Origin of the sequence: Bradyrhizobium guangdongense (assembly GCF_006483445.1) — a bacterium.
Classification (GTDB): domain Bacteria; phylum Pseudomonadota; class Alphaproteobacteria; order Rhizobiales; family Xanthobacteraceae; genus Bradyrhizobium; species Bradyrhizobium guangdongense_A.
In genome coordinates this window covers 1-48,546 of sequence record NZ_PPPT01000089.1, presented here as the reverse complement: position 1 = coordinate 48,546, position 48,546 = coordinate 1, and the positions used below count along the sequence as shown (strand labels likewise).

Annotated in this window: 45 protein-coding genes and 2 pseudogenes; 25 read left to right on the top strand and 22 right to left on the bottom strand. The window is 64.5% G+C overall.

Annotated elements, in window-relative coordinates:
- On the top strand, positions 1-225 hold a 225-nt coding region (locus tag C2U70_RS12785), incomplete at its 5' end, for a YbaK/EbsC family protein (RefSeq protein ID WP_283810371.1).
- Between the two features lie 9 nt (positions 226-234).
- Here C2U70_RS12785 and C2U70_RS12780 read toward each other — a convergent pair.
- Complete coding sequence (locus tag C2U70_RS12780) at positions 235-1,332, bottom strand: HupE/UreJ family protein (RefSeq protein WP_186294216.1); 1,098 nt, start codon at positions 1,330-1,332, stop codon at positions 235-237.
- Between the two features lie 146 nt (positions 1,333-1,478).
- Here C2U70_RS12780 and C2U70_RS12775 point away from each other — a divergent pair, with 146 nt between their 5' ends.
- A complete protein-coding gene (locus tag C2U70_RS12775; RefSeq protein WP_140978371.1) occupies positions 1,479-2,360 on the top strand; it encodes an NAD(P)-dependent oxidoreductase in 882 nt (293 codons plus the stop codon).
- 3 nt (positions 2,361-2,363) lie between these two features.
- On the opposite strand, the gene C2U70_RS12770 is transcribed toward C2U70_RS12775, so the two are convergent.
- Positions 2,364-3,068 (bottom strand): GntR family transcriptional regulator, encoded by a 705-nt coding sequence (locus tag C2U70_RS12770; RefSeq protein WP_140978370.1) that lies wholly within the window; start codon positions 3,066-3,068, stop codon positions 2,364-2,366.
- A 148-nt stretch (positions 3,069-3,216) separates the two neighbouring features.
- On the opposite strand from C2U70_RS12770, the gene tcuA reads away from it, so the two are divergent.
- Entirely contained in the window at positions 3,217-4,608 is a 1,392-nt protein-coding gene (tcuA, locus tag C2U70_RS12765; RefSeq protein ID WP_140978369.1) for an FAD-dependent tricarballylate dehydrogenase TcuA, read from the top strand.
- Complete coding sequence (tcuB, locus tag C2U70_RS12760; protein WP_140978368.1) at positions 4,595-5,695, top strand: tricarballylate utilization 4Fe-4S protein TcuB; 1,101 nt, start codon at positions 4,595-4,597, stop codon at positions 5,693-5,695. Before tcuA ends, tcuB begins: the two co-directional genes overlap by 14 nt.
- Here the strand turns inward: tcuB and C2U70_RS12755 are convergent.
- The 4 genes from C2U70_RS12755 to C2U70_RS12740 form a co-directional block, all read right to left on the bottom strand.
- Complete coding sequence (locus C2U70_RS12755; protein WP_140978367.1) at positions 5,692-6,396, bottom strand: alpha/beta hydrolase; 705 nt, start codon at positions 6,394-6,396, stop codon at positions 5,692-5,694. The genes tcuB and C2U70_RS12755 overlap by 4 nt on opposite strands.
- A gap of 127 nt (positions 6,397-6,523) precedes the next feature.
- Positions 6,524-7,828: a nicotinate phosphoribosyltransferase gene (gene pncB, locus C2U70_RS12750; protein WP_140978366.1), complete on the bottom strand. Its 1,305-nt coding sequence runs from the start codon at positions 7,826-7,828 to the stop codon at positions 6,524-6,526.
- A 68-nt stretch (positions 7,829-7,896) separates the two neighbouring features.
- Positions 7,897-8,412, bottom strand: coding sequence for a general secretion pathway protein GspN (locus tag C2U70_RS12745; RefSeq protein WP_140978365.1), 516 nt, complete (start codon positions 8,410-8,412; stop codon positions 7,897-7,899).
- 49 nt (positions 8,413-8,461) lie between these two features.
- Positions 8,462-10,021 carry a di-heme oxidoredictase family protein gene (locus C2U70_RS12740; protein ID WP_140978364.1) on the bottom strand — a complete coding sequence of 520 codons (1,560 nt, stop codon included), beginning with the start codon at positions 10,019-10,021 and terminating at the stop codon, positions 8,462-8,464.
- Positions 10,022-10,394: 373 nt separating this feature from the next.
- Here C2U70_RS12740 and C2U70_RS12735 point away from each other — a divergent pair, with 373 nt between their 5' ends.
- The gene (locus C2U70_RS12735; protein WP_140978363.1) at positions 10,395-11,126 is read left to right on the top strand and encodes a helix-turn-helix transcriptional regulator; all 732 of its coding nucleotides are present in this window, start codon (positions 10,395-10,397) and stop codon (positions 11,124-11,126) included.
- Positions 11,127-11,205: 79 nt separating this feature from the next.
- Here C2U70_RS12735 and C2U70_RS12730 read toward each other — a convergent pair whose 3' ends face one another.
- From C2U70_RS12730 to C2U70_RS12720, 3 genes are read right to left on the bottom strand one after another with little or no spacing between them, the layout of a single operon-like run.
- Entirely contained in the window at positions 11,206-11,400 is a 195-nt protein-coding gene (locus C2U70_RS12730) for a DUF2783 domain-containing protein (protein ID WP_140978362.1), read from the bottom strand.
- Positions 11,397-13,034 carry an FAD-dependent oxidoreductase gene (locus C2U70_RS12725; protein ID WP_140978361.1) on the bottom strand — a complete coding sequence of 546 codons (1,638 nt, stop codon included), beginning with the start codon at positions 13,032-13,034 and terminating at the stop codon, positions 11,397-11,399. Before C2U70_RS12725 ends, C2U70_RS12730 begins: the two co-directional genes overlap by 4 nt.
- A gap of 29 nt (positions 13,035-13,063) precedes the next feature.
- Positions 13,064-13,606 (bottom strand): VOC family protein, encoded by a 543-nt coding sequence (locus C2U70_RS12720; RefSeq protein ID WP_140978360.1) that lies wholly within the window; start codon positions 13,604-13,606, stop codon positions 13,064-13,066.
- Between the two features lie 136 nt (positions 13,607-13,742).
- On the opposite strand from C2U70_RS12720, the gene C2U70_RS12715 reads away from it, so the two are divergent.
- The 4 genes from C2U70_RS12715 to C2U70_RS12700 all read left to right on the top strand — a co-directional run bounded on the left by C2U70_RS12715 (position 13,743) and on the right by C2U70_RS12700 (position 17,358).
- Complete coding sequence (locus C2U70_RS12715; protein ID WP_140978359.1) at positions 13,743-14,234, top strand: MarR family winged helix-turn-helix transcriptional regulator; 492 nt, start codon at positions 13,743-13,745, stop codon at positions 14,232-14,234.
- Positions 14,235-14,527: 293 nt separating this feature from the next.
- Positions 14,528-16,150, top strand: a complete 1,623-nt coding sequence (gene groL / locus C2U70_RS12710) for a chaperonin GroEL (RefSeq protein WP_140978358.1) — start codon at positions 14,528-14,530, stop codon at positions 16,148-16,150.
- Positions 16,151-16,215: 65 nt separating this feature from the next.
- Entirely contained in the window at positions 16,216-16,434 is a 219-nt protein-coding gene (locus C2U70_RS12705) for a ChaB family protein (protein WP_140978357.1), read from the top strand.
- A 237-nt stretch (positions 16,435-16,671) separates the two neighbouring features.
- Complete coding sequence (locus C2U70_RS12700) at positions 16,672-17,358, top strand: CBS domain-containing protein (protein ID WP_140978356.1); 687 nt, start codon at positions 16,672-16,674, stop codon at positions 17,356-17,358.
- 27 nt (positions 17,359-17,385) lie between these two features.
- Here C2U70_RS12700 and C2U70_RS33865 read toward each other — a convergent pair.
- Positions 17,386-17,592, bottom strand: a pseudogene (locus C2U70_RS33865) (hypothetical protein); the annotation flags it as partial.
- Between the two features lie 95 nt (positions 17,593-17,687).
- Between C2U70_RS33865 and C2U70_RS32985 the strand changes: the two are divergent.
- Positions 17,688-17,855: a hypothetical protein gene (locus tag C2U70_RS32985; RefSeq protein WP_186294215.1), complete on the top strand. Its 168-nt coding sequence runs from the start codon at positions 17,688-17,690 to the stop codon at positions 17,853-17,855.
- A 362-nt stretch (positions 17,856-18,217) separates the two neighbouring features.
- Here C2U70_RS32985 and C2U70_RS12695 read toward each other — a convergent pair whose 3' ends face one another.
- The 5 genes from C2U70_RS12695 to C2U70_RS12675 form a co-directional block, all read right to left on the bottom strand.
- Positions 18,218-18,913 carry a Crp/Fnr family transcriptional regulator gene (locus C2U70_RS12695; protein ID WP_140978355.1) on the bottom strand — a complete coding sequence of 232 codons (696 nt, stop codon included), beginning with the start codon at positions 18,911-18,913 and terminating at the stop codon, positions 18,218-18,220.
- 343 nt (positions 18,914-19,256) lie between these two features.
- Positions 19,257-20,060 carry a L,D-transpeptidase gene (locus C2U70_RS12690; RefSeq protein WP_140978354.1) on the bottom strand — a complete coding sequence of 268 codons (804 nt, stop codon included), beginning with the start codon at positions 20,058-20,060 and terminating at the stop codon, positions 19,257-19,259.
- Positions 20,061-20,167: 107 nt separating this feature from the next.
- A complete protein-coding gene (locus tag C2U70_RS12685; protein WP_246666739.1) occupies positions 20,168-21,316 on the bottom strand; it encodes a transglycosylase in 1,149 nt (382 codons plus the stop codon).
- Positions 21,313-22,074 (bottom strand): hypothetical protein, encoded by a 762-nt coding sequence (locus C2U70_RS12680; protein ID WP_140978353.1) that lies wholly within the window; start codon positions 22,072-22,074, stop codon positions 21,313-21,315. The genes C2U70_RS12685 and C2U70_RS12680 overlap by 4 nt, the downstream gene beginning before the upstream one ends.
- Before the next feature lie 46 nt (positions 22,075-22,120).
- Positions 22,121-23,023 carry a helix-turn-helix domain-containing protein gene (locus C2U70_RS12675; protein WP_140978352.1) on the bottom strand — a complete coding sequence of 301 codons (903 nt, stop codon included), beginning with the start codon at positions 23,021-23,023 and terminating at the stop codon, positions 22,121-22,123.
- 54 nt (positions 23,024-23,077) lie between these two features.
- Between C2U70_RS12675 and pobA the strand changes: the two genes are divergently transcribed.
- A complete protein-coding gene (pobA, locus tag C2U70_RS12670; RefSeq protein WP_140978351.1) occupies positions 23,078-24,250 on the top strand; it encodes a 4-hydroxybenzoate 3-monooxygenase in 1,173 nt (390 codons plus the stop codon).
- A gap of 11 nt (positions 24,251-24,261) precedes the next feature.
- Here the strand turns inward: pobA and C2U70_RS12665 are convergent, their stop codons facing one another.
- On the bottom strand, positions 24,262-26,181 hold the full coding sequence (locus C2U70_RS12665) for a caspase family protein (protein ID WP_140978350.1): 1,920 nt from the start codon (positions 26,179-26,181) through the stop codon (positions 24,262-24,264).
- Positions 26,182-26,291: 110 nt separating this feature from the next.
- Positions 26,292-27,284 carry a cyclic nucleotide-gated ion channel gene (locus C2U70_RS33680; protein ID WP_186294213.1) on the bottom strand — a complete coding sequence of 331 codons (993 nt, stop codon included), beginning with the start codon at positions 27,282-27,284 and terminating at the stop codon, positions 26,292-26,294.
- Between C2U70_RS33680 and C2U70_RS32980 the strand changes: the two genes are divergently transcribed.
- Positions 27,274-27,426 carry a hypothetical protein gene (locus C2U70_RS32980; protein WP_186294212.1) on the top strand — a complete coding sequence of 51 codons (153 nt, stop codon included), beginning with the start codon at positions 27,274-27,276 and terminating at the stop codon, positions 27,424-27,426. The genes C2U70_RS33680 and C2U70_RS32980 overlap by 11 nt on opposite strands.
- A 207-nt stretch (positions 27,427-27,633) precedes the next feature.
- Here C2U70_RS32980 and C2U70_RS12655 read toward each other — a convergent pair whose 3' ends face one another.
- The 3 genes from C2U70_RS12655 to C2U70_RS12645 all read right to left on the bottom strand — a co-directional run bounded on the left by C2U70_RS12655 (position 27,634) and on the right by C2U70_RS12645 (position 31,683).
- The gene (locus C2U70_RS12655; RefSeq protein ID WP_140978348.1) at positions 27,634-29,781 is read right to left on the bottom strand and encodes an adenylate/guanylate cyclase domain-containing protein; all 2,148 of its coding nucleotides are present in this window, start codon (positions 29,779-29,781) and stop codon (positions 27,634-27,636) included.
- A 19-nt stretch (positions 29,782-29,800) separates the two neighbouring features.
- Entirely contained in the window at positions 29,801-30,472 is a 672-nt protein-coding gene (locus tag C2U70_RS12650; protein ID WP_140978347.1) for a hypothetical protein, read from the bottom strand.
- Between the two features lie 212 nt (positions 30,473-30,684).
- A complete protein-coding gene (locus tag C2U70_RS12645; RefSeq protein WP_140978346.1) occupies positions 30,685-31,683 on the bottom strand; it encodes a helix-turn-helix domain-containing protein in 999 nt (332 codons plus the stop codon).
- A 293-nt stretch (positions 31,684-31,976) separates the two neighbouring features.
- Here C2U70_RS12645 and C2U70_RS12640 point away from each other — a divergent pair, with 293 nt between their 5' ends.
- A complete protein-coding gene (locus tag C2U70_RS12640; protein WP_140978345.1) occupies positions 31,977-32,978 on the top strand; it encodes a formylglycine-generating enzyme family protein in 1,002 nt (333 codons plus the stop codon).
- Positions 32,979-33,115: 137 nt separating this feature from the next.
- Here C2U70_RS12640 and C2U70_RS12635 read toward each other — a convergent pair whose 3' ends face one another.
- Complete coding sequence (locus tag C2U70_RS12635) at positions 33,116-33,772, bottom strand: TetR/AcrR family transcriptional regulator (protein WP_140978344.1); 657 nt, start codon at positions 33,770-33,772, stop codon at positions 33,116-33,118.
- Positions 33,773-33,985: 213 nt separating this feature from the next.
- Here C2U70_RS12635 and C2U70_RS12630 point away from each other — a divergent pair, with 213 nt between their 5' ends.
- A complete protein-coding gene (locus tag C2U70_RS12630; RefSeq protein ID WP_140978343.1) occupies positions 33,986-35,326 on the top strand; it encodes an MFS transporter in 1,341 nt (446 codons plus the stop codon).
- Positions 35,327-35,344: 18 nt separating this feature from the next.
- Entirely contained in the window at positions 35,345-36,859 is a 1,515-nt protein-coding gene (locus tag C2U70_RS12625; RefSeq protein ID WP_140978342.1) for a carboxylesterase family protein, read from the top strand.
- A 19-nt stretch (positions 36,860-36,878) separates the two neighbouring features.
- On the opposite strand, the gene C2U70_RS12620 is transcribed toward C2U70_RS12625, so the two are convergent.
- Entirely contained in the window at positions 36,879-37,988 is a 1,110-nt protein-coding gene (locus tag C2U70_RS12620) for an HD domain-containing phosphohydrolase (protein ID WP_140978341.1), read from the bottom strand.
- 279 nt (positions 37,989-38,267) lie between these two features.
- Between C2U70_RS12620 and C2U70_RS12615 the strand changes: the two genes are divergently transcribed.
- The 10 genes and pseudogenes from C2U70_RS12615 to C2U70_RS12570 form a co-directional block, all read left to right on the top strand.
- Positions 38,268-38,591 (top strand): STAS domain-containing protein, encoded by a 324-nt coding sequence (locus tag C2U70_RS12615; RefSeq protein WP_140978340.1) that lies wholly within the window; start codon positions 38,268-38,270, stop codon positions 38,589-38,591.
- Positions 38,591-38,956, top strand: a complete 366-nt coding sequence (locus C2U70_RS12610) for a response regulator (protein WP_044999604.1) — start codon at positions 38,591-38,593, stop codon at positions 38,954-38,956. The genes C2U70_RS12615 and C2U70_RS12610 overlap by 1 nt, the downstream gene beginning before the upstream one ends.
- Positions 38,953-41,037 carry a chemotaxis protein CheA gene (locus C2U70_RS12605; protein ID WP_140978339.1) on the top strand — a complete coding sequence of 695 codons (2,085 nt, stop codon included), beginning with the start codon at positions 38,953-38,955 and terminating at the stop codon, positions 41,035-41,037. The genes C2U70_RS12610 and C2U70_RS12605 overlap by 4 nt, the downstream gene beginning before the upstream one ends.
- The gene (locus C2U70_RS12600; RefSeq protein WP_186294210.1) at positions 41,037-41,504 is read left to right on the top strand and encodes a chemotaxis protein CheW; all 468 of its coding nucleotides are present in this window, start codon (positions 41,037-41,039) and stop codon (positions 41,502-41,504) included. The genes C2U70_RS12605 and C2U70_RS12600 overlap by 1 nt, the downstream gene beginning before the upstream one ends.
- 42 nt (positions 41,505-41,546) lie before the next feature.
- Complete coding sequence (locus C2U70_RS12595) at positions 41,547-43,229, top strand: methyl-accepting chemotaxis protein (RefSeq protein ID WP_140978337.1); 1,683 nt, start codon at positions 41,547-41,549, stop codon at positions 43,227-43,229.
- A 65-nt stretch (positions 43,230-43,294) separates the two neighbouring features.
- A complete protein-coding gene (locus C2U70_RS12590; protein WP_140978336.1) occupies positions 43,295-43,783 on the top strand; it encodes a chemotaxis protein CheW in 489 nt (162 codons plus the stop codon).
- Positions 43,784-43,848: 65 nt separating this feature from the next.
- Positions 43,849-46,020, top strand: a complete 2,172-nt coding sequence (locus C2U70_RS12585) for a HAMP domain-containing methyl-accepting chemotaxis protein (protein WP_140978335.1) — start codon at positions 43,849-43,851, stop codon at positions 46,018-46,020.
- 136 nt (positions 46,021-46,156) lie between these two features.
- Positions 46,157-47,011: a CheR family methyltransferase gene (locus tag C2U70_RS12580; protein WP_140978334.1), complete on the top strand. Its 855-nt coding sequence runs from the start codon at positions 46,157-46,159 to the stop codon at positions 47,009-47,011.
- 16 nt (positions 47,012-47,027) lie between these two features.
- Positions 47,028-48,119, top strand: a complete 1,092-nt coding sequence (locus tag C2U70_RS12575) for a protein-glutamate methylesterase/protein-glutamine glutaminase (protein ID WP_140978333.1) — start codon at positions 47,028-47,030, stop codon at positions 48,117-48,119.
- A gap of 7 nt (positions 48,120-48,126) precedes the next feature.
- Positions 48,127-48,546, top strand: a pseudogene (locus C2U70_RS12570) (chemotaxis protein); the annotation flags it as partial.

Genomic DNA, 48,546 nt, shown 5'->3' with positions numbered 1-48,546 from the left:
CCGCCGACCTTGAAGCCGGCGGAAGCCGAGCGCGTCACCGGCTTCAAGGTCGGCGGCATCAGCCCGTTCGGGCAGCGCCGTCCCGTCAAGACGGTGATCGAGCAGAGCGCGCTCGCGCAGGACCAGGTTTATCTCAACGGCGGCCAGCGCGGCCTCCAGGTGCGGCTCAAGCCGACCGATGTACGAGATGTGCTGAAGGCTGTCGCGGCCGACGTGCTCGCCTGACGGCAAGACTCATCCGGCAAACACCCGCTCGATCAGCCAATAGGTGCCCATCACGGCCGCCGCGATCGAGGCGACACGGGGCGTCAGCGTGGCGCCCCGGCCGCGCGACAGCAGCGCGAGGGCGGGCAGCGCGACGACGACGAAGATGAGCTGCCCGATCTCGACGCCGGCATTGAAGCCGACCAGTGCGCGGACCAATGCTGCACCGCTCAGATTGATCTCGCCGAGCGCGGCGGCGAATCCGAGCCCGTGCACCAGGCCAAAGCCAAAGCTCCACATCCAGCGCCGGCGGTCGGGCGCGGCCGACAGCAAATTCTCCAGCGCCACCCATATAATGGTCGCTGCGATCAGCGGCTCGATGATGCGGCCGGGAATGGTGACGAGCCCCAGCGCCGCCAGCGTCAGCGTCACGCTGTGGGCGAGCGTGAACGCGGTGACGATCTTGACCACGCTGAGAAAGCCGCGCGCCCCCGCCAGTAGCGCGAGCAGGAACAGCAGATGATCGTAGCCGGTCAAGATGTGCTCGATGCCGAGCTTGATGAAATCGAGCCAGCCGGTCTCGACCGGGCGGCTGATGTCGACGCTTTCGCCGCGCGAGGCCTCGTCGAACACGACCTGCCGCTCGCCGCCTGGGGTGCGGATGTTGGCGAGCGCCTGATAGTGCTCGCCGAGGAAGGTGCCCCAATCGTCGCTGACGGTGAGACGGCCGTGTTGGCCGCCGCAGGTGAAGTCGATCTCGACTTTTCCTCGCGCGTCATTCGCGTCACCGCCGGCGATACGCACGCCGCTGGCCTTGCAGGGCGTGCCGCCGAGGTCGATCCTGACGCTGCGCCGGGCCTGCTCCGCCACCGTCGCGGCCGCACCCTGATCGCCATTGGCGGCTGCGGTCAGCAACAGCGCCGAGCTGTTGGGAATCTCGGGCAGCGCAACCGCCAGTGCGTAGGAAACCCGGTCGCCGGCAAGGTCGATGCGGATCAGCCCCGTCGTGGTCGCATGCGCGAACAATTTCGTGCAGAACAAGACCGCGATGACGACGACCGCCCACCGCGCATTGCGCGACGGCGCCTTTCGGCGTGCTGAAAATGCCGGGGCGGAGGAGTGGCGCACTGACGAGCAATCCCGCATGACGGAATGTCCTGCCGGAGACTGTAGCATGATCCTCGCGCACGACAGCCTGCCGCGCAGTGATTGATCTCCCCGCGCGGCTGTATAGAAAGCGCAAACGACAAGAAGATGCACAGGGGAGATCCGGCATGTCTGACGCAATCGGGTTTATCGGTCTCGGAGTCATGGGTGAGCCGATCTGCCGCAACCTCATTCGCAAGAGTGGGCGCAAGGTTTTGGCCTTCGATCTCGCCGCCGGGCCGTTGGCGCGCATCGCGGCGGAAGGCGCGACGCCTGCGGGCTCCCTGACCGAGTTGGTGCAGGGCAGCGAAACGATCTTCCTGTGCCTGCCGAGCGTAAAGCACGTGCTGTCCGTCTTTGAAGGTCTCTTGCCGGCGGCCCGGAGCGGCCAGACCGTGATCGATCTCGGAACGTCAGATGTCGCGATGACCCGCGACTTCGCCGGACGCCTTGCCGAGAAAGGCGCGCTCTGGATCGACGCGCCGATCGCGCGGACCCGCCAGGCGGCGCAGGACGGCACGCTCAGCGTGATGGTCGGCGCCACACCTGAACAATTCGCCGCCATCGCGCCGCTGATCCGGCATTTTGCTACCGATGTCACGCTGTGCGGCGGCACGGGGGCGGGGCAGGTGACAAAGATCCTCAACAACATGGTGCTGTTCGAGACCGTCAATGCGCTCGCGGAGGCGGTCGCTATCGCGAGACACAGCGGCGTTGAGCCAAAACTTCTGCTGGAGACGCTGTCGAAGGGGTCGGCCGACAGCTTTGCGCTGCGCAATCACGGCCTGAAGGCGATTCTGCCGGACGAGTTTCCGTTGCGCGCGTTCTCGACCGAATATGCGCTGAAGGACCTTACCTACGCGCTTTCGCTTGGCGCACAGGCCGGCCTGAACTTGCGCGGCGCTTCACTGATCCGCGAGATCTTCGAAGAGGCGATCGGGAAGGGCATGGGCGATGCCTATTTCCCTGTCATCGCAAGACTGATCGATCCGCCGCGTTCGGCCGGTTGACCGCTACTGCTTCTGCAACAGCTTGAGCCGGCAGCGCAGTGCCTCGCGGATGTGCTCGCGCGCGAGCCGTTCCGCCTTGTCGCCGTCGCGCGCCGCGATGGCGTCGATGATGGCCTGATGCTCCCGGTGGCTGGTCGAGGGACGGCCGGTCACGGTGAAGGTGGTGGGGCCGAGCAGCGCGATCCAGTCCTGCAGTTCCCGCGAGGCGTTGTCGAGGTAACGATTGCGTGCGGCGCGGCAGATTGCTTCGTGGAATGCGCGGTTGAGTCGTGCCATCTCCGCGGCGTCGCCAGAGGCTTGCATGAACGCCTGCTCGATATCCGAGAGCGCGTCGACCTCGGGCTTTGAAGCATGCTCCGCGGCAAGCCGGGCGGCGGCACCCTCCATGATCTCGCGCATGGCGTAGAGCTCGAGCACCTCGGAAATGTCGAGATTGCGAACAACGACGCCGCGCCCGCCGGCCGGCTCGACAAAGCCGCGCGCGGCCAGCCGTCCCAGCGCTTCGCGAACCGGCGTTCGGCTCACCTTCAGCCGCTGCGCGACCTCTTCCTCGCGCAGCCGGTCGCCGGCGCGATAGGTGCCGCCCTGCAACGCCTCGCACAGCGAGCGGAACACGGCCTCGCCCAGCACCACGCCGGAGCCGCGCGCGATCGAACCGCCCGCCGTTCCACCCGTTGTACTGCCTCCCTTGGCCGGTCGTCGTGCCATTGTCGTCTCTCGCGGCAAAGCGCATCCTGCCCATGCAAAGACCACGCTTGCGCCGCAATGTATATCTTTGTATACAAATGTACGCAATTGCTTTCGGCGAGCGGAAACCTGGAATGGTTCGAATCGACAGTCGCATCGGGCAGGCGTCATGAGCGGCAAATACGACGTGCTGGTGATCGGCGGCGGCAATGCGGCGCTGTGTGCGGCGATCAGTGCGCGGCGCGGCGGTGCCTCGGTCCTCGTGCTCGAAGGCGCGCCAAAGTTCTACCGCGGCGGCAATACGCGCCACACCCGCAATATGCGCTGCGCCCATGACGCGGCGACCGAAATCCTGACCGGGCCGTATACCGAGGAAGAGTTCTGGAAGGATCTGCTGCTGGTCACCGGCGGGCAGACCGATGAAGAGCTCGCCCGCCACATGATCCGGGAGTCCAAGGACATCCTGAACTGGGTCGTGGAGCAGGGCGTGCGCTGGCAGCCCTCGCTCGGCGGCACGCTGAGCCTCGGGCGCACCAACTCCTTCTTCCTCGGCGGCGGCCGCGCGATGCTGAACGCGCTGTACCTCACGGCTGAGACGCTCGGCGTCGACATCGAATACGATGCGGAAGTCACCGACCTCGTCATCGAGGACGGCATGTTCCTCGCCGCGCGCGTCAAGCGGCCGATCGGGGGTGCGACCGAGATCCGCGCGAGTTCGCTGGTCGCCGCCGCCGGCGGTTTCGAGGCCAACATCGAATGGCTGAAGCAATATTGGGGCGAGGCCGCCGACAATTTCCTGATCCGCGGCACGCCCTATAACCGGGGCGCGATCCTGAAGATGCTGCTCGACAAGGGTGTGCAGGAGGTCGGCGATCCCACCCAGTGCCATGCGGTCGCGATCGACGCCCGCGCGCCAAAGTTCGATGGCGGCATCATCACGCGACACGATTCGGTCGTGTTCGGCATCGTCGTCAACAAGCACGCCCAACGCTTCTACGACGAGGGCGAGGACATCTGGCCGAAGCGCTATGCGATCTGGGGTCGGCTGGTCGCCGCACAGCCCGACCAGATCGCCTACATCATCTTCGACTCCACCGTGGTCACGTCCTTCATGCCGACGTTGTTCCCGCCGATCGCGGGCGCCACGGTCGCCGAGCTCGCCGGCAAGCTGACGCTCGACCCGGCCGTGCTGGAAAAGACCATCACCGATTTCAACGCCGCAGTTCGCCCCGGCACCTTCGACCACACCATTCTCGACGATTGCGTGACCGAAGGCATCACGCCGCCGAAAACGCATTGGGCGCGGCGCATCGAGACGCCGCCATACCTCGCCTATCCGGTGCGGCCGGGCATCACCTTCACCTATCTCGGCACACGCGTGAACAAAGAGGCGCGCATGCTGATGAAGGACGGCAAGCTAGCTGCCAATATGTTCGCGGCCGGCGAGATCATGGCGGGCAACGTGCTCGGCAAGGGCTATGCCGCCGGCATGGGCATGACCATCGGCAGTGTGTTTGGGCGCATCGCGGGACGGGAAGCGGCAAAGCATGCACGGAACTAGGATATTAGAGGAAACCGACCGTCTGATGACGGTCTGCAATTCCTGCCGCTACTGCGAAGGCCTCTGCGCGGTGTTTCCCGCCATGGAGATGCGCCGCGCGTTCTCCGATGGCGACCTCAACTACCTCGCAAACCTCTGCCATTCCTGCGGCGCCTGCTATGTCGACTGCCAGTTCTCGCCGCCGCACGAATTCAACGTCAACGTTCCCAAGACGCTCGCCGTCGCGCGCGCGGAATCCTACGCGGCCTATGCCTGGCCGCGGGCGCTCTCAGGCGCGTTCGCGAAGAACGGCCTCGTCATCAGCATTGTTGCCGCGCTCAGCATGGCCGCTTTCATCCTAGGCTTTGCCGCCTTCAACGATCGCGCAGCGCTGTTCGGCATCCACACCGGTCCCGGCGCGTTCTATAAATTGATGCCGCACAATGCGATGGCAGGGCTGTTTTCCGCCGCCTTCCTCTACGCGATCCTCGCGCTGGTCATGAGCGTGCGCGCGTTCTGGCGCGACATCGGCGAGCCCATTGGTGGTCGCGCCGATGGCGGCTCGATCTTCCAGGCGGTCCGCGATGCCGGCGAGCTGCGCTATCTCCATGGCGGCGGGGTCGGTTGCTACAACGAGGACGACAAGCCGACCGACCGGCGCAAGCTCTATCACCACCTGACCTTCTACGGTTTCCTGCTGTGCTTCGCCGCAACCTCGGTCGCGACCCTCTATCACTATCTGCTAGCGCGTGAGGCGCCCTATCCCTGGTGGGACCTGCCGGTCGTGCTCGGCACGCTCGGCGGCATCGGCCTCTTCATTGGCCCCATCGGCCTTTTTATGGCCAAGACGCAGCGCGCGCCTGAACTGCTCGACGACAACAGTTACGGCATGGACGTCGGCTTCATCGCCATGCTGTTCCTGACCGGCGTCACCGGGTTGGCGCTGCTGCTCCTGCGCGAGACATCAGCCATGGGTCCGCTGCTGGCGCTGCATCTCGGCGCCGTGTTCGCGCTGTTCATCACCATGCCCTATGGCAAGTTCGTCCATGGCATCTACCGTTTTGCAGCGCTCGTGCGCTATGCGCAGGAGCGGCGAAGCGAAAGCTAGGCTACACCCATAAGGATCTTGGCGAGCTCCTCGGGCCGGTTGTTCGCAACCATGTGATTGGTCGCGACCTCGTGATAGCGCCAGGCCGATGACTCCTTCGCACGTTTCGCCGCCCGCCAGAAGGCGTTGTTGCCGATATCATTCTCCGGCGCGGCCGTCGCCTTGATGTAGGTCCTGGTGAACGGAAACTGTTCCAGCGGCTGTGCCAGGAAGACGGGCTCCGTGAAGCAGCCTTGCGGATGCGTCGTCCGCCGGGCGGCCATCCAGGCGGCTTCCTCGGGATTGTCGAATTCGCGCACCGGACCGGTCACCACCCAGTCCTGGCCGAGCTCCATCTTGGGCCGCCCGTCGCGTCCGAGATGCGACCAGACGCTCTCACCGCCATTGGGGACGAAGGCATCGAGATAGACGAGGTGCGACACGCGCTCGGCGATATGCTCCAGCGCGCCGGTGACGACGAAGCCGCCATAGGAGAATCCGACCAGCACGATCTTGTCGAGATCCTCGTACAGGATGTGGTTGACGACGTCGCGGATATGCGTGCCGAGGCCGACCTGCGGGCTGGAGAGATGGATACGCTCGCCGACACCGGTGAGACACGGCGACGATACCTCGTGCCCTCCGGCGCGGAGCAGGCGCCGCACATGCCGGAAACCGTGGGCGCCGCCCCAGGCGCCGTGAACCAAGACATATGTCGACATTGAATGCTCCGATTATCCATGCGCGGGTGATCGAACCGGGCGGCTGCTAGGTCGCATCCGTCGCCTGCGCAACGTCGTTGAGTCTCAGGTCGTTGCAAGCGCACTAGAAGCGCAAATCTCGATTGCCTTACACCAAAACTGCTTGCCGCACCCGGCCGGCATCGCCGAAGACGCGCAGATAGCGCTCGATCTCCGAGGCCATACCGGTGGACTTTTCGGGATTGTCCGACAGCTTCACCGCGGGCTTGCCGTCGACCGACGACACCTTGCAGACCAGCGAGATCGGATCGAGATTGATCGAGGTATCAGGCGGGCAGCCGACGAAATCGTTGGTGAGGTTGGTGCCCCAGCCGAAGGAGAGGCGCACGCGCCCGGCGAAGTGGTGATAGGTGTCCTCGATCGAGCCGACATCCATCGCGTCGGAGAACACCAAGAGCTTGTCCCTGGGGTTGCGGCCCTTCTTCTCCCACCAGGCGATGATCTCTTCGCCGGCCTGGATCGGCGGCGCGCTGTCGGGACGAAAACCGGTCCAGTCGGCAACCCATTCAGGCGCATCGCGCAGGAAGGCCTTTGTGCCGAAGGCGTCGGGCAGCGCGATCAGGAGGTTGCCGCCATAGGTCTGGCGCCACTGGTCGAGGATGCGATAGGGCGCCCAGCGCAACTCCTCGTCGTCCTTGGCGAGAGCGGCCGCCACCATCGGCAGCTCATGCGCATTGGTGCCGATCGCTTCGAGATCGTTGTCCATCGCGAGCAGCACGTTCGATGTGCCGATGAAGGACGGGCCCAGGCCTTCCTTCACCGCTTCCACGCACCAGCGCTGCCAGAGAAAGCCGTGGCGGCGGCGGGTGCCGAAGTCGGAGAGGCGCAGACCATCAAGCGTACGCAGCCGCTCGACCTTGGTCCAGAGCTTGGCCTTGGCGCGGGCATAGAGCACGTCGAGCTCGAACCGGCCGCGGCCCTTCATCGCCGCGCGCGAGCGCAGCTCGTTGAGGATCGCGAGCGCCGGGATCTCCCACATCGTGGTGTGGGTCCAGGGTCCGTGGAAATGCAATTCGTACTGGCCGTCGACCTTGCGGAGCTCGTATTCGGGCAGCCGGAATTCGGCCAGCCAGCGGATGAAGTCGGCCGAGAACATGTGGGTCTTGCCGTAGAAGGTGTTACCGGCAAGCCAGATCAGCTCTTTCTTGGTGAAACGGATGGTGCGGGCATGGTCGAGCTGGGCGCGCAGCTCGCCCTCGTCGATGATCTCGGCAAGCCGTACATGGCGGGAGCGGTTGATGACCGAAAAGGTCACGTCCTGATCCGGGTAGAATTCCCGAATCATCTGTAACATCAAAAGCTTGTAGAAATCTGTATCGAGCAGGCTGCGGACGATCGGGTCCAGGCGCCAGCTATGATTGTAGGTTCGGCTTGCAATATCGGTCACGGTCATGGGCGAAGTTTAGCGTGGCCTTTGCGGCGCAACCAGTGGGTTTGCCGCCGGTCTGGCGGGCGTCGCCGTCAACGCCGCCGCCGACGGGATGGGGTGGTCGGGACCGGCATTTCAGGGGGGCGCGCATCGCCCTCGGGGCGTGCTTCGGTCGTAACCCGCAGGGCCAGCGTCACCGTTCGCTCGGCACTTTCGAAGCGTGCATCGGTCGCGCTCACGGCGCGCAAGAACCAGCCGTCGCGGCTTTCGCCGACCGCAAGCCGCATCGGCTCGCGGGTGGCCTCATCGAGGAAGAGCCCGAGACGCAACGTGCCGCCGGAGATGGTGCCGACCAGTTGCAGCGGCGGGCGCTCCGCGATTTGCGGCCTTGGCGCTTCCGCGGGCGCTGGCGGTGCGGTGGCGATTGCGACCGAAGGCGCGGGCGGCCGCCGCGACGCGGAGAAGATCGGACGCTCACTCGTCTCGGAGAGTGCGCCGAGCGGGATCACCCACAGTGGATTGCCGCGTGGTGCGGCGCGCGCCTCCGCACGCACGCCGAGCGCGATGGCCAATGTCAGGCTGAGGAGTGCGACGCTGTGGGTGTGCATGGGGGGCGTTGAGCAGGCCTGCCCGCAGGTGAGCGGGCAGGCGATCTGGTTACAGCGAGCGCAAGAAGTTCAGGATCGCCTGCTTGTCGGCGACCTGAAGATCGTTGAAGGCCTTGACCACCGCGTTGGCCTCGGAGCCGTCTGAGCGATGCGCGCGGATCGCCTCGAGCAGATCGCCGGTGCGGCCGTCATGCAGGAAGAACAGCCGCTGCCCGACGCCCCAGAGCGGCGTGGAGCGGAATTCGCGCGGACCGGCTTGACCCTGGCTGACGCCGTCGGCTAGCCCTGCGCCCATGTCGTGCAGCATCAGGTCGGAGTAGAGGTTGACCGGCCGGTTCTGCAGCACGGCGCTGTTCATCGCCGGCGCGGTCTGCATCGTCGGCGTGTGGCACAGCGCACACCCGATATCGCTGAACAATTGCTTGCCGCGGAGCACGCTCTGGCTCGGGTTCGGCGCCGGCTGCGGACCATCGGTGAAACGCATCAGCAGGCTGAACTGCATCCAGTCCGCCAGGATGTGCACGGGATTGTAGAACGACTGGTTCTCCTTGTCGTCGGAGTCCATCCGCGTCACGTCGTTCGGCGCCGGCTTGCCGGAGCCGTTGCAGTTCGGGTCTTCCTCCGTCGCGGTCGGGAACAGCTCGTTGGAGATGCCCATCTCGACATTGTAGGCCTCGCCCGCAAACATCGTCAGCGACTTGTTCTGCGCCTTCCAGCCGAAGCGGGTGATGGTCCCGTCATTGCCGCTGCGATTGGGCCGGCCGGCGATGCCGAGCGCTGCGCGCTGGCTCTGGGTTGCGGCATGCCGCGCAAGGATCTCGCGATCCTGGATCGAGTCGATCAGGCCGAGGCCGGTCATCTGCAGGGGAATGCGGAACGCGACGTTGTTCTGCTGCACTTGTTTCTCGAAATTCGGCTGGGCGAGCGAGCAGTTCGGAATGGTCGTGTCGTTGCTCATGCCGCGTACGGTCCAGAGCTGGTGCACACCGCCGTCCGGGATCAGCGCGCCCTTGCTGTCGCGCAGGAAATCGCCATTGGCGTCGACCTTGTAGATGAAGCGCACCTCGCGCATCGGGCCGTATTGCTGCTGGAAGCTCGGCACGATGTTCCTGCGGCCGAAGCGGTGCGGGATCAGGTCGAATTGTGGGTTCTCCGGCGGCCGCGCGCCGGCCGGCCCGAACCGCGCAAGATCCATCGGGTTGGGTACGAGGAATCCGCCGGAGCCGCCGAGCGTCGGCTGGAAGTGACAGCCAAAACACTGGTCGGCATTGTGGCGTGCGCCGAGCCCGTTGGAGTTGGTGGTGAACTGGGGGAAGGTTGGATCGAGCTCGCGCAATCCGTTCCTCGGATTTCTGAAGACCGGCGTACCCTCGGTCACCATCGCGCATTCGTCGCAGGTGGATTCGAGTTGGCCGGCGCGCAAGATGCCTTCCTGGAACGAGCGCTTCTCGTTGTCGCTGATGCCGACATCGCCGTTCGGGCTGATGACCGGCGGTTGCGGAATCCGGATCCCCTGGGCCTGCAGCCCGCCGGCGGTGCTTTGGATGCCGCCGCGCACGCCGGGATCGCGTTGCGCGAAGGCCTCTTGGACGAATTCTTGGGCGAACATGAGCGTGATGGTCGCAGCCAGTAAAGAACGAAAGCAAGACAGGGGCATGGTGATGATCCCTTGAAAGATGTTTGCAAATCGTCGGGCGAAGCGCGGCAATCGCGCCGATCGCACGCAGCCTCCGTTGTTGCGGGTTGGGCGATCCCAGCACGGAGAAAAATCCCCGCCGTCGTGACAAGGGCGGACCGGCGGTCGCCGGTGTGCTGGAGATCACAGCCCCGAACGTGTCGTTCTCGAAAGCCGCATCCTGAAGCGCCGGCGCACGCCTGTATTCATTCGTTTGAATGAGTGAAGTTCATTTTCGGGATTTTTTCGGCGCCGCTTAAGGCCTTCCGAGTGCGCCCTGCGCTACCGTTCGAACAGGGAGCCGGTCATGAACCAGAACGCTGGGTTGCGCGAGTTGACGGGCAGCCACATAGCAGAACCGCGGCTGCAATTCGCCCTCGAGATGCCCGCGCTGGTCGACATCCAGGCGCAACGGGCCGGCATGCTGTCGGCAGCGCTCGATTTGCTCAGCATCGGCGTGATCCTGGTCGACGGCGCATCGCGGATCGTTCACGCCAATGCGGCAGGCAAGGAGCTGCTCCGCGTCAGCAATGCCATCCGCTGCGACCGCGGCACGCTCGCCTGTCGCGATATCAGGGCAACCGCCGAACTCATGCGCGCCGTCGCGGATGCCGCGAAGGGCGATGCCAGACGGCCCGCAACGGTCCTGCCGATCGCGCGGACGGACGGCGGCGACCTCGTGGCCTCAGTCCTGCCGCTGGGCCCGCCCGCCCGCGGTGACCGCGCCGCCTGCGCGCGGGCATCGGTCGCCGTCTTCCTGCAGCCGCTCGGCGAGGCCACGCTGTTTCCACGCGAGCTGTTCGCGAAGCGCTTCGACGTCTCGCCGGCCGAATGCCGCGTGCTGGAGCTGCTCACCGAGGGCATGACGTTGCGGGAAACGGCTGCCGAACTCGGCATTTCCGAGTCGACGGCGCGCACGCATTTGCAAAAATTGCTGCAAAAGACCGGCACCGGCCGCCAGGCGGCGCTGATCCGGCTTGCGGTGACGGCCGTGGCTCCCGTCCAACAATGTCGTCGAAAACAACCCCATGCACAGTAGAAGGCGCCGGCAGGCCCCACGGCCCGGCAACGCGGCGCAACCGTCTGACGCGTCGATCAAATCGAAAGCGGAGGCGCCGCTACGCGCCGCCCCTGCGCGCATGACCAATTGCCTCCGAAAGCACCTCGCGGTCGCCGATATGGTTCGCAAGAAGCAGAATCAGCCGCGCATTCATGCGCAGCGCCTGCTCCTCGTCGAGATCGCGCTGGCTGTCGATCAGCTCGGCATAGAAGCCGTCGGGATCGGCAATGTTCGGCGAGGTGTTCAGCATCATGCCGCAATCTCCCTGTGGCGGGCCGGCGCGTGGTGGCCGCTCGCGCGCAACAGCGCGTCCGCAATCCTGGCCAAGTCGAACTCCGTCCACCGCGCCGCGACGTACTGGTCGGGCCGGAACAAATAGGTGGTGCCGGCCGATGCGCCGTAACGCTCCGCGAGGATGCCTGTGGGATCGTCGATGTCGCGCCCGACCTGGATGATGCGGGCGGTGAGCGGGCCGGAGGTCAACTGCGTCCGGCCGGTGGCGGGGCCGAAGGTCACGACGGTGAAGCCGTCGCCGAGGCAGTTGAGGAACCAGCCGGGCTTGCCTGCGATCTCGATCGGCGCGTCGGCTGCATTGGTGCCCGGGCGCATTGGGCCTGCGACCATGTCGTCGATCGCCGTGCTGAGGGGCGAGGCGACGTAAGGCGTCGGCATCGACAGCCGGCCGCTGTTGACGAGCGTGCGGGCAAAGCCGTGGTCCTGGGCGAGCTCCAGCACGGCGTCGCGGAAATGCCGGCTCACTTTGGTCTTGGGCGTGATGAAGTCGGTGGCGCGGGTCGAGTTCAGGAGGTTGTCGTCGGCGGCAAAGGCCCGCTCGTCGTGATAGCTGTCGATCAGCGTTTCCGGCGCTTCGCCGCGCAGCACCAGCGCGAGCTTCCAGGCCAGATTATCGATGTCCTGGATGCCGGTATTGGCGCCGCGCGCGCCGAACGGCGACACCTGATGGGCCGCGTCGCCGGCGAACAGCACCCGTCCATGGCGGAAGCGGTCGATGCGGCGGCAGGCGAACTGGTAGATCGAGACCCATTCGAGCTCGAACGGGACATCGTCGCCAAGCATCGCCTTGATGCGCGGGATGACGCGCTCGGGCTTCTTCTCCTCGTCGGGATCTGCATCCCAGCCGAGCTGGAAGTCGATGCGCCAGATGTTGTCGGCCTGCCGGTGCAGCAGCACAGACTGGCCGGCATGGAACGGTGGATCGAACCAGAACCAGCGCTCGGTCGGAAACTCCGCCTTCATGGCAACATCGGCAATTAGGAAGCGGTCCTGGAAATACTGGCCCGTGAACTCGGCCCCGACCAGCTTGCGCGTATCGGAATTGGCGCCGTCGCAGGCGATCACCCATTGCGCCTCCATGGTGAAGACGCCGTCGGGCGTTTCCACCGTGAGAACGGCGTGGTCTTCCCTTTGTACAATGCGGATCAGCCGGTGCTTCCAGCGCAGATCGATCAGCGGATTGGCCTCGCACCGTGTGACCAAAATCTCCTCCAGATGATATTGCTGGAGGTTGATCATGGCCGGCATCTTGTGGTCGGGCTCGGGCAGCAGATCGAACTGATAGGAGAGCTGGTCGCGGAAGAACACTTTTCCGATGCGCCAGCTCACGCCGCGTGCGACCATCGGTGCGGCACAATGCAGGCGGTCCCAGATCTCCAGCGGCCGCTTGGCGTAGCAGACCGCGCGCGAGCCGATGCTGACGGTGTCGTTGTCGTCGAGCACCACCACGCTCTGGCCGCGCGCCGCGCAGTCGAGTGCGGCGGTCAGGCCAATCGGGCCGGCACCGATCACCACGATCGGATGCCGGCGCACCAGGCTCTCAGCCTGCTCCTGCGAGCGCCGATAGGCGAATTTTGGATAGACGTAGGTCATGTCGGTATCTCCGCGAGCCCTGCCCGAAATCAGCGTGCGTCCGCAAACTCCTTCTCGTGCATCCAGGCGGTGTGGCGCGGCGGGCGCTTGGTGCGCGACCATTCCTCGACCATGTCGTGGGCAACGGATTTCATGCGTTGGATCTGGTCCGGCGTTGCGGTCCAGGCGGCGATCTCGAGGCGGTGGCCGTTCGGGTCGCGAAAGTAGATCGACTTGAAGATGGTGTGGTCGGTGATACCGACGACGTCGAGGCCGGCAGCCTCCGCGCGCGCCTTGGCCTCTTCGAGCTCGGCGAGGTCCTTGACCTGGAAGGCGATGTGCTGGGTCCAGTCCGGCGTGTTGGGGTCGCGACCCATCGGCGGCGAGTTCGGCAGCTCGAAGAAGGCGAGAATGTTGCCGTTCCCCGCATCGAGGAAGATGTGCATGTAGGGATCGGGCGCCTTGGTCGAGGGCACCTTATCCTCGGCGATGGCGCCGAGCAGGTCCATGTCCAAAACCTTCTTGTAGAAATCGACGGTGGCCTTGGCGTCGACGCAGCGATAGGCGACGTGGTGGATCTTCTCGATCTTCATGGCGTTCCGGGCTCCCTGGGCACGTGGTCATGGCGTGCCGTTGCCAAATTAGTATCAAATGTTACTATCCGCCGGATTTGATCTCGATCAATCGGACGGGAAGAATCTTGCCGGTGGCAGCGTGGGACGGATTGGCATGGCGGGACGTACGAACGAGGCGCGGAGCCTTGCCGCGAAGGGCGGTTCGGAAGGCGAGGGGGCGGTGCTCGACCTGCAGCGCTATTTTCCCTATCGGCTGGCCCGGCTCGCCGAGCAGGTGTCCCTGGCGGTGGCCGAGGTCTATTCCGAGCGCTTCGCGCTGACGCGGCAGGAATGGCGCGTGCTCGCGCTGCTGGGGGGGCGATCGGAGATCGCGACCAAGCAGGTCGGGCCGCTCACGACACTCGACAAGATGCAGGTCAGCCGCGCCATGCAGGGCCTGGAGGCGCGCGGCATCGTGACCCGCAAATCCGATCCCGACGACCGGCGCGGGCTCATCGTCTCGCTGACGCCGACGGGACGCGCGCTGTACCGCAAGATCGTGCCGTTCGCGCTGGCGCGGGAAACGAAGCTGCTGAGCGTGCTGACGGCGGAGGAGGCCGAGGTGCTCGACCGTGCGATGCGCAAATTATCGGCTGAACTGGGCTGAGGTCGCAGGCTCATGGATTAGTCGCGGCCGCTTTGCGGTCTGGAGGAGGATGGCATCGCCATGGTCTGCTCCCGATGAGACTTGATCTGGCTCCGTCTGTTCTTCCCACGAACATCCGTCGAATAGGTGATGGGAGACGACTGCCTCGGCTTGTTTCGGCCAACAACGCCACCGCTGCCTTGCAGAGATCGCGACATTCGGCGTCGGCTGTACATTGACCAAGATCAATTCATGCCAAGCGCAGTCATACAAACTGGAATATCGGCAACGGCGGCGCACACTCGGGCATTTCAATGGCACACAAACAAATCCTGTTCCATTCGGCGGCACGCGAGAAGATCCTGCGTGGTGCTTCCCTCCTCGCAGACGCGGTGCGCGTTACACTTGGCCCGAAGTCGAAATCTGTTCTGATTCAGAAGGGATGGGGAACGCCGATCGTCTGCAACGATGGCGTCACCATCGCGAAGGAGTTCGATCTTAGGGATCCCGAGGAGAATCTTGGCGCCCAGGTCCTTCGTCAGGCCGCCGAGAAGACAGGCGACGTGGTCGGAGACGGCACCAGCACCTCGACGATACTTGCGCATGCCATTCTGTCGGACGGAGTTCGCAACGTCGTTGCCGGCGCGAGCGCAATCGACCTGAAGCGTGGTCTGGATCGAGGCACACAGGCCGCCATCGCGGCGCTGCGCGCCATGGCAAAGCCGGTGAAGACCAGGGCCGAGAAGGCGCAGGTTGCGACGATTTCGGCACACAACGATACGTCCATCGGTGAACTGGTCGCCGACGCCATTGAAAAGGTCGGCGGCGATGGCGTGATCTCGGTCGAAGAATCCAAAACGACGGAGACGTTTCTGGACGTCGTCGAAGGAATGAAGTTCGATCGCGGTTTCCTGTCGCCCTATTTCGTCACAGATGCGGACCGTATGGAAGCTGTGTTACAGGACCCCTACGTTCTCCTCTGCGACCACAAGATCGGCGCGTTGCGCGACCTCGTGCCTCTGCTCGAGCAGGTTGCCAAGAGTGGCCGGTCGCTCCTGATCATCGCGGAAGACATCGAAGGCGAAGCTTTGGCGACGCTTATCGTCAACCAGCTTCGCGGCGTGCTGAAGGCCTGCGCGGTCAAGGCGCCCGGGTTCGGCGATCGGCGCAAGGCCATGCTGGAGGACATCGCAATTTTGACCGGCGCGCAGGTCATCTCCGAAGAGATTGGCTTGAAGCTGGAAAGTGCCACTCTGCAACAGCTTGGCCGTGCCGCGCGGGTGGTTGCCGACAAGGAGAACACCACCCTGATCGGAAGCGGCGGCGACCGTTCGCGCATTGACGCGCGGCTGGCGCAGATTCGGGTCGAAATCGAGAAGACCACCAGTGACTACGACCGGGAAAAGCTCGGGGAACGCCTGGCCAAGCTATCTGGCGGCGTCGCCGTGATCCGGGTCGGAGCGCCGACCGAAGCCGAGATGAAAGCCAAGAAGGAAGCCCTCGACGATGCCATCAGCTCGACCAAAGCGGCCGTTGCGGAGGGCATCGTACCAGGCGGCGGACTCGCGCTGCTTCGAACCGTGGCCGCAGTGACCGGGGAAGAAGGGATTTGCGAGGGTGACGAACGGACCGGTGTGCAAATTCTAAGGCGCGCACTTGAAGCTCCGGCACGTCAGATTGCGGAGAATTCCGCTACCGATGGCGGGGTTGTGGTTGCGCGGATGCTGAGCAGCGAAGGCAGCGTAGGCTTCGATGCTGCCCGCAAGGTCTATGTCGATCTCGTGGAAGCCGGCATTGTCGATCCAGTGAAGGTCGTGCGGATCGCACTTGAGAATGCCGTTTCGGTTGCCAGCGTGCTGCTCCTGACGGAAGCGACGATGACGGAGATTCCGGACTCGAAGCGCGAGCGGGCGCCCGAGCACGACCTGGCGATTTAGCCGCAGCGGCTTTCTGCTTCGGCTCCTTACCGCCAAGGATCGGGGTGAGAGGCACGGGAGTTCGGATGCCTTATCGATCGAACAGCGATCTTCCGCCTGGCGTGCGGCACCACCTGCCGTCTCATGCCCTCGACATCTATCGGGAGGCATTCAACCATTCCTTTGCCTCGCATACGGGGGAGCTTCGACAAGAAGAAATCGCGCATCGAACAGCATGGGCCGCCGTGAAGCGCTCCTATGTGAAACGTGGCGACCAGTGGGTACCGAAGTGGCCGGATGCTTAGAGGCGCGACGCTCGCCCGCCTCGCAGTCGAAATGGCTAGGTGAATTGCAACAACACGAGTGGCGCGTGATGCGCAGAAAGCCGGCCGGATCGAGTTCCAGTGCCATTCGACCGTCTTGGGCGGTAGGCCGACCGCCTTCCTGAACCATTCGCGAGCAAGCCGCGCTGCTTGATCCGGGTCAATCCAAGCGGCCCGCGATCGGGCAGGATACGAAAATCCTGGATACGGAGGCTTGTCATGCATGCACGAGACGTGATGGTGTCGCCAGTGGTCACGGTTGGACCAAACACAACCGTCCGCCAGGTCGCGCAGATCCTGTTGGAACGCCGGATCAGTGCTGTGCCGGTCGTCGATGCGGACAACAAGGTGCTCGGAATCGTGAGCGAAGGCGATCTGCTCCACAGGGCCGAGAGCGGGACCGAACGCTCCCCCTCGTGGTGGTTGCGCCTGCTGACCGGCGATGCCCAGCTTGCGACTGAATACGTCAAGTCGCACTCGATCAAGGTGCAGGACATCATGACGCGGGACGTCGCTACCACCTCACCCGAGACGCCTCTGCACGAGGTCGCCATGCTTCTCGAACAGCGCCAGATCAAACGCCTTCCTATCGTCAACAAGGAAGGCCAGATCGTCGGAATCGTCAGCCGGGCCAACCTGCTCCAAGCCATCGCGAGTGCCAGACCAAGGCTTGAGATTTCGCTTCCGGATTCAGTCATCAGGAAGAGGTTCTTCGAGGAGCTCAGGAAGCAGCCCTGGGCTCATACGTTCAATGTGAACGCGATCGTGCAGAATGGCGTGGTCGACATCTGGGGTTTCGCGCCGTCGGTCGCCGAACGCACGGCCATTCGCGTTGCCGCCGAAGCGATACCCGGCGTGGTGACCGTGAATGACCATCTGCTCGAAACACCGGCCTTCGTCTACTGACCCGAGCGGAGACCGGGCCGGAGGTCCTCAATACCCCGTTCTGGCAGATGCGGAAGCTGGAGCCGTCCGATAACACCAGAGGCGGAGTTCACCCAGAGCTGCGATTCGTTGCAGTGGCGAGAGATCTGCTTTCCAGAGATCGAGTTAAAACAATCGAGTTCAAACAATTCTGCCGGGAGCGACGTTCAGTGCAAAAGAGGCCGGCACACCGAATTCGGCTTCGCCAATGACGCGAAGGCACATCGGCCGTCCTAATTTGGCAATGTCTGTCGGGTACCCGACAGACATTGGAATCCTTGCGTCTTAGGCTCTCGTCCAGGAGACCGGTCATGGAGCGCTACATTCACAATGAAAATATCCGCCGATACCGGCGACTTCTGGAGGAAGAGACGAACGAGGATAAGCGGGCGCTCATCCGACAGCTTTTAGCCGAAGAAGAAGCCAGAGACGTGCCCGCAACTCCGGGTGGGACTCAGGACAATCCAAAGCGACAATAACCCATCGAGGATAGGGCGGAGCCCGTCTCTCGCTGTCCACATGGAATCCCGCCGTGGCCCCTCCGGACGAAGTTTGCCTCTGTGAGGTTGCGTTAGTTGGTAGACGATCTCTTCCTCTTCGTCGCAGCAGCCCCAGGTGCGCGCCATGACCTTCTGGACGTACAGGAACATTCCATATTCGTTGAGGCCAGAAGCCAATAGCTCCGATTGGAGATGGACGGTAGACCTTGGCGAGGGGGCTTACCAAACCGGGGCCTCTTCGTCCAAGCTGGCGGCTCTCGAACGGGCATTCCAAACAATTGATTTGATGCCATGCATGCCCAGTCTGGAAATTCCGCAGCTTCTTGGTTCTCCACGCCCGATTATTTGTGGCCTAGCAACTGGCAGTACTGTTGCTTAATCGTTTCGTAGCACTCGCAGGCGCCTTCGCGCAGACCTTCAACATCAAGTATTTCAATTTTTCCGCGAGCGTACTTGACCATCCCCGCTTCCTGAAGCGTGCGCGCCACGGTTGTCACGCTCGTGCGCTGGACGCCCAGCATTTCAGCAAGAAATTCCTGCGTGAACGGAAGATGATCGCTTTCGGATAAATCACGGGCGCGCAAGAGCCAGCGGCAAAGCCGGGCATCAATTTCATGATTTGCCATGCAAGCGGTTGATTGCTGTGCTTGCGCGAATAAAGTCTGCTCGTGTCGCATCACCGTTGAAATCAGGCTCTCTGATTGCAAGGCAGCGCCCCTGAACGCAGCCGGGTCACAGACCATCGCATCGCCGCCCAATTGTACAACGGCACGGCACATTGCGATTTTCCCGTCTAATGCAGACGCGAGGCCAACAGCGCCATCCCTGCCCACCATTGCGGCTTCAGTCATTTCCCCGCTCGCCAGCGATACAACGAGAGAAACGACGGCACTTACTGGGAAGTAAACGGCTTCGATCTTATCGCCGGTCTCATACAGCACGGTTTTTTGCGGAAGATGAGTGGCCTTAAGATGTGGTCGCAGGGCGGCTGCATCGCTCGCCGATAGCGCTGCGAGTATGGCGTTGGAATGCAACATCATGCGCTCCCGTTCGAGAAGGCGGGAGTGCAGAGAACTCTCAGTTGCCAACGCCCAAGCACCAATCGGCAATGACTTACCTTAACACAGGCATCCCCAAGCTTTTGTCGGATACTCGACTTAGCGGAAGTCGATTTGCTCCTTGCGGGGCTCGGCTTTTGCTGCTGCAGCAACTGGTTTGGGTGCGTGTTTGCTCTAAAGTTGCCTACCGCCAGTTGGCGATCTCACCCTTCGGCAGGAAAGGTCGCGGATGGTCGGGACAAGCCCGGCCATGACGATGCGGAAACGTCTGCGCGCGAACTCTCCAGGGTGATATGCGATTGCCCTGCGTCGGGGGCGCGGGTTATCGGGCCTCGGCGACCTTCGGTCCTGATGACAGAATCTGCGCGTTCGTTGCCGAGGGCCGGTTCGACGGCGAAGCGGTTGCCGGAAGCACGATCACTTTCGCGCCGACTTTCACCCGCTCGTAGAGATCCACGACGTCCTCATTGGTCAGCCGGATGCAGCCGGAGGAGACCCGCTTGCCGATCGTGTCGGGCTTGTTGGTGCCGTGAATTCGATATTCGGTCTCGCCGAGATACATCGCGCGGGCGCCGAGCGGGTTGCCGGGGCCGCCTGCCATGAACCGCGGCAGATAGGGCTGACGCGAGACCATCTCCACAGGCGGATGCCAATCCGGCCATTCGGCCTTGCGGGCCACGGTCTGCTCCCCGGACCATGTAAAGCCTTCGCGGCCGACGCCGATGCCGTAGCGCAGCGCCTGCGTGTCGTTCAGCACGAGATAAAGGAATGTGTTCTTGGTATCGATGATCACGGTGCCCGGCGTCTGGCGGCTTGCATAGTCGACCACCTGCCGGACCAATGCGCCGGGGCCCTCAGCGGCTTTCGGCGGTTCGACCAGAGGCGCTGGCGCCTGGGTGGGAGCCGGAGGTGGCGCTGATGCATGAACCGGAGGCGCCACGTAAACCGGCGTTGACGATGCCTTGGCTTGGACTTGAGCTTGGGGCGCGGACGGCTTCTGCACGCTCGCCGGGCCGGACAGGAGGCCATATCCCAATGCGGCGACGGCCACGGCGCCAATTGCAACCCGCGCGGCCATTGGTATTGCGAGCGCCTCTGCCTTTCGACGTTTGGCGCGCTTAGCCATATCTCTTTCCCCGGATCGCCATGCGAGAGAAGAGGTACAGCAGCAAAATTTAAGAAACTTCGAAGCGATTTTCGCTCGGGGCCGGAACCGTTGGCGTTGGTTAACGCCTATTGTTTCCCCGGTTCGGCGGGGGCTGCGGCGGCGGCCATGTATTTCGCCTGGAATTCAGCAACCCGCGCGCGCCACATGCCGACGAACGCCTCCGATGTCAGCTTGTCGACCGATTTCCACGCACGCTTGACGTCTGGAAGAGTATTTCGCCAGATCGCGCGCTTGCACCACTTCTCGCCTTTTTCCTTGCCTTCGCCGGTGGCGCACATGGATTTCCAGGCGATGCGATCCGGTCGGCTGATGTGCTCGGCGGCACCTTCCCATCCCTGTTGATGGATCAGGTAAAGATCGCTCAAGGTCGGCTTCCGATGCGTCACCCACTCGAACAGAATGCCTTCGGTAATGACCTTGTAGGCCGCCGCAACGGCATTGTCGCGGGGACTGCGAATCTGCCCGGCGCCGAACTTGCCGAACTCGTATTCGCTCAACTGGAACAGGCCGATATACGACCCGGTGCGTTGCTTGGGATCGAAGCCGGACTCGATCTTGGCAACCGCTTTCATGAAATTGGCATCGAGACCGAACGCATCGGATGCGCGCTTGATTTCCTCGACCGGCGTTCCGATCGGAATGTCCTTGAAGGACCTCAGGACAACGTCCGCCGGCTTCTCGGCCGGCGGCAGCTCGGACCAGACGTAGTAGATCAGATACTGGAAATCCTGGGCCGCCGGCGCTGACGTGGAAGGACCGTCCGACTTCGGGGCAACAACGGATGCATCGCCCGCTGGCGCCACGACTTCATGGGGGCTGATCGCCGCCAGCTTCATGGTCGATTCGTCGGCGACCTCAGTTCGGGCGATCGGCGGCTCCGCAGGCGTCGCAGTCGCTGAAGCAGACCCTTGTGCGAGCACTGTTGTAAATCGCGCGGCGAGTTCCGGCGCGATGGCGGCGAATGCATCCGCAGGGGGCGTCCTGGCTTGTATAACCGCTGCCGGCGTTGCGGTCGGCTCGGCCACGGGTGGCGTGTCTTCGCCGAACTGAAGGATCATCACCGCAAATGCGACCGCACCCACGATGCCGACGACCTGGACCGCTTTCATTCCCCAACCCCTCAGTTGGTTCCAACGGTGCACGCATGTGCCCAGCGATCCAGACTGAGTCCGGCATGTTAAGATTTCATTAGGAACGACGACTTGTCGGTTCACTTATCGGCAGCGCTGTTTGCCGATCGGGCGCCGCCGAGCCATCTGCCAAGGGCGGCGGTCGCGACGACAGCCAGCAGCAAGGGCGGCACGGCGAAGATCGCGAGATAGGCCTGGCCAGCATCGCGGGCACCGCTCAAGATTGCGGCGCCCCAGATGCCATGCACCATGGCGACCAGCGCGAACGCCATCGTGGCGACGAGACCGCCGAAGCTGCCGGTCGCATAGGCGGCCCCGAACGACCACGCGAGCATGACGAGATAGAGCCCGATCCCGACCTTGTCCGAGCCATGCGTCACGAGGAGCAGGACAAAGGCTGTTGCCGCGAAGGCGATGCCGCCGGCGTGCACGATTGTCGTCCGCTCCTTACCCAGGCGTCGCGCCTCCGTTCCGATCAGGTGCACGTAGAAGCTGCCGGCGAGCGCCAATAACCCGCCGGTGATGCCGTCGAAACCCAATCCGTAGAGCGCGCCCGACAAGGGACCGTCGACTGACAGGCGAGAGAAGTACACGGCGCCCCATGCGCCGAAGCCGAGGGCGGAAAGGCCTGCCGCGATCAGGTGGGAACGGGTCCACATGAACAGGACGGCGCCTGCCAGCAGCGGAAAGAGCGGCTCGACGACAACGACGTAGAGCAGGTCGAGAAGGGGCAATGACGAGTCCGATCCGCCCTGAGGCTGCGCCTGCGCCTGCGTGCAAGCCAGCGCGAGGAGCAGGAAGGCGAGAGGTGCGAGGCCCCTCACGAAATCGCGTCGCTTCACCGAATTCTCCAAGCTCAAGCCCGTCCCCATGCCCATCGTATCGCGCTTACTCCGCGCCATGAATCTGCTCGCGAAACGCGCTCGGCGACAGCCCTGTCGCCGAGGCATAGACTCGGCTGAAATAGGCGGGATCCTCGAAACCGAGCGCGTAGGCGATCGTCGAGACCGGCAGGTTGGTATAGACGAGGTTGCGCCTGGCCTCGCGGATCAGACGGTTGAGGATGAGGTGCGAGGCGGTGTCGCCGGTTGCCGCGCGCGTGATCCGGTTGAGATGCGTCGGCGTCACCGACAGCGCATCCGCGTAGTCGGCGACGCTCCAGCGTGCCAGATGATTCTCTTCCAGCAACGCCTCGAAGCGGCGGAACAGGTCGGATTCCGCCGTGCCGCCGCCATGGGTCTCCGCGGCGAGCGCGCGCGCCACGAGCCCGATCACCGCGGCCGACAGCGCGCGCAACAGATGCGCGCGGCCGAAATTCCGCGCGGCGTGCTCGGCAAAGATCTGCTTCATGGTGGCGCGGATCTGCGGCGTGCCGCGCAGCACGGCGGATTGCGACAGCACCGCGCGCAGGCCCTCCGAGGCGAGCAGCACCTCGTCGAGAATTTCGGCGGCGATGGTCAGCACCCAGCCCTGCGTGCCCGGGATGAAGCGGAAGCCGTGGACGTGGCCGACCGGCACGTTGACGATCTGCCCCGGCTTCAAGGTGTGAATTTGGCCGTCCAGCGTCGCCTCGCCGCCGCCGCGCTCGACCAGCAGCACCTGGTGCAACCGGGCGTGGCGGTGCACGGCCAGCTTCCAGTCGTGCAGGACCGAGCGGGACGCGATCGTCTCGCAGTGCACCACGTCCGGCAGGTCGCCGGACTCCCCAAAGAGGTTGAAGACCTGGATGGACGATTTCGACTGTGGGGTTCCCATGTTCGAATTGTACAAGACAAAGGCCGATCCCTCCATCGGCTTGCGGGGGCTTTCCTGCGACAAGTTCGCAAACAGCGGGAGGAGATCGCCATGAAAGTTCAGGTTTGCATCATCGGCGGCGGGCCGTCGGGGCTCTTGCTGTCCCAGCTTCTGCACCTCAAGGGCATCGACACCATCGTGCTCGAAAAATACAGCCGCGACCACGTGCTGGCCCGCATCCGCGCCGGCGTGCTCGAGCACGGCTTTGCAAAGCTGATGCGCGAGGCCGAGTGCGGCGAGCGGATGGACCGCGAGGGCGAGATCCATGACGGGTTCGAGATCGCCCATGACGGCGTGCTCGACCGCGTCGACCTCCATAAATATTCCGGCGGCAATTCGGTGCTCGTCTACGGCCAGACCGAGATCACCCGCGACCTGTACGAGGCACGCGACCGGGCCGGCGGCAAGGTCGTGCACAATGCCGAGGACGTCACGCCGTTCGACCTCAAGTCGGACAAGCCTTACGTCACCTATCGGCACAATGGCGAGACCACCCGCGTCGACTGCGACTACATCGTCGGCGCCGACGGCTTTCACGGCGTCAGCCGCAAGTCGATCCCGAAGGACGTGCTGCGCGAATACGAAAAGGTCTATCCGTTCGGCTGGCTCGGCGTGCTGTCGCGCACAAAACCGGTCAATCCGGAGCTGATCTATGTCAAGCACGAGCGCGGCTTTGCGCTGTGCTCGATGCGCTCGCAGGTCTTGAGCCGCTATTACGTCCAGGTGCCGCTCACCGACAAGGTCGAGGACTGGTCGGACGATGCGTTCTGGGCCGAGCTGAAGCGCCGCCTGCCGGAGCAGGTCGCCAGCCGCCTGATCACGGGACCCTCGATCGAGAAGAGCATCGCGCCCTTGCGCTCCTTCGTGGCCGAGCCGATGAGCTATGGCCGGCTGTTCCTCGCCGGCGATGCCGCCCACATCGTGCCGCCGACCGGCGCGCGCGGGCTGAACAGCGCGGCGTCCGACATCTACTACCTCTATCACGCGATGCTCGCGCATTATCACAAGGGCGACGATTCCGGCCTCGCGGGCTATTCCGCCAAGGCGCTGGCGCGGATCTGGAAGGCGCAGCGCTTCTCCTGGTGGATGACCATGATGCTGCACCGCTTCCCCGACCGGCTCGAATATGAGGACCGGCTGCAGCAGACCGAGTTGTCCTATCTGTTCTCCTCCGAGGCAGCGCAGCGCATGCTCGCGGAGAACTATGTCGGGCTGCCGTTCTAAAGCGGTCCCGGTCACCGCGCCGGAAAGAAGAAGAACTGCTCACCTTCCCTGAGGCGCCCGTCGACGGCCGGGCGCTGACGCCCCTGCGTGGTGTTCGCCACGTCCTGGCGAATCCGTTCGAAGAACAGGCGCAGATCGAGGGTTGGGGTCGCCATGTTCGACACGAACGCCCGCGTGAAGGGGCTGTTCAGCTCGTCGCCGTCGAGCGTGATCTGGCCGGGTTGCGTGGAGAACAGCGCAATCGTGTTCAATTGGGCAAGTCGTACGCCGGCGAGACCTCCCCCGATGGCCTTCCTGCGGGCGATCAGCGGATCCAGCGCGGCATCGCCGGCCTTGTCGAACGTTCTCTTGCTGGCGGCCGCCCGGTGCGCCTCCTGCACGAACGGATCGTCGCGACAGGCATCGAGAACGACCAGGCGAAGAGTCTTCGCTCGCTCAACGGCGGAAACCATGCGGTCGATGGAGATCGCGTGCGAGGAAGCCTTTCGCAGAGTTTCCATGCTCGCATCGATAGGTATGGCAAAATTGGCTCCGTCGATCTCGATGCCATGGCCGGCATAGTAGACCAGCGCCCAGTCAGCGCCGGCCGCCTCGTCGGCGAATTGCCGCAACACGCCGTCCATCTGGTTCCTGTCCAGATCGGTCGCCACCGTGACGCGAGCAAAGCCGGCCTCGCTCAAGGCGGCTCCGACGCTCTCGGCGTCGCGGTCGGCGTTCATCAAGGCCGTAACATGCTCGTATGCCGCGTTGCCGACGACGAGGGCGATACGCCGGCCGCGATCCTTGCCGGCGGCCTGGGCCGAACCGGACAGGACGTTGATGTTCGGCGGCAGCGGCGGATCGCCCGCCTTTCGCGATGCCCGTGCGCGCAGCACCTCCAGCCGGAAGACCGAGTAGTCGTAGATGCCCTTTTCGAGCGGATTGCCGCGGGTCATCTCGCCGGCCTTGCGATAGTCATTCGACGCATCGTCGAAGCGGCCGGCGCGCTCGAACGCCAGGCCGCGCTGGATGAGGGCGTCGGCGTGGTATGGCGCGACGGCAAGCGCCCGCGCGTAGGACTGCAGAGCCTTGTCGCGATCCTTCAGGTAGTCGCGCGCCAGATTTCCGGCGCGAACGTGGAACTGCGCGGCCAGCGTGGGCAGCACGGTGAGTTCGGCGGCCCGGGTCCAGTCGGCAAAGCCGCGCGAGGGGTCGCCGCGACTGACCGCAAGCCGCGCGCGGCCGCTGAGCGCGTGCCAGGTCTGGGGGCCGCCGAGGGCCTCGGCCCGGCCGTAATCGGCGAACGCGCGCTCGACGTCGCCGTATCGGGCCCAGAGCATGGCGCGGCTGATCCACGCGTTCTGGTTCCCGGGGTCGAGCTCGACGGCCGCGTCGAGATCGGCACGGGCTTCCGGAAACCGGTCGAGCCGCTCCAGGATCAGCGCGCGCTGGGCGAAGTGATGGGAGATTTTCGGATCGGCGCGGATGGCGTGTGCGAGATCGTCGAGGGCATCGTCGAACTGCTCCAGCACCGTATGGATCGTCGCCCTGAGGCTGAAGGGTTGCGGATGCGGTGCGGGCGCGACCGCGATGCATGCGGCGAGATCGTCAAGCGCAGATTTCAGCTCGCGTTGCGCGGCATCGCCGGCCGATCCGATCGGCTTCATCTCGGCAAGGGAAAGCCGCGTCGCTTCGAGGAAGTGATTGAGGGCCCTGAAATAGAGGCCGTAGGCGCGCCGCTCGGCCGAGGCGGAGGGATCCTGCAACACGCGCGTGCAGGTCGCGATGGTGGCCGCGATCTCCGCCTCGGTCCTGACGCGGTCGTATTGCAGCGCGATGCAGTCGTCGTAATCGGTGGACGCGGCCTCGCCTCGGTGCGGGTGGGAGAGCGACGCCAGCATGGCAAGGCCGATGAGCGCGAACAGTCGAATGCGGCGGGTGACGACAATCATGACAATGAGCGCCTGTCCGGATTCCGGGAGCGTCTACCTGACCAGAGCAGCACCCGATGTCATTGAGGAACATCAACGGCCGGCGGCGAACCCGCATATGTTGCCGGCATTCAGTCGGGGACTTGTGCGGCCGCCAGCGCGCGGAGCGTTCTTTCGGACGGGGTCGACGGCGGTTGGCTTGCCGCATTGGCATCCCTGCGGCGCCGGGCCTCGGCCTCGATGAGATCGACGAGCTCCGGCCGTCTCGCCGCCAATTCGCGCAAATCGGCAACGTCGAGCACGAGCAGGACGCTGGGCTTGGTAGCGACGACGGTCGCTGAACGGGGAGCGCCGAACAAGAGCGCCATTTCGCCGAAGAAGCTTCCGGGGTTGAGGACAATGGGCGCCGGGTCGAGCTGCACCGCGGCTTCCCCCGAAACGACGAAATACATCGTGTCGCCCGGCTCGCCCTTGCGGACGATGATGGCGCCCTTGCCGACGTCGCGCATCTCCAGCCGCCGCACGATGTCTGCGATGGTGGCGGCGCCGAGCTTCTGGAACAGCGGTACACGCGTGACCAGATCCCAGATATGGAGAAAGTGCCGACGCTGTAATTCTGCGGCGAAGGCGGTGGCGATGATGCCGGCCTGCAGTGCAAACATCACGACGCCGCCGACCATGACCCATCCCGCCAGGAGTCGTCCCCAGATCGTGACCGGCAACATGTCGCCATAGCCCGTCGTGGTCATGGTGACGATGGCCCACCACATGGCCCGCGGGATGCTGCCGAACGCGTCCGGCTGAGCGTGCCGCTCGAAAATGTAGGCGAGCGAGGAGGCGACGAAGAAGATCGCAATGAAGAGACTGAGAATGCTCAGCAGCGCGGTGCGACTGCGATGCATCACGCGCCAGAACAGCGCGAGGCCCGAAGCGTGGCGGATATAACGCAGGGCCCACACCAGGGCAAAAAGCTGGGCATCTTGCGGGTCCGGTACGATGAGCCAGCCGAATGGCAGCGCGCAGGCCGAGGCCAGGTCGATCATCCCCTCTGCCGAGGCTACATATCTCGCGCGCTTCCGCCATCCCGGGACGGTCCAGAGGTGGAAAGCAAGCATGGCGATCATTGCGGCCGAGACCGCAATGACGGTCGAAGAAAGCAGGAGCCGCTGGGCCGTCGTCGCCGCCGGCGCCGTGTTGAGGATCATCGCAAGCAGCCCGATGGTCGCAAGACCATTGGAGGGCATGGAGCCGAGTGACGGCCAGTAAGCGGATCTCATCGACGTTCACGCTGGATAGACCAGAGTCGGCAGGCGAAGCTCGACGTTCCGCGGGTAGCCCGCGAATTTCTCCTGATAGCGGGAGGCTTGCGTAACGGGATTGACCTGGGTCAACGATTGCGCGCTGCGTCCAATTCGCCATCACGCACTCAGCATGGCTCGACTGGGCCGAAGGCCATCCGTTCGACCTCGGTCGCTATTTTCCCTCGAGCGTATTCACCGGCGTCCAGTCCGCGGGCGGCGGATTGGCGGCGTGGGTCCTGGCGCGGGCTTCGAACAGCGCAGACGGTGGGTCGGTCGCGGCGACCCGCGCAAAGCAATCCGCAGCCTTGGCGAACTCACGCGCCCGCCAGTGGGCGAGGCCTTCGGCATAGGCCGCAGCCGCTTTTGCCTGGTCCGGCGTCTCGGCGCCGCGCTCAGCTAGCGGCTCGTAGATCCTGACCGGCTCGTCGCGGCCCTTGACGCGGATAGCGTCGAGCTCGCGCCAGGCGAAGGTCTCGCCGGTCTGCGCCACCGTCATCTCCGAGGCCATGATCGAGGTGCCCAGATATTTGTTGGCGCCCTCCAGCCGCGAGGCGACGTTCACGGCATCGCTCATCACGGTGTAGTTGAAGCGCCGGTGCGAGCCGATATTGCCGACCACGGCCTCGCCGGTGTTGAGCCCGATACGGTGCGACAGCCTGCGCCCGCTGAACGTCGGGTGCGTGCGGTTGAGCTCGTCGAGCTTGTCGCGGCATTTCAATGCGGCATGCACGGCATTGCCGGCATGGCCGGGATCGTCGGCCGGCGCGCCAAACACCGCGACGATGGAATCGCCGATATATTTGTCGACATAGCCGCCATGGCCCTCGACGATGTCGGTCATGGCGGAGAGATAGTCGTTCATCAGCGTCACCAGCTCGCCCGGCGTCATGCTCTCCGCGATCGAGGAGAAACCGGCGACGTCGGAGAAGAACACGGTGACGTTGCGCATCTCGCCGCCGAGCGCCGGCATCTTGCCCGAGGCCACCATGGTGTCGATCACCTGCGGCGCCAAATAGAACGCAAAGCTCTTGCGCAAAAAGCGCTCCTCGCGGTCGGCGATCACGAAGCGGTAGCCGGTCATGAGGACCGCGGCGGCGAGACCGGCGAGTGCGGGTTCGGTCAGCGGCAGCGCAAGCGCGTGGACGAACAGGCCGACGGCGCAAGCGGCGTAGACGGCGATGAGCGCGAGATAGGCGAGGATCGCGCCGGTCGGCGCCAGCAGGCAGGCCGCGAGTGCGATCACGCCGGCGAAAGCGATCGTGAGCGCGGTGCGCCAGGGAAAGCCGAGCTCGGTCACCGCATCGCGCTCCATCAGATTGCGCACGGCGGTCGCGTGCACGAACACGCCGGCGATGTCGCTGCGCGCAGCGCGCGTCGTCTGCGCCGGCGCGGGCAGGGCGCAGCGCGGCCCGGGTGTGCCGTCATAACTGCCGGCAAGCCGCATCGAGGTCAGCTTGCGGTCCTCGAAATTGAGGACGGTGCCGAGGATCACGACCTTGCCGTCGAAGGCGCGGCGAAAGAACGCGGCATCGCCCTTCTCGACGCAGGCACGCAAGTCGGCAAAGGAATAGGACGGCACATCGCGACCGCGGCCGCGGAAATTGAGGCTGAGCGTATTTTGAACCGCGCTCGGGATCTTGTAGCCGGCGAGCGTCATGCCATCAGGCGCGGGCTCCGGCGCCGCGCCTTGCGCGCGCGCGGCGAGCTCGAGCGCCATCAGCGGCACGGGCTTGCCGTCGATGGTGAAGGTCAGCGGCATCCGCCGGATGACGTCGTCAGAATCGGTATGGACGTTGAGCGCGCGAATGTTCTTCATGCCGGCCGCAACACGCTGTCCCGGGAAAGGGCGCTCGGGATGATCGTTCTGGATCTCGCCCAGCACGAGCTTGCCGGCATCGGACATCTGTCGCAGTACGCGCAAATGGTCCCGGTCAAAGCCTTTCATGCGGGCGCCCAGCGGCGCATCGCCGAAGGGGATTTCCGATTGCTCGATCGAGGACTTGAAGATGACGTCGAAGCCAACGACGCGGGCGCCGCCGTCCACGACGGCGTTCAGCACCCGCGCGAGCTCGCGCGTCCAGGTGATCGTCGGCGAATCCTTGAAGGGCGCCGTCTCGTAGCTCTCCTGGTCGATCGCCAGCACGACGACGGGGGAGGACGCTGGATCCCTGTCACCGCCGACCAGCTTTTGGCGCAGCGCCGTCAGCACGTCGAGCGACAGGCCCTGGAGAATTGCAAGCGGAGGCGAGGTGAAGACCGCGCCCGCAAGCAGCGCGATCAGGATCGCCGCAACAATGTCCCGCCTGCCAATCCGCCGCATCGCCTTGCGTAGCGGCCGCCTACTCTAACCGCAAGAGGCGGCCGACGATCGGCGTCGGCGACGTCGTCGCCTTCGCATCGACCTGGAAGGTGAAGCGGTGCGTGCCGAGCGTCGCGAGATAGGTGCCGCCGGGGGTGAGCGTCTTGCCGGCCTTGGCGAAGTCATAGAACTTGCCGCGCACCAGGATGTTGCCGGTCAGCGGCACGGAGAATTGCTCGCCCTTGGCGTCGATGCGTTCGATCGCGAGCGTGCCGCCGCCCTTCACCTCGACCAGCGGCGCGACGCCGTAGAGCGTCGTCAGTTTCTTCGGGGCTGCACCCTGCTTGTCGGAGCGCATGGTTCGGAAGGTGGTCGCGGCACTCTGGTTTGCTTCGCGCTCGGAAATCTGCGCGGCATTGGCGTCGCAGGGCACCTTGACCCGCTGCACGTCGCCGAGCTGCACCGCGCTCTGCTCGGCGCCGACCTGCACGACGCCGCCGGTGATGGTCTCGCGCCAGCAGGATTTGAGATAGCCGAGCACCAGCGTGCCGGATGGTCCGAGCTTGATGATCTTGCCGGGCGAGACGTAGTCCATGAACTCGACGCCCTCGACCTTGCCCTGGACGTCCTCGACGATCGCAACCGGCGTCTCGGCGACCGCAGGTGCGGCAAGGCAAAACAGGCCGACGGCGGCTCCGGTCAGGCGTTTCATGACTGTCTCATCCAACTTGATCGATTGTCCGGTCCAAGGCCTAGCAGAGCGCCACGCCATCCTGTGTGACCACAATCACTCTGTCTATTGGTGCCACTCTATCCGGATTCGGTTCAATGATGCGACCTCGCGCCCGCAAGCCTCGGCTGCTTGGTTAATGCATTGATGAATCGTGAGATTTCCGTCCCGGCGCGAGCAGCGAATAAGGCCGGTCAGATCACCGTTGCGTCAGGCCTGTGCTGGTGCGCGACGAGTTCGTGCACTGGGATGCCCAGGGTCTGCGACGGGTATTCTCCGAACATCGTGCGGTAATAATGCGAGAAGCGTCCGAGCTCGTAAAAGCCCTGCTGCATGGCGACCGTGGACACGGTGGTGGTGCCCGGACGGCTCTCGCGCAGGATGGAGTGGATGGTGCATAGGCGCTTGTGGCGCAGGAAGGTCACCGGTCCCATGCCGAACACCTCCTGGAAAGCACGATGCAGGGTTCGGCGGGACACGTGCAAGGCCGCGCAGATCTCCGAAATATGGACCGGCCGCGTGCCGGCCTCGTCGAGATAGTCCTCGACCTTATTGATGAGCCGCCTTGCGGCCGGCAGCCAGCCGCTGTCATCCGGCGGCAGCGAGCAGATCACATTGGCGGCCATGCATTCGGCGATCGAGCGCCGCCAGAATTCGGCGGCAGGAGCGGTCAGCTCGTTCTGGTGCTGGGTCAGTTGCAGGACAATTTGGGCGAGGCGGCGCGCCGCGGTCGGTCCGAGCGCGGGATCGGCCTTGAAGTGGTTCTTGCTGCGCCAGTAGTCGGGATCACCCAGTTTCGGCTGGCCGGCGAACACCTCGGTCACCTCTTCGAGACCAAGCCGCATCGCCGCATAGGCGGATGAACCATGGAAGATGCCGTCATGCTCGAGCAGCGGCGGAATCACCAACACGTCTGACGGCTGCATGTCGAATGACCAGTGCGCGACGCGATCTTCGGCGTTGAGCAGCATGCCGATGATCAGCTTCTCGTCGCTGGCGATGCGCCGCGTGCGCATCCCGACATTGAACGAGCCGATGCTGAGGGAAAAATCTCCGATGCCGACATGAGACAAGGTGCCGCGCAGCTTGCCGCGGCCGAGCTGCATCACGTCGACATGCGTGCCGTGGACCGCCTGATGAAGGCCCTCGAAACCGTCGAGCCGACGCGAATCAACCAGAAGGTACGTCCCCATGCGATCACTCTCGAACCGAAGCGCGACAATTCTACGGCATATCGGCAGCGAAATACCATGATCGCCGTCGCGGCAGGTGAGGCAGGTTGTCTTACAAGATTGCCTAAAATTCCCGCATCCCCGGCGAGGCCGTGCGGCCCGGCGATGTTGAGATGCCAGCTCGTCAGCGCCGTATCTCGCGAGATCTTGGCACAATCTGCACGTCACATCGCTCAGAACTTCACATAGCTTTTGCAACCTCGGCGATTTCGATCGCAGCGGGCGGGGCGTGCGGGCGTAAGCGGAGTTCCACGATGTTGTGGGCCGACGTCGATCGTTGCGAGTGGCGGCCGGACGATGCGAAGGCCGGCGAGATGGTTTTCATCCCCGGCGGCACCTTCCTGATGGGCTCCGATCGCCACTATCCCGAAGAGGCGCCCAGTCATCGCGTCGCGCTCGACGGCTTCTGGATCGACCGCACGCCGGTCACGAACCGGCAGTTCAAGGAATTCGTCAACACGACGGGCTATGTGACGACGGCGCAGATCGTGTCGGAGGCGAAGGACCCGTCAGGGGCACAGACACCCACGCTCTATGCCGGCTCGCTGGTGTTTGCGCCGCTGCCGCATGTCACCGACCACGATGACGGACGGCAATGGTGGACGCTGATGCGCGCCGCCAACTGGCGGCACCCTTACGGCCCCGGCAGCGACATCAGGGATCTCGACGATCATCCGGTGGTGCATGTCGCCTACCGCGACGCGGCTGCCTACGCGACATGGGCCGGCAAGGATCTGCCAAGCGAAGCCGAGTGGGAATATGCCGCGCGCGGCGGGCTCGACGGCGAGGATTACGCGTGGGGCAATACGCTGACGCCCGGCGGCCGGCACATGGCGAACATCTGGCAGGGTGACTTCCCTGCCAGCAATCTGTGCGAAGACGGCTACGAACGTACGTCACCCGTGACGGCGTTTCCGCCCAACGGTTACGGTCTTTACGACATGATCGGCAATGTCTGGGAATGGACCTCGGACTGGTGGTCGGCGCATCACCAATCCGGTTCCGCCGCAGCGTGGCGCATACCCTGGAATCCGCGCGGCGGCACTGAAGGCGGCAGCCAGGATCCCGATGCACCTGCGTGCGGGCTTCCGCGAAAAGTCCTGAAAGGCGCCTCGCATCTGTCCGCGCCGAACCATTGCCGTCGCTATCGTCCCGCCGCACGCCGCCCCGAGCAGGTCCATACATCGGCAAGCGATATCGGATTCCGTTGCGTGGTCCGTTCTGGCGCCAGCACAAATCCATCACCGTCACCCTGAGGTGCCGGAGCGTAGCGAAGGCCTCGAAGGGCGACGGCCCCGGGCCGTTCATCCTTCGAGGCTTACCATGCGACGCATCGCGTCGCATGGCGCGCACCTCAGGATGACGGGATCATCACCTGTGCATGTGCACCACCTCAAGCGCGCGGTTTCGCCGCAAGCCACGCCAAAATCATGTCGACGATCTGCTGCCTGCTCTTCGCCAGCACCTTCGGATCGCTGAGGTCGCGGTCGAACAGCGCACCAAACGTGTAGCGGTTGGCGACGCGGAAGAAGCAGTAGGAGCTGATCGCAAGATGCAGGTCGGTGGCATCGACGTCGTCGCGGAAGGTGCCGTCCTTGCGGCCACGCTGCAGCAGCTTGTCGAGCGTGTTGATCACGCTGGCGTTGAGCTGGCGCAGCTGCGGGTTCTGCTTGAGGTGCTTGCCGTGATGGATGTTCTCGATCGAGACGAGGCGGATGAAGTTCGGGTTGCGCTCGTCATGGTCGAAGGTCGCCTCGATCAGGCGACGCAGCCCTTCGCGCGCATCGCAGCGTTCGATGTCGAGCTGGTCCTCCAGCGCGCGAATGCTGCGATAGGCTTCCGCAAGCACCGCGAGGTAGAGCTGCTCCTTGCCGCCGAAGTAGTAGTAGATCATCCGCTTGGACGTGCGCGTCCGCGCCGCAATGGCATCGACCCGGGCGCCGGAATAGCCCTCGGCGGCAAATTCCTGGGTCGCCACTTCGATAATGTCGCGCTTGGTGCGCTCTGGATCGTTGGTGCGCTTCGATGAGGGCGGCATGCGCTCGAGCATCAATGTTTCTCCCACCAATCCTATGGATCACCTTGAATGCGAGGGCAAATTTCGTCTTCCGGCGGCGTCATTTGGCCGGCCTTGCATAAACGTACTAGTTCGTACATTATGACTGAAAACAAGGTCCGGGCAACAGCCAGCCGACGGCCACGCGGGGCAGAGACCCCGTGCGCGGCGGACCGGACGTCAGATCTCAAACGGGGAGGGGACTTCATGACGTTGACGTCAACCGCATCGCTGCCTGCGTCGTCCACGGCGGAAGCCGATCAGAAGAAACTGCCGAAGCGCGCGGCGCTCGTCAGCTTCGTCGGCAGCATGCTCGAATACTACGACTTCTTCATCTACGGCACTGCCGCGGCGCTGATCTTTCCAAAAGTGTTCTTCGCCAATGTCGATCCCTCGACGGCGACGCTGTTGTCGCTGCTCTCCTTCGGTATCGGCTATATCGCGAGGCCCGTGGGCGCCATCATCCTCGGCCATTTCGGCGACCGTATCGGGCGCAAGACGGTGCTGCTGTTCACACTGGTCCTGATGGGCGGCTCGACGCTGGCGATCGGCCTGTTGCCGGACGCCAAGGCAATCGGCAACGCCGCGCCAATCATCCTGACGCTGTTGCGCCTGTTGCAGGGGCTCTCGGCTGCCGGCGAACAGAGCGGAGCGAACTCGCTGACACTGGAGCACTCCGCCAACAAGAACCGCGCGTTCTTCACGAGCTGGACGCTGAGTGGCACGCAGGCTGGTGCGATCCTGGCGACGCTGGTGTTCATCCCCGTCTCCGCGATGCCCGAGGATGTGCTCCTGAGCTGGGGCTGGCGCATTCCGTTCCTGCTGTCCTTCGTCGTGCTGGTCGTCGCCTATGTGGTGCGGCGGACCATGCCGGAGACGCCTTCCTTCGAGGAGATCAAGGGCACGGCAAAGGTCGCGCGCTTCCCGATCATCGACCTCCTGCGCGGCTATTGGCCGGACGTGCTGCGCGTCATCGCCTGCGCGCTGATCGCGACCGTCAGCACCATGACCGCGGTGTTCACACTTGGCTATGTCACCTCCAAGTTCGGTGTGGCGCGGCCGACCATGCTCTGGGCCGGCGTGCTCGGCAACGTCACCGCGCTTCTCACCCAGCCGCTCTGGGCGCTGCTGGCCGATCGCATCGGCCGCAAGCCGGTATTCATCGGCGGCGTGCTCGGCTGCGCGGTGCTGCTGTTCCCGTATTTCATGCTGGTGACCTCGGGCAACACGATCGCAATCTTCGCCGCCGCCATGATCCTGTCCGGCATCGTCTACGCCGCACCGAACGCGATCTGGCCGTCCTTCTATGCGGAGATGTTCGAGACGCGCGTGCGCTATTCCGGCACGGCGATCGGCACCCAGCTCGGATTCCTTGCCGCCGGCTTCACGCCGCTGGTGAGCGCGAGCGTGGTGGGTGAGGGACCGACGGGTTGGGTTCCGGTCGCGATCTTCGTTGCCGGCTGTTGCGTGATTTCGGCGGCAGCCGCTGCGACGGCACGCGAGACGCACAAGGTCGACATCGCCGACCTCGGCAAGCGTCGCAACTGAGCAAAGGTGACATTCGGCATGCTGACATCTGCAGTTCCGACCACGAGCGGGCCGGTCATCGGCCTTGCACAAAATGGCGTCCGCGCCTTCAAGGGCGTGCCGTTCGCCGCAAGCCGGCGGTTTGCCAAGGCAACAGCGCCGCGCCCGTGGATGGAGCCGCGTCACTGCACGGACTACGGCGCTTATGCGCCGCAGCCCGGCCATCTCGATGGGGCGCAGGAGAATGCCTGTCTTACCCTCAACATATTCGCACCTGACGGGGTCGATCGTCCGCTGCCGGTGCTGTTCTTCATCCATGGCGGCGCCTTCGTCACCGGCGGCGGCGCCGATTACGATGGCGCCTTCCTCGCCGCGCGCGGCCCGGCCATCATCGTCACCATCAACTACCGGCTCGGCCCGCTCGGCTTCCTGCAACTGCATCGCCATGGCGGCGCGCTGGCCGAGGCCAATAATCTCGCAGTTTCGGACGTGCTGGCCGCGCTCGACTGGACCCGGGTCAACATCGCGAACTTCGGCGGCGATCCCGATGCGCTGACGCTGTCGGGCCAATCGGCCGGCGCGTCCCTGGTGATCGCGCTGGCGAGCCTGCCGCAGGCCAGGGGAAAGTTCAGCCGCGTCTTGGCGCTGAGCGCGCCGGGACGCAACATCATGAGTGCGGAGCGCGCCGACGAGGTGGCGCGTCGCGTGCTCGCGGAACTCAGGGTCGAGCGCAACGCCGACGCCATCGCGACGCTGCCCCTGCCGCAGCTTTTTGCCGCAATGGACAGCGTCGGGCGAAAGCTGGCGGACGAAACCTCCTCCGGCACGGTGTTCGGCCCGGTACTCGATGGCGCTGACATCGCGCGCGAGCCGCGGGAGGTGATCGCCGACGGTCATTTGCGCCACGTCCCGCTCTGGCTCGGGTCCTGCCGCGACGAGATGACGATGTTTTTGAAGAGCACGCCGCCGGCCGCGATGATCCGCGCCACCGAGCGGCAGGTCCGCGCCGACCTCGGTGATCCCGGCTGGGAGCGCCTGCTGGCCTGCTACCGCGCCACGGCGCGTGCTGATGAGGATCCCTACGAAGCGCTGCTCTCGGATGCATTCTGGCACCGGCCGATGACGGATCTGGCGCGCGACCAGAGCGCGGCAGGCGGCGCGGTGTGGCTGAGCCGCTTCGACCATCGCCCGACGCTGGAGCCATTTTTGTCGCAAGGGCCGACCCACGGCGCCGACAATGCCTGCCTGTGGGCGCACCTGCCTGATTTCATCGATCGTCCCATCCTTAGGCGCGCAGGCGGGCCGATGACGCCCGACGACATCGCGGTCGCGGAGCGGCTGCAGGCGAGCGTGCTGCGCTTCGTGGCCACCGGCGCGCCCGACACCGCGGACGTCTGGCCTCGGTTCGAACGGGGCACCGAGCGGCTTGCGATCTTCGCGGCGCCGTCCCACCTTGCTCGCGCCAACGAGGGCGAGCGTTTCCGCCAGTGGGCGGAGCTTTGCAAGGGAGGACGTTTGAACGAAACCAACGAGACTTTGCTGGCGTCAAGATAATGACGGGAGACAGCGAGGGTCAGGCCGCGGAGCAGGCGGTTCGCCGGTCCCCGTCGGCCGGCGCTAGCGGCGCTTCGGCCGTCCGGTAGGGCGCGGCGCTCTGTCCCGTGGCGATGTCGGTGACCTCGTCCCAGCGCGACAGGAAGGCGTCGACGCAAGCGGGGTCGAACTGGCGGCCCTTGTTCTCGGTCAGATAGTCGCGCGCGACCGCAAGCGCCATCGGCTCCTTGTAGGGCCGCCGCGTCGTCAGCGCGTCGAAGACATCGGCGACCGCGACCACGCGCGCGGCGACCGGAATGTCCGTCTCCTTCAGCCCGCGCGGATAGCCGGCGCCGTCCCAGCGCTCGTGATGGGCGGCTGCGATCTGGGCGCCAAGCTGGATCAGCTCGCAGGTCGAGTTCGCCAGAATGCGCTCGCCGATGGTGGCGTGAGTGCGGATCACGTCCATCTCTGCCCCGGTCAGCTTGCCGGGCTTGAGCAGGATGTTGTCGGGGATCGCGACCTTGCCGACGTCGTGCAGGGGCGCGGCCAGGTAGATGTCGCGGCAGAGCCGGGCGGGAAGGCCGAGCTGCTCGGCGATCAGGCGGCTGTATTGGGCCACCCGCAGCGTGTGCTCGCCGGTGTCGTTGTCACGGTATTCGACCGCGAGCGCCAGGCGCAGGATGATCTCCTCCTCGCGTTCCTGAAGCTTTCGTGTTGCGGCCGCGACCTCGCTCGCGAGATCCGCCGCGCGGTCGTTGAGCTTGCGGACGGCGACGCCGAGCCGGATCAGGTTCCGAAGACGGACGCTCGTCTCCAGGCTCTGCGGCTGTTTTGGCAGAAAATCGGTGGCGCCGGCCTCCAGCGCCCGCATTTTCACCTCGTCGGTCTGGATCGAGGTGATCATCACGACGGGGATGTCGATGAATTTCGGCAGTTTCCGCAGCGCGCGGATGAAGCTGATGCCGTCCATCCCCGGCATCTCGTAGTCCACCAGCACGATGTCGAAGTCGCGCTCGCGGGCGCAGGCGAAGGCCTCGACGGGGTCGAGGAACGCGGCGGCCTGCACCCTTCCGTCGGCTTCGATGTGCCGCTTCAGAAAATCCAGCACGGATCGGCTGTCATCGACCAGAAGCGCTTGGGTCAGCATCGGCTCACTCGAAACAAAGAGTCATGACGTCACCGAATAGCCCGGCTTCATTTAACGCGGAGCAAATGCGGTCTTTACGGAGAAGCGCCCCTGCATCGTGCGTAACGCACGAGATTTGTGCGCTTTAGGCATGCTTGCATGCAGACGCGAAGTTCCACGGAGTTCGTCCCGTAGTTGTACGGAGTCCAGCATTAGGATTTTGCTCATGATCCGACACGAATAGTGATCGTACGGAATTCGCGTCATGCGTGTAGTCGGATTCTTGGAATTGGGGGACGAATGACGCCTGATGCCACCGAGCCGAAGTGGTCCCTGCGGCTGCCTGCCGATTGCAGCATTGCTGCGATCCGCAACGTCTATGACATGATCCGCGAGGCGTTCGGCCGGCAGGATCGGCTCGAGATCGACTGTTCCAACGTCGACAAGGCCGACGTCACGTCCGTGCAACTCCTGCTGTCGACCGCAAAGACCGGCGAAGCGCAGGGGCGTCCGGTCGTTCTTACCGCATTTTCCCAGACGCTTCGCAACACCATCCGCCGCGCCGGTTTCGCCAGCGACGCGATGATCGATCAGCATTTCCCGCAAAAGAAAGATGGCACCTGATGGCCACGATTCTCACAGTCGACGACTCGCCCAGCATTCGCCAGATGATCAAGGTGGTCCTGGAGCCGGCCGGCCACAGCGTGATCGAGGCCGGCGACGGTGCGCAGGGGCTTGCGAAAGCGCAGGCCGGCAAGCTCGATCTCGTCATCACCGACCTCAATATGCCCGTCATGAACGGCCTGGAGCTGATCCGCGCGCTGCGCAAGCTGCCGAGCGCGGTCGGCATGCCCATCGTGTTCCTGACCACCGAATCAAATGACACGGTGAAGCAGGAAGCCAAGAGCGCCGGCGCCACCGGCTGGATTACAAAGCCCTTCAAGCCCGAGCAGTTGCTCGCCGTCGTCGCCAAGCTGGTGCGCGCATGAACGTGATGGACCCGACCGAGGTCTTTCGGCAGGAAGCCGCCGAGCTCTTTGAAGTCCTGGAAGGCGCACTGCTCGACCTCGGCCAGCGTCCTGACGATCGGGAATTGGTCGATTCCGCCTTCCGCGCCCTGCACACAATCAAGGGGTCGGGCGCGATGTTCGGCTTCGACAAGGTCGCTTCCTTCACCCACGAGTTCGAAACCGCCTTCGACCGCGTCCGCAAGGGCGAGATCAAGCCGACCCAGGAGCTGATCTCGGTCGCGCTGGCCGCCAAGGACTACATCCGCGCGTTGATCGAGGAGCCGCAGTCCACCGACGACATCATCGGCGAAGCGATCCTCGACGATCTCAAGCGTTTCGTCGGTGCCGACGTGCCGGCAAGCGCGGCGCCTGCGGCGGCACCGGTTGAGGTCCAGGCCGAGAGCAAGCAGGCCGGCTGGCAGCTTCACCTCGAATTCGAAACGCACATCCTGCGCAACGGCTCGAACCCGCTCGATCTGCTGGAGGATCTCGCCAAGATCGGGCCGTGCTTCGTCGTGCCGGTCACTGACGGCGTGCCCTATCTCGACGAGATGGAGCCGGAAGACTGCTATCTGAAGTGGGACGTCACCCTGCACGCGGCCTGCGACAAGGCCGCGATCGACGACGTCTTCATGTTCGTCCAGGACGAGATGAAGCTGACGCTCTCGCCGCTCGAACATGCCGAAGCGCCCGCGCCGTTGCCGCTGTTCCAGCTTCTCGAAGAGGAGCAGATTCCGCTACAGCCGGCGGAGATGCCTGCGCCCGCCGCCGAGGCTGCGCCGGTCGCTCCGGTCGCGAGCGAACCCGTCAAGCAGGCCGCATCGCAGCCCGAGGCCAAGCGCGAAGCCGCGCCGCGGCGTGAGGACGCCAAGCGCGACGATCGCGGCATCGCCACCGTTCGCGTTCAGGCCGAACGCCTCGATGAATTGATGGACCGGGTCGGCGAGCTCGTGATCGCCCAGGCGCGCCTGACCCAACTGGCTTCTGCAGGTTCCGATCTCTCGATCAAGATGATCGCCGAGGAGATCGAGCGTCTCGCCTCGAGCCTGCGTGACACCACGATGGGCGCGCGCATGGTGCCGATCGGTTCGCTGTTCGGGCGCTTCCGCCGCCTGGTGCACGATCTGTCGCGCGATCTGTCAAAACCGGTCGAATTCGTCACGGCGGGCGAGGACACCGAGCTCGACAAGACCATGATCGAGTGCCTGGCCGATCCGCTGGTGCATTTGATCCGCAACGCCATCGACCACGGTATCGAGGACACCGCGGCCCGCACGGCCGCCGGCAAGACCGAGCAGGGCCGCATCGAGCTGCAGGCCGTCCATTCCGGCGCGCAGGTGCTGGTCACCGTGAAGGACAATGGCGGCGGGCTCAACACCGCACGAATCCGCGCCAAGGCGGAAGAGCAGGGCCTGATCGCACCGGGTGCCGCGCTCTCCGACCACGAGATCCACCAATTCCTGTTCCACCCGGGGTTCTCGACCGCGCAGACCATCTCAGCGTTGTCCGGCCGCGGCGTCGGCATGGACGTGGTCAAGCGCACCATCGAGAACATGCGCGGCACGATCGACCTGTCGACCAGGCCGGGCCAGGGCACCACCGTCACGCTGCGCCTGCCGCTCACGCTCGCCATCATCGAGGGACTGCTGATCCGCGTCGGCGAGGGCCGTTACATCATCCCGCTGTCCGCGGTGGAGGAATGCATCGAGTTGACCGCCGAGGACGACCGTTCCCGCGGCCGCAACTTCCTCAATGTGCGCGGCAAGCTCGTGCCGTTCCTGCGGCTGCGCCAGATCCTGACGGTGTCGGGCACGCCTGACCAGCACCAGAAGACGATCATCATCTCGACCGGCGAAACCCATGTCGGCCTCGTGGCCGACCAGATCATCGGCAACCACCAGACGGTCATCAAGTCGCTGTCGAAGCTGCATTCGGACGTCACCATCTTCTCCGGTGCGACCATCCTGGGCGACGGCACGGCCGCGCTCATCCTCGACGTGGCGCAGCTCGTCGCGCTGGCACAGTCGCAGACCGAAAAGCACATCAGCGAGGCGGCGTGATGACCGAAGGGCTCAAGACAGCCGGCGAGCACGACGCGACCGCGATGCAGGTCGTGATGATCGGCCTTGGCGAAGAAAAATTCGCGCTCGACGCAGGCCTCGTGCGCGAGATCATCGATCCCGTGCCGGTGACGAAAGTGGCCGGCGCAAGGTCGTTCGTCCCCAGCGTGATCAATGTGCGCGGCAACGTCATTCCGCTCGCGGATCTGCGCATCCGCTTCGGGATGCAGCAGGTCGATAATTCCGCCGACACGCGCATCGTCGTCATCGAGATCGAGATCGACGGCGAGCCCGTGCTGGTCGGCGTCACCGCCGACAAGGTGTACGAGGTCACGGAGATTTCGCAAGCCAACGTGCAGCAGACGCCGCGCGTCGGCATGCATTGGAAGCCGGAGTTCATCCGCTTCATCACCAAGTGGCGTGAAGAGTTCGTCATCGTTCCCAACATGGAACGCATTTTGAATTGAAGAAAGAAGTCCCGGGGCTGGGACAGGGGTAAGGGGCTGCAGATGAGATTTACGGTCAAGGCAAAGCTTGCGAGCGCGTTCGGCGTGGTACTCCTGTTGTCGATGGCTGCGGGTGGCGTCGCCTACATGAAGCTGACTGAGATGATATCGGTCGCCGAAAACCTGGTGTCGCGTGCCGGCCGTCTGGAGCATGCCGCCGAACTCGAGAAGGGTATTCTCCTGCAGGTTCGTGCGGAGAAGAACGCCATCATGGCTCCGGAGAGCGAGTTCGAGCGCTTCTCGTCCGAAATCGCGAAGCAGCGTGAGCATCTGCTGAAGGTCAAGGAAGAGATTCATTCGGTTGCATCGCCTGAGGGCAAGAAGCTGATCGAGGCTTTCGGCGCTGCCTTTGGCCGGATGAACGCCGTGCAGGATGAAACGCTCAAGCTCGCGAAGACCGACAAGGCGAAGGCCGCCGAACGCTCCATGACCGAGGTCCGCAAAGCGGTGGCCGAGGCGATGGATGCCGGCAACGCCTACATCACCAACGTGAAGAAGAACATGGCCGATCAGGCGGCGCAGGCGCATGAGGATGGCAATCGGGCGCAGATGATGCTGATCAGCTTCGTGCTCGCTTCGCTTGCAATCGGCGTCATCGCTGCGGTCTGGATCTCCATCAGTATCTCGCGCGGCCTCGGTCGCGCGGTGGGTCTCGCCGGCGCAGTCGCCAGCGGGGACCTCAGCCAGATGATCAAGGTCTCGAGCAATGACGAGATCGGCGATCTCATCAAGTCGCTGAATGCGATGGTCGAACGGCTGCGCCAGATCGTGTCGGAAGCGCTCACGGCTGCGCAGAACGTCTCGGCCGGCAGCCAGGAACTCTCGGCCAGCGCGGAGCAGCTCTCGCAGGGCGCGACCGAGCAGGCGTCCTCCGCGGAAGAGGCGTCCTCATCGATGGAGGAAATGGCTTCCAACGTCAAGCAGAACGCCGACAATGCCAACCAGACCGAAAAGATCGCGGCGCAGTCCGCCAAGGACGCCGAGGCCTCCGGCGCTGCCGTCGGCCGCGCAGTCGACGCCATGCAGACGATCGCCGAGAAGATTACCATCGTGCAGGAGATTGCCCGGCAGACCGATCTGCTGGCCCTCAACGCAGCAGTCGAAGCCGCGCGTGCGGGCGAGCACGGCAAGGGCTTTGCGGTGGTTGCCTCCGAGGTGCGCAAGCTTGCCGAGCGCAGCCAGGCCGCGGCCGCCGAGATTGGCACGCTGTCGACCGAGACCGTGAAGGTCGCGCAGGAAGCGGGCCACATGCTCTCGAAGCTCGTGCCCGACATCAAGAAGACGGCCGAACTGGTCCAGGAGATCACCGCGGCTTGCCGCGAGCAGGACGTCGGCTCCTCCCAGATCAACCAGGCGATCCAGCAGCTCGACAAGGTCGGTCAGCAGAACGCCAGCGCCTCGGAAGAGGTTTCCTCGACCTCCGAAGAACTGGCGTCGCAAGCCGAGCAGTTGCAGTCGACCATCTCCTTCTTCCGTATCGAGCATGCAGCTCACGAGAAGGCGGCACCGATCGACCACGCCGTGAGCCAGTTGCGCGCCACGGCCAAGACCATGGCGGGTGCCGGACGCGGAGCCAGGAAGCCGCAGGCCAAGCCCGCGCGGGCGCTCAAGGTCGCCGGCGGCGGTGGCTTTGCCTTCGACATGGACGACCGCGAGGACGATCGCGACGCCGATTTTCAACGCTGACCGCTCACGGTCCGGCCTCGGGCCGGACCGTCCTCCTGATAACCTCCTGACCTCCGGACTGCATCATGGCCGCAACCTCGCAATATCTGACGCTCGGGCTCGCGGGCGAGACGTTCGGCATCTCGATCCGCAACGTCCGCGAGATCCTGGACATGCGGCCGATCTCGCGACTGCCGCACGCGCCGAACTTTTTGCTGGGCATGATCGACGTGCGCGGTTCCGGCTATCCGATCGTCGACCTCCGGACCAAGCTGGGGCTGCCGAGCGTGGCGGCGACGGAAGCGACCCGGATCATCATCCTCGACGTGCCGATGAAGGATCGTCTCGTCGGCGTCGGCTTCGTTGCCGACTGCGTCTTCGAGGTGACCGACATCGACGAGCAGGCTATCGAACCCGTGCCTGAGGTCGGCGGGAAGTGGCAATCCGACTACGCCGCCGGCCTTGGCCGGAAAGGCGAGAAATTCGTCATCATCTTCGATCTCGCGAGGCTAATGGCCCGTGACGAGATTCCCGAGGGCCGGGACGCATCCGTCGATGCGTCCTGCGCCGCCTGAGCGTGAATCAGTAAAGCGTCGCCGCGCGTAAGCAACTCAACTCCAAAAGAATACGAGACCTCACTATGAGATTCACCGTCAAGGCCAAGCTTGCCAGCGCGTTCGGCGCCGTCATCGTTCTCTCCATGATCACGGGTGGCGTTGCTTACAACGGCCTTTCCACATTGGCCGCGCAGCAGGAGCGGATCGTCGGCCAGGCCAGCCGCACCAAGCTCGCAGCCGACGTCATGAGCGCGATCCAGGGCCAGCAGCGCGCAGAGACCCGCATGATCCAGGCGGTGTCGGACAAGGACAGCCAGGACAATCATAACGCGATGCTGGCGCGTCGCGAGAAGACGCTCAAGCTCTTCAATGACCTGTATGGGAAAGCGAGCGACAACGGCAAGCGCATGCTAGACCAGGCGTCCGGCCCGATGAAGCGTATGAACGATTTCGAGGACCAGGCCGGAAAATTCGCGCTGCTCAATTCCAACAACAAGGCTGCGGAACTCTGGAAGACGGAAGGCCAGGTCGCGGCCAAGGACCTCGACCTGATGTTCGATGCAGCCATTGCAGAGCTCAGCAAGAGTGCATCCGAGAATCCGCGTGCGATCGTTGCGATGTCGACCGCGCGTGCCGACATTGCGCGCCTCTCCCGCGCAATCGTGATGGCCTATTCCGCCACGAATACGCAGCAGGTTGAGGCGGACGCCAAGGAGGCCATGCAGCGGTTGAACAACATCAAGGCGGCGGTGACGCAAGCAAGCCAGGCCGGTGCGCCCGGCGCGATCAACGCGCAGGCCGATCGGCTGGCAAAGGCCGTCGAAGGCGTCACGCGCCTGGCCCTCGAGGCCGGCAACATCAAGGCGGCGGCGATCGCCAGCGGTGAAGGCCGCAAGGTCTTCAACGAAGCGCTGGACGCGATCGAACAGTACGTCAAGCTGAACGAGAAGCAGATGGCCGACGTGGCGGAAGAGGGCGCCAGGGACGCAGCGCTCGCCAAGATGCTGCTGGTCAGCATCATTATCGGCGCGCTCCTGATCGCTGTGGCATCGGCGACCTGGATCGCCCTCAATATCAGCCGTGGACTTGGCCGCGCGGTCGGGCTCGCCAACGCGGTGGCGATCGGTGACCTCAGCCAGAAGATCACGTTGTCGAGCAACGACGAGGTCGGCGACCTCGTGGCGTCTCTCAATGCGATGACGGAAAATCTCAATGCGACGGCCGCGGTCGCCGGCGAGATCGCCCAGGGCAATCTCATGGTCGAAGCCAAGCCGCTGTCGGACAAGGACACGCTCGGTCTCGCGCTCGAGCGCATGGTCGAAAAGCTCCGCCAGATCGTGTCGGAAGCGCTCACGGCGGCCCAGAACGTCTCGGCCGGCAGCCAAGAGCTCTCGGCCAGCGCCGAGCAGCTCTCGCAGGGCGCGACCGAGCAGGCTTCCTCCGCGGAGGAAGCGTCCTCGTCGATGGAGGAAATGGCCTCCAACGTGAAGCAGAACGCCGACAACGCCAACCAGACCGAGAAGATCGCGGCGCAGTCGGCGAAGGATGCGGAGGCGTCCGGTGCCGCCGTCGGCCGTGCGGTCGAAGCGATGCAGACGATCGCCGAGAAAATTACGATCGTGCAGGAGATCGCGCGGCAGACCGATCTGCTCGCCCTGAATGCTGCGGTCGAGGCAGCGCGTGCGGGCGAGCACGGTAAGGGCTTTGCGGTGGTTGCGTCCGAAGTGCGCAAGCTCGCCGAACGCAGCCAGGCGGCGGCGGCCGAGATCGGGTCGCTGTCCTCGGAGACCGTGAAGGTCGCCCAGGAAGCCGGCAACATGCTCTCGAAGCTGGTGCCCGACATCAAGAAGACGGCCGAACTGGTCCAGGAGATCACCGCAGCCTGCCGCGAGCAGGACGTCGGCTCCTCCCAGATCAACCAGGCGATCCAGCAACTCGACAAGGTCGGTCAGCAGAATGCCAGCGCGTCGGAGGAGGTCTCCTCGACCTCCGAGGAGCTGGCCTCGCAGGCCGAGCAGTTGCAGTCCACCATCGCTTACTTCCGTATCGATCAGGGCAGCATGGAGCGGGCTCCGGCGCCGGTCGACCAGGCGGTCGGCCAGTTGCGCGCCAAGGCGGCGAGCATGGCCGCTGTCGAGCGCCCTGCCAGGAAGCCGCAGCCGAAGCCAGCGCGCGCGATGAAGGTTGCGAACGGTGGATTTGCTTTCGACATGAACGACGGCGCGGACGATCGGGACGCCGAATTTCAGCGCTAGGACGTGATGGCGCCGGCCCTTCCCGTGCGGGGAGGGCCGGTTCTCCCGGTAAATGCGTGGGACGTAATATGGCCAAAATGGCCCGACAATTCGCGCACGGCCCTGTCGTGACGCTGCACAAGCGTGGTGGCCGTCCATGATGCCCGCCATGCAGCAGTCGGCCGTCCATCTCTCCGACCGCCATTTCCGCACCATTGCCGAGCTGATCGAGGGCCAGGTCGGCATCAAGCTCCCGCCCGGCAAGCGGCTGATGCTGGAAGGCCGCCTGCACAAGCGTGTGCGCGCGCTGAACTACACCGGCGTCAACGAATATGTCGACAACCTGTTCGACGGCGACCTGTTCGACAGCGAACTCACGCATCTGATCGACGTCGTCACGACCAACAAGACCGACTTCTTCCGCGAGCCGCAACATTTCGACTTCATGCGCGAGACCGCCGTCCCGGCCCTGTTGAAGGCGCATGGACGCAAGAGCCCAAACCTGAAGATCTGGAGCTCGGCGTCGTCCACGGGCATGGAGGCCTATACCGCGGCGATGGTGCTGGACGATATGACCCGGACCGGATCGCGATTTCAGTTTCGCGTGCTCGGCACCGACATTTCGACCGCCGTCCTGCGCCTGGCCAAGACCGCGATCTACACCCGCGACGTGGTGGCGCCGGTGCCGGAAAACTTCGTCAAGCGCTATTTCCTGTCCGCGCGCGATCGCTCACGCGGCGAGGTCCGCGTGGTGCCGGAATTGCGCTGCGTGACCCATTTCATGCGGATGAACCTGATGGACGCGTCCTATCCCGTGGACCGGGACGTCGACATCATCTTCTGCCGCAACGTGCTGATCTATTTCGAGCGCGAGACCCAGCGCAAGGTCGTGCAGCAGCTCTGCAGCCATCTGCGGCCCGGCGGCTATCTCCTGGTCGGGCATTCCGAGTCGATGGTTCACAGCGCCGTGCCTGGCCTGAAGCAGGTTCAGCCGACGATTTTCCAGGTCTGATGGGAGCGCACGAACGATGGCAAAGGAGAAAGTTCGTGTGCTGATCGTGGATGATTCGGCGTCGGTGCGCCAAATCCTCCAGTCGATCCTCAATGACGATCCTGATATCGAGGTGATGGGGACGGCGTCCGACCCGTTCGCGGCAGCGCGCCGCCTTCAGAACGAAATTCCAGACGTGATCATCCTCGACATCGAGATGCCGAAGATGGACGGCATGACGTTCCTGCGCAAGATCATGGCGCAGCGGCCGATCCCGGTGATCATCTGCTCGTCGCTGACCGAGGCCGGCTCGAACCTGATGTTCGAAGCGTTCGAGGCCGGCGCGGTCGACATCGTGCCGAAGCCGAAGATCGACACGCGACAGGCGCTGCTCGAATGCTCCACGCGCCTGCGTGAGTCGGTCAAATCGGCGGCGCGGGCCCGCGTGCGTCCGCGCACCGAGCGGCGGCTGATCGAGAAGAAGCTCACGGCAGATGCGATCATCCCGCCGCCCGTGCAGGGCAGGTCGCGGCCGACCACGGAGCGCATCGTCTGCATCGGGGCATCGACCGGTGGAACGGAGGCGCTCAACGATGTCCTGGAGATGCTGCCGCAGCACTGTCCGGGCATCGTGATCGTCCAGCATATGCCCGCAGGCTTCACGGCCGCGTTTGCCAAGCGTCTCGACAGCGTCTGCCAGATCCGGGTCAAGGAAGCCGAGGACGGCGAGCCGGTGCTGCCGGGTTGCGCCTATATCGCGCCAGGGGCACGCCACATGCTGCTGCAGCGGATCGGGCTGCGCTACCAGGTCGCCATCAAGGACGGCCCGCCGGTGTCGCGGCATCGCCCCTCGGTCGACGTCCTGTTCCGCTCGGCGGCCCAGCATGCGGGAGCCAATGCGCTCGGCGTCATCATGACCGGCATGGGCGACGACGGCGCACGAGGATTGTTGGAGATGCGCAAGCTCGGCGCCGCGACGCGCGCGCAGGATGAGGAGAGCTGCGTCGTCTTCGGCATGCCGAAGGAGGCGATCGCCTGCGGCGCGGTCGAAAAAATCGTCCCGCTGCATCACATCCCGCGCGAGATCATGCACTGGTATCAGGCTGCGCAACTCGTGACGACGAGCTGACGCGAGAATGTCCGTCATCCCTGCCAACACGCTTGCCGACGCGATCGACTCGATCGAGGGGGTCTCCTCGCGTATCGAGGACAATTTCGCGCAGGTCGGACATCAGCTTGGCCGGGGCCACATCATCTTCAAGGAGCTGAACCAGGGCCTCGTCGCGCTATCGCAGGAATTGTCGGGTGCCGAGATCGAAGGTGCGGCCACGGCCTTGCAGGAGATCGCGGCCCGGCTGGACCAGCTCGCCCAGGCACTGCCCGCCGAGAGCGCCCTGCTGGGAACGATCGGACAGCACACTTCGGAAGCGTCCGCGCTGTTGAAGCCGTTGTTCAAGCATATCCAGATGATCACGATCATCGCGCGCAGCGCCCGGATCGAGGCGGCCTCGCTCGATGGCGACCGTGAGGGATTCCTCGCCTTCACGCAGGAAGCC

Bases quoted from the DNA above. Each gene is read 5' to 3' on its own strand.
- C2U70_RS12755 (WP_140978367.1), bottom strand. From the start codon at position 6,396: ATGTCGACATATGTCTTGGTTCACGGCGCCTGGGGCGGCGCCCACGGT.
- C2U70_RS12770 (WP_140978370.1), bottom strand. From the start codon at position 3,068: ATGGCACGACGACCGGCCAAGGGAGGCAGTACAACGGGTGGAACGGCG.
- C2U70_RS12735 (WP_140978363.1), top strand. From the start codon at position 10,395: ATGAACCAGAACGCTGGGTTGCGCGAGTTGACGGGCAGCCACATAGCA.
- C2U70_RS12630 (WP_140978343.1), top strand. From the start codon at position 33,986: ATGACGTTGACGTCAACCGCATCGCTGCCTGCGTCGTCCACGGCGGAA.
- C2U70_RS12575 (WP_140978333.1), top strand. From the start codon at position 47,028: ATGGCAAAGGAGAAAGTTCGTGTGCTGATCGTGGATGATTCGGCGTCG.
- C2U70_RS12615 (WP_140978340.1), top strand. From the start codon at position 38,268: ATGACGCCTGATGCCACCGAGCCGAAGTGGTCCCTGCGGCTGCCTGCC.
- C2U70_RS12625 (WP_140978342.1), top strand. From the start codon at position 35,345: ATGCTGACATCTGCAGTTCCGACCACGAGCGGGCCGGTCATCGGCCTT.
- C2U70_RS12675 (WP_140978352.1), bottom strand. From the start codon at position 23,023: ATGGAGGGATCGGCCTTTGTCTTGTACAATTCGAACATGGGAACCCCA.
- C2U70_RS12605 (WP_140978339.1), top strand. From the start codon at position 38,953: ATGAACGTGATGGACCCGACCGAGGTCTTTCGGCAGGAAGCCGCCGAG.
- C2U70_RS12740 (WP_140978364.1), bottom strand. From the start codon at position 10,021: ATGTTCGCCCAAGAATTCGTCCAAGAGGCCTTCGCGCAACGCGATCCC.
- C2U70_RS32985 (WP_186294215.1), top strand. From the start codon at position 17,688: ATGGAGCGCTACATTCACAATGAAAATATCCGCCGATACCGGCGACTT.
- pobA (WP_140978351.1), top strand. From the start codon at position 23,078: ATGAAAGTTCAGGTTTGCATCATCGGCGGCGGGCCGTCGGGGCTCTTG.
- C2U70_RS12600 (WP_186294210.1), top strand. From the start codon at position 41,037: ATGACCGAAGGGCTCAAGACAGCCGGCGAGCACGACGCGACCGCGATG.
- C2U70_RS12725 (WP_140978361.1), bottom strand. From the start codon at position 13,034: ATGACCTACGTCTATCCAAAATTCGCCTATCGGCGCTCGCAGGAGCAG.
- C2U70_RS12640 (WP_140978345.1), top strand. From the start codon at position 31,977: ATGTTGTGGGCCGACGTCGATCGTTGCGAGTGGCGGCCGGACGATGCG.
- C2U70_RS12715 (WP_140978359.1), top strand. From the start codon at position 13,743: ATGGCGGGACGTACGAACGAGGCGCGGAGCCTTGCCGCGAAGGGCGGT.
- C2U70_RS32980 (WP_186294212.1), top strand. From the start codon at position 27,274: ATGGCGATCATTGCGGCCGAGACCGCAATGACGGTCGAAGAAAGCAGG.
- C2U70_RS12585 (WP_140978335.1), top strand. From the start codon at position 43,849: ATGAGATTCACCGTCAAGGCCAAGCTTGCCAGCGCGTTCGGCGCCGTC.
- C2U70_RS12610 (WP_044999604.1), top strand. From the start codon at position 38,591: ATGGCCACGATTCTCACAGTCGACGACTCGCCCAGCATTCGCCAGATG.
- C2U70_RS12745 (WP_140978365.1), bottom strand. From the start codon at position 8,412: ATGCACACCCACAGCGTCGCACTCCTCAGCCTGACATTGGCCATCGCG.
- C2U70_RS12645 (WP_140978346.1), bottom strand. From the start codon at position 31,683: ATGGGGACGTACCTTCTGGTTGATTCGCGTCGGCTCGACGGTTTCGAG.
- C2U70_RS12700 (WP_140978356.1), top strand. From the start codon at position 16,672: ATGCATGCACGAGACGTGATGGTGTCGCCAGTGGTCACGGTTGGACCA.
- C2U70_RS12580 (WP_140978334.1), top strand. From the start codon at position 46,157: ATGATGCCCGCCATGCAGCAGTCGGCCGTCCATCTCTCCGACCGCCAT.
- C2U70_RS12730 (WP_140978362.1), bottom strand. From the start codon at position 11,400: ATGATGCTGAACACCTCGCCGAACATTGCCGATCCCGACGGCTTCTAT.
- groL (WP_140978358.1), top strand. From the start codon at position 14,528: ATGGCACACAAACAAATCCTGTTCCATTCGGCGGCACGCGAGAAGATC.
- C2U70_RS12695 (WP_140978355.1), bottom strand. From the start codon at position 18,913: ATGTTGCATTCCAACGCCATACTCGCAGCGCTATCGGCGAGCGATGCA.
- C2U70_RS12690 (WP_140978354.1), bottom strand. From the start codon at position 20,060: ATGGCTAAGCGCGCCAAACGTCGAAAGGCAGAGGCGCTCGCAATACCA.
- C2U70_RS12650 (WP_140978347.1), bottom strand. From the start codon at position 30,472: ATGAAACGCCTGACCGGAGCCGCCGTCGGCCTGTTTTGCCTTGCCGCA.
- C2U70_RS12665 (WP_140978350.1), bottom strand. From the start codon at position 26,181: ATGATTGTCGTCACCCGCCGCATTCGACTGTTCGCGCTCATCGGCCTT.
- C2U70_RS12705 (WP_140978357.1), top strand. From the start codon at position 16,216: ATGCCTTATCGATCGAACAGCGATCTTCCGCCTGGCGTGCGGCACCAC.
- C2U70_RS12590 (WP_140978336.1), top strand. From the start codon at position 43,295: ATGGCCGCAACCTCGCAATATCTGACGCTCGGGCTCGCGGGCGAGACG.
- tcuB (WP_140978368.1), top strand. From the start codon at position 4,595: ATGCACGGAACTAGGATATTAGAGGAAACCGACCGTCTGATGACGGTC.
- pncB (WP_140978366.1), bottom strand. From the start codon at position 7,828: ATGACCGTGACCGATATTGCAAGCCGAACCTACAATCATAGCTGGCGC.
- C2U70_RS12635 (WP_140978344.1), bottom strand. From the start codon at position 33,772: ATGCTCGAGCGCATGCCGCCCTCATCGAAGCGCACCAACGATCCAGAG.
- C2U70_RS12655 (WP_140978348.1), bottom strand. From the start codon at position 29,781: ATGCGGCGGATTGGCAGGCGGGACATTGTTGCGGCGATCCTGATCGCG.
- C2U70_RS12620 (WP_140978341.1), bottom strand. From the start codon at position 37,988: ATGCTGACCCAAGCGCTTCTGGTCGATGACAGCCGATCCGTGCTGGAT.
- C2U70_RS12775 (WP_140978371.1), top strand. From the start codon at position 1,479: ATGTCTGACGCAATCGGGTTTATCGGTCTCGGAGTCATGGGTGAGCCG.
- C2U70_RS12720 (WP_140978360.1), bottom strand. From the start codon at position 13,606: ATGAAGATCGAGAAGATCCACCACGTCGCCTATCGCTGCGTCGACGCC.
- C2U70_RS12595 (WP_140978337.1), top strand. From the start codon at position 41,547: ATGAGATTTACGGTCAAGGCAAAGCTTGCGAGCGCGTTCGGCGTGGTA.
- C2U70_RS33680 (WP_186294213.1), bottom strand. From the start codon at position 27,284: ATGATCGCCATGCTTGCTTTCCACCTCTGGACCGTCCCGGGATGGCGG.
- tcuA (WP_140978369.1), top strand. From the start codon at position 3,217: ATGAGCGGCAAATACGACGTGCTGGTGATCGGCGGCGGCAATGCGGCG.